Origin of the sequence: Pseudomonas crudilactis (assembly GCF_013433315.1) — a bacterium.
In the GTDB taxonomy this organism is placed as follows: domain Bacteria; phylum Pseudomonadota; class Gammaproteobacteria; order Pseudomonadales; family Pseudomonadaceae; genus Aquipseudomonas; species Aquipseudomonas crudilactis.
In genome coordinates this window covers 112,931-170,601 of the sequence record NZ_WXVV01000010.1, presented here as the reverse complement: position 1 = coordinate 170,601, position 57,671 = coordinate 112,931, and the positions used below count along the sequence as shown (strand labels likewise).

The following is a 57,671-nucleotide window of genomic DNA, read 5'->3' as shown; positions in this document are numbered from 1 at the left end:
GGTGTCTTCGGTGGGTGCGCCGGCCGGCAGCATGACCCAGACCGCACGCGGCTTGGCCAGGCCGGCAACCAGTGCCGGCAAATCGGCGACGCCAGTGGAGCCCTCGGCGACCAGGTTATCGATGAAAGCGGTATTGCGGTCGTAAACAACGGTGGTGTGACCGTTGAGCATCAGACGTCGCGCAATATTGCCGCCCATGCGGCCCAGTCCAATAATCCCGAGTTGCATGTGCTGATGCTCCTTACTACAAATAAATGTGTGTCATTGGTTATAGCCCAACGCGACTGATGGAGGTTAGTCCAGAGCGTTGCGATGAAGTTTCCGGGCATTGTGCCCGATCCAGACTGATAACGCCCCGAATCATGCAGAAGACACACCGACCATGAAAAATAAAAAAGTTCCATTCACAGGCAAAAGAAATCAAAATCGGCGCCGATAGTAGATCTGTACCGCAAGCCGGGACGACCTACAGTTGATGCACGCCATTTGCGAGGTGAGCAATGGGCACAGTACACACAGCAATGCCGCCACAAACCCTGTACGTGACAATCCGTCGCGATGAATTGCGCCAGTTGAAAGACGAACGCGACCAGTTGAAGCAGGAACTGGCGCAGCTGCGCCTTTTGACCCAAGGTGCGCAACCGCAACCTTTGCCGGTCGTTCAGCGTCATCCCCACGCCTGATCCCCCGCCTGATTCGGGAACGGCAGCGGCTGTTCCCGACGCGCTACCCTCTGGCCGCATGCCCCACGGCAAAAGCGCCGCTTAACAAAACTTTCACATTCTCTTCGTAATACTCCGCCCCATTCTGGCCGTACCTTCGCGTACGGCCTCCGTTCGTCGGCTTCACGGATGTTCCGGCGGTGGTTGTAACGAGTGAGCTGGAGCGCCGAATGGCATTGTTCAAACGCAGCAAAACGACTGCGACAGGTTTCGACTGGGCCGGTTTTCTCTGGCTGTTTGTATTCTTCTGGTACTTCTCGGGTATCACCCAACTGCTGATCCAGCTGACCGGTACCTCCGGCTTCACCGGGTTCCGTCAGGCGTTCGTCATGAGCGCGATCTGGCTGGCGCCGATGCTGCTGTTCCCCAAACGCACCAAACTGCTCGCCGCCATCATCGGCGTGGTGCTGTGGGCCTGCTCGATGGCCAGCCTGGGCTACTTCTTCATCTATGAGCAGGAATTCTCCCAGAGCGTGATCTTCATCATGTTCGAGTCGAACATCTCTGAAGCCGGCGAGTACATGACCCAGTACTTTGCCTGGTGGATGGTGCCGGCGTTCCTCGCGCATACCGCATTCGCTTACTTCCTGTGGACTCGCCTGCGCCCGGTGTACATGCCCCGTGGCCGTGCATTCGTCGCGGCGATGGCCATCCTGATTGCCGTAATCGGTTATCCGCTGGTCAAACAAACGATGCGTATGGGCACCTTCGCCCAAGGCTTCGAGAAATTCGAAACCCGTATCGAGCCGGCGGTCCCATGGCAGATGGTCGTGGCCTATCACCGTTATCAGGAAACCCTCGCCGACATGCAGGGCATGCTGCATAACGTCAGCAAGATCCCGCCGCTGAAAAACCTCAAGGACGCCTCGGCCGATCAGCCGAAGACCCTGGTGCTGGTAATCGGCGAATCGACCAACCGTCAGCGCATGAGCCTTTATGGCTATCAGCGCGACACCACGCCGGAACTGGACAAGCTCAAGGATCAACTGGCGGTGTTCGACAACGTCGTCACCCCGCGCCCGTATACCATCGAAGCCTTACAGCAAGTGCTGACCTTCGCTGACGAAGAGCATCCGGATCTGTACCTGTCGACGCCGTCGCTGGTCAGCATGATGAAACAGGCCGGTTACAAGACCTTCTGGATCACCAACCAGCAGACCATGACCAAGCGCAACACCATGCTCACGACCTTCTCCGAGCAGGCGGACGAACAGGTGTACCTGAACAACAACCGCAACCAGAACGCCGCGCAATACGATGGCGACGTGATCGAGCCGTTCAACAAGGCCCTGACTGATGCGGCACCGCGCAAACTGATCGTTGTGCATTTGCTCGGCACGCACATGAGCTACCAGTACCGCTATCCGCCGACGTTCGACAAGTTCCAGGACCGTACCGGCGTGCCAGCGGGCGTGCGTGACGACCAGGTGCCGACCTACAACAGCTACGACAACGCCGTGCTGTACAACGACTTTGTCGTGTCGAGCCTGATCAAGGATTATGCCAAATCCGATCCGAACGGCTTTTTGCTGTACCTCTCCGACCATGGTGAAGACGTCTTCGACTCGGTCGGCCACAAGACCCTGGGCCGCAACGAAAACAAACCGACCGCGCCGATGTACACCATTCCGTTCATGGCCTGGGCGTCGCCGAAGTGGAAAGAAAGCCACGACTGGAACTTCGCCGCTGACCTTGATCGTCCGTACAGCAGCTCGCACTTGATCCACACCTGGGCAGATCTGGCCGGTTTGAGTTTTGATGAACTCGACCACAGCAAAAGCCTGGTCAGCGACAGCTTCAAGGCCCGTCCATTGCTGATCGGCGACCCGTACCAGACGGAGCAGCGTGCGCTGATCGACTTCAGTTTGATGAAGCCGAAGAAACCCGACGTCGCGCCGGCGGGTGTCGCGCAGCAGTAACACCAGAAGGGGCCGACACCGGCCCCTTTTTCATGCTCGACACATTTTCAAATAACAATATTTCTCGTTTGACACTAAATCCCCGCCCTACCCCTCGTCTTTGAACAAACGGAATTTTTCCCTCGAAGACAAGGAGTCGGCTGCGATGTTCGCGCCCATTACCCGTTCCATGACCCTCACCCTAGGCCTGTGCGGCGCTGCGTTCAGCACCGATCTGCTGGCTGAAGCCGAAGCCGAAAAATCGCCGCAGCCCGGCAATCCGGCGCTGGAGCTGGCCGCGACCAACGTCAGCGCGCAAGGCCTGGGCACGACCACCGAGAACACCGAATCCTATACCACTGGCGCGATGAGCACGGCGACGCGGCTGAATCTGTCGATCAAGGAAACCCCGCAATCGGTGTCGGTGATCACGCGCCAGCAAATGGATGATTTCAAGCTCGGTACATTGTCCGAAGCCATGCGCCAGACCACCGGTGTGGTGGTGCAGCATCTGGATTCGGATCGGGTCAGTTATTCGTCGCGTGGTTATGCGATCAACAATTTCCAAGTCGACGGGATGCTCAACACCTTCGATCGCATGAAGTCCGACTCCGATACGATCATTTACGACCGTATCGAGGTGGTGCGCGGTGCCACCGGGTTGACCACGGGTGCGGGTGATCCGTCGGCGACGATCAACATGGTGCGCAAGCGTCCGACCGCGCAATGGCAGGCGCTGGCCGGGGTCAGTGGCGGCAGCTACGACAATTACTACAGTTACGTCGACGTCGGTGGGCCATTGGCTTTCGACGGTCGTCTTCGCGGACGCACGGTGCTGGCCTATCGCGACAATCAGTCGATCAAGGACAAATACGCGCTGCAACGGGAAGTCGGTTATGGCGTGCTGGAAGCTGATCTGACTGATTCCACTGTGCTGGCGGTCGGTTACGACTATCAGAACAAACATGTGCAAGGTTCATCCTGGGGCACCGTGCCGTACTGGAATGCCGATGGCAGCAAGGCCGGACTGGGGCGTTCGACCAACATGGCGACGTCGTGGAGTTCCTGGCCGCTGCAAGACAAGACCGCGTTCGCCACCCTCGATCAGCAACTGGCCGGCGGCTGGCGCCTGAAAGCGGCGTACACCCACCGCGAGAGCAATACCGACGGCAAGGTCTATTACGCTGGTGCCGGTTTTCCCGCAGCGGACCGCAGCGGCATGCTCGCCTACACCTCGCACATGATCGGCACGCAGAAAATGCAGGCGTATGACTTCAATGTCTCCGGCCCCTACTCGCTGCTGGGCCGTGAGCACGAAATGATGTTCGGCTATGGTGAGGCCGAGCGCCGTTCGAATTCCCCGTACACCATTGCCGGTGCGCGCCCAAAGGACTACGGAACCATCCGCGACTGGAAGTACATGGGCGACATCCCAAAATTCAGCGACACCGTCACCGACCTCACCGGTTCCAAGGACAATACCCGCCAGAAAGCCGGCTACATCGCCACGCGCCTGAGCCTGACAGATGATCTGCACGCCGTGCTCGGCAGCCGATATGGCAGTTGGGAGGCGTCCAGTACCAGCAACAGTTATGACGCCAATCGGCAAGTGACCGAGGTGGATTACACCAGCCAGAAACAGAACGACGTCTGGACGCCTTACGCCGGTCTGCTGTATGACCTGACCCCGGAATACACGGCGTACGTGAGTTACACCGACATCTTCAAGCCCCAGGGCAACCGCGACAAGAATCGCAAATACATCGACCCGGTGGTCGGCAAAAACTATGAAGTGGGCATCAAGGGCAGCCTGCTCGAGGAGCGCCTGAACCTGTCTACCGCGGTGTTCTGGAGCAAGCAGGATAACGTCGCCGAACTCGATAACTCGGTACCGGCGGATCCGGTTACTCGTGAGCAGTTCTACAAATCCGGCGGCAAGGGCAACAAGGTCAACGGCTTTGAAGCCGAAGTGTCCGGGGAAATCCTCCAGGGCTGGAACATGACCGCCGGTTACACCTACACCCACTCGGTCAACGGCGAAAGCGAGCGCACCAATACCAATCAGCCGATGAACCTGTTGCGCGTCTCCACGGCGTACCGTCTGCCGGGCGAATGGCAGGCGCTGACCGTGGGCGGTGCGGTGAACTGGCAAAGCGATGTGTATGGCACGTCGAGCCGACCGGTTGGCGGCGACACCGAAGAAGCGCGAATCGCCCAGAGCGCCTACACCGTGGTCAATCTGATGTCGCGCTACGAGTTCGACCGGCATCTATCGGCGTCACTGAACGTCAACAACCTGTTCGACAAGAAATACTATGACAACGTCGGTTTCTATAACGGCGTGTACTGGGGCGACCCGCGCACCGTCACCCTGAGTCTCGACTGGAAGCTCTGACCCCCGCCTCTCGGGCGCGGCGCACCTGTGCTTGATGTGCGCCGCAGCTGTCTGATATTGCCCCGCAACATGTTGCAAAACCCACACTGAACCGGCGTTAACCCCGTGTTAATTCATGCCACCCAGACTCTCTTCCGAGATCTGCTTCATGGACGAACGGCTCCCACTTGTTCAGTAGGAGGCACCATGAAAATCACTACCGCAATCCTTGCCGGGCTGTTTGCCCTGGGTTCTGCCAGCGTCTTCGCCGAAGGCGGCGCTGAGCGCATGCGTTATTACTACGACAACTTCCCGGTTCAGCACGCCCAGAGCGAGCAGAAGAGCGACGCCAACGCGAAAGAAATTCGCGTTCCCGCCGACCAGACGGCGCAAGTGACCGAGTCCTATCGCGACTGAGATTTAGCGAGCAACCGATGGACCTCCCGTGGCTCCGCTCTGGCCCGGGAGAAGACAGTTTGGCGCCCTGATTGGGGCGCTTTTTTTTGGGGTTAATTCAGTCGATTAGTCAGAATTGGATGTCCGGCTTTCGACTTGTGGTGAATTCGCCCCTCACCCCAGCCCTCTCCCGAGGGAGAGGGAGCTGATTTGTGGGTTTTCAAAACCTGAGTTCGGCACAATATTTCAGTTCGGCGTACCTTGCCAAAACACCTCGCTCAGTCCCCTCTCCCGAGCGAGAGGGAGCTGATTTGTGGGTTTTCAAAATCTGAGTTCGGCTCGATGTTTCAGGTCGGCGTACCTTGCCCAAACACCTCGGTCAGTCCCCTCTCCCTCTGGGAGAGGGTTAGGGTGAGGGGCTTCTAGGCCTGCAAACTCTTGATCCAGAACAGCATGCGCCCGTGATCTGGGTCGAACATGCCCGGCGCGAAGCCGAATTTTCCGTAGGCGTTCTGCGCCACAGCGTTACCTTCAAGCACTTCAAGGGTGATCTTGCAGCAACCGCGCTGGCGAGAGATTTCCTCGACTTTCTGCAGCATTTTCTGGCTCAGACCGAGGCCACGAAACTTGCCCACCACCGCCACGTCGTGGACGTTGACCAATGGTTTGCAGGCAAACGTGGAGAATCCTTCGAAGCAGTTCACCAGACCTGCCGGTTCGCCACCGACAAAGGCCAGCACGCTGAACGCATGCGGGCGACGGGCCAGTTCTTCGGGCAACCGACGCAACACGTCAGGGTCAAGCGAATGACCGCCGCCCATGGGGTCTTCTGCGTAATGATTGAGCACGATACCGATGGCCTCGGCGTGCGTTGGATTGCTGTAGCTGGCTTGAAGCACAAGAATTTCTGCGGAATCCATTTCCATCCCCGAACACACAAAAGCCCCGGCGCGCAAAGTGCGCGCTGAAAGGTTGCCTGACATTAGCGCGGGGGTGATCGGGCGGGCAACCGGCAAATGCAAAAGATCTTTTGCTTTATCAGTGCCCCCAGATCAACTCTTCGGTCCAGCCCAGTTCGGCGAAGTCCTCGGCGCGCAGTCCGCTCTCGCCGACACAGAAGAACTCATCCAGTTGCGGCGGGTTCACTGCAGTATCGCTGAGCATCGCGTGCACCTGCCCCCGGTGATGAATCTGATGCTCGAACAAATGCGACAACATGCGCAGACGACTCTCGTGCTGCGGCGTGTCACGGGCGATGGTGACGATCCGGGTCAGATCGGCATCGCGCAGTTGCTCGCAATAAGCAATCAGCCGCCGATCAACGTGAGCCTGCTCCTCGCGCAACTGCGCGCCCTCGGTAAACGGTTCGTCCGCGTTGAAAAACACATAACAGTCAGGATGCGGCTCGGCGCCGCGCAGCTCGCGCTCCAGCGCATCGACGTAGAACCAGTCGCAGGTGAGGATGTGATTGAGAGTCAGACGAATACTCGGGAAGAAACTCACCCGAGGCGCCGCCAGATCTGCCGCGCCAAGCTGCGACCAGGCCTTGGCCAGGCGATGATTGGCCCAGCCATTCTGATAAGCCATGGTCAGCAGATGATGGGATAACGCTTGGCTCATGTCGGCGCCCTCTTCACTCAAGCTTCGGCAAAACGCTGCAGCTGCATCTCCTGCAAGCGACTGAGGGTACGGCGGAACGGGAATTCCAGATAACCCTCGGTGTACAGCGCGTCCATCGGCACTTGCGCCTCGATGTACAGCGGCACCTTGCGGTCGTAGCACTCGTCGACCAGCGCGATGAAACGCCGCACACCGTCATCGTGAACCGACAATTGCGGCAACTCGCGGTCACCGGCCACCACACGTTGCGCGCCGTCTTCGGTGCCGCGCGCGATGCGCCCCTCACGTTTCTGTGCGCTGAGATTGGGCACCTCGCTCAACAGAATAGCCGTGTAGCGGTCGCACAGCGCGATGAAATCCATGGCGGCGAACGGTTGCTCGCACAGATCCGCGTAGCGGCACCACAACACCGTTTCACTGGCCTGCACCACGTTCAACTGGCGATGACCGACCGCCACCGGTTCGGCGCTGGCCGCTTGCCCGGCGGTCAATGCCGGAAAGACCTCATCCAGTGCACTGCCCGCAGACGTGGCCACAAAATAACGTTGCAGGCCCGCCCCCGGATGCAAGCGATGATCCTCGGCGCCATTCACCGCCACCACCTGCATATGCGCCTTGATCGCGGCAATGGCCGGCACGAAGCGATCGCGGTTGAAGCCGTCGGCGTACAGATCGTCGGGCGGCAGATTGGACGTACAAACGATGACCACGCCTTCGTCGAACATCACCTGAAACAGCCGACCGAGAATGATCGCGTCACCGATGTCGTTGACGAACAGCTCATCGAAGCACAGCACCCGCACCTCGGACGCCAGCTCTTTGGCCAGCGCGCGCAATGGATCGGCAATCCCGGTCAACTGGAACGAACGCTGGTGCACCCAGCCCATGAAGTGATGAAAGTGTTGGCGTCGCGCCGGCACCCGCAGGCTCTGATAGAACTGATCCATCAGCCAGGTCTTGCCGCGCCCGACCGGCCCCCACAGATAAACGCCGGTGACCGAACGGGCACCGGCGTGCAGGGATTCATGGCATTTTTGCAGTGCCCAGACCGCGTGTTCCTGGGCTTCATCCTGGATGAAACCCTTGTGTTGCACGGCGTGTTGCCAGGCGCTGAGGGGGGAGTCGAAAGTCATGCGCGGCAGTATGCCACGCCGATTACAGGGAAATATCCAGTCGGGCGATTTTCCCCTGCTCGTTCAACCGAAACGTATAGCGCAGTTGCGCCGGGCTACCGGGAAAGGTTCCGGAAATCAGCCCGTGCACCAGCACCTTGCCGGTGCGCTGCTGCACGTCCAGCACTTCGACCCGTGGCTGATAACGTTGCCCGGTGTCGTGCATCCATTGCGCGATGGCTCGCGGGCCGACTTGATGCTGGCCCTCGTCGAACACGTTGGCATCCTCGGCAAAAAAACTGGCGACCCGCGAGGTATCGCGTGCGTTGGCCGCATCGATATACGCAGCGATCGCCGGGGCCAGCGCAGAGACGGGATGGGACATGGTTGCAGCTCCTTTTGTTTGGTTCTGCGAGCATCCTAAAACAGCGTTGCGTCAGTTTTTGTCAGGAGTGAAGCGTCCGCTTTCATCCAGTTGCATCTGCTCGCGCCAAGTACGCAAAAGGTCGCTGCGCCGTCCCGGATAACCCTCGCCCTGGCGGCTGGCCGCGCTGATCCGGTCGGTGCGAAACGTGCGGTAGGCGCTGCGTAGTTCGCACCACGCGACGATGATCCGCACTTCATTGAGAAAACCCAGCGCCAATGGCCAGATCAGCCGTTGGCTGGGCACCTGCTGCGCGTCGGCGTAATCGATGTGCAGTTTGGCCTGGTCGCGGATGGCATGGCGGAACACGTTCAACGGCACGGCGTTTTGCGGAAAACCATAGCCCGGCGGGCCCGGCATCACCGTGGGATTGCGCAGCGCTTCCCGGGCCTGCGGATCGAGCACAGCGGCAATTTTCGCCAACGCATCCGCCGCGGCTTTGCCGAGGACTTCGTCACCACGCTGATCGACGTAGCGCAAACCGAGGACGATGGCTTCGGTCTCGTCGGCATTGAGCATCAGTGGCGGCAAAAACAGGCCGCTGCGCAGCACATAACCAATCCCCGCCTCGCCATGGATCGGCGCGCCGAGCGCGGTCAGCTCAGCGATATCGCGATAGAGCGTGCGCTCGGACACTTCCAGCTCGGCAGCCAGAATCGCCGCCGTCACCGGGCGCTTCTTGCCGCGCAGCACTTGCAGCAAAGTCAAAAGACGAGTGGTACGCGACACGATCGGCGGACTCTGGAGGGAAAAGATTCCGGAGCTTAGCAGAGGCTGGTGTCAGAAAGTGGCAGGAGCCTTGGCTGAAAATGTGGGAGCGAGCTTGCTCGCGAAAGCGGCGGGTCAGTCGCCAACGATGTTGGCTGAGCTGACGCCTTCGCGAGCAAGCTCGCTTCCACAGGGGGGCGCAGTATTGCGTCAAATATCGACCTTGTGTCGGGCGGCGTAGAGGCAGAGCATTTCCATCGCCAGTGTCGCGGCAGCCAATGAGGTGACCTCGGCGTGGTCGTAGGCCGGGGCGACTTCCACCACGTCCATGCCGACCAGATTGATGCCGCGCAAACCACCGAGAATCTCCAGCGCTTGCACGGTGCTCAAGCCTCCACAGACAGGGGTGCCGGTTCCGGGTGCAAACGCCGGATCCAGGCAATCGATGTCGAACGTCAAATACACCGGGTTATCGCCCACCCGCGCGCGGATCGCTTCGACAATCGCTTCGCAACCACGGCCATGCACCTGCCGGGCATCCAGTACCTGAAAGCCCATGTGATCGTCATTGGTGGTGCGCAAACCGATCTGCACCGAGCGCGCCGGATCAACCAGCCCTTCGCGCGCGGCGTGCCAGAACATGGTGCCGTGGTCGACCCGTTTGCCCTCCTCGTCCGGCCAGGTGTCGCTGTGCGCATCGAAGTGGATCAGCGACAGCGTGCCGTGCTTGCGAGCATGCGCCTTGAGCAGCGGGTAGCTGATGAAGTGATCACCGCCAAACGTCAGCATCGCGCTGCCGGCGTTGAGAATCTGCTCGGCGTGGGCTTCGATGCTTTCCGGGATGCTGTGGGGCGATCCGTAATCGAAGTCGCAGTCGCCGTAATCGATGACCGCCAAATGATCAAACGGATCGAACGTCCACGGCCAGTGACGTTCCCAGGCGATCCCGGTAGAAGCCGCACGAATCCCCCGTGGCCCGAAACGTGCGCCGGGGCGGTTGCTGGTCGCGGTGTCGAACGGCACGCCGCTGACCGCGACATCGACGCCGCGCAAGTCGCGGCTGTAGCGCCGGCGCATGAAACTGGTGATGCCGGCGTAAGTACTTTCGGCAGCAGTGCCGTAAAGGCTGTCACGGGTGATCGCCTGGTCGTTTTGCATGGGCACATCCATCGTGGTGCTCCTGTTGTTATTGATGGCTACGGAAAGTGGTCCACAGACGCGTGCGCTGACGCATGTCCTTGAGGCTCATGCTGCGATCGGCGTACAGCCGCGCACGCACCTCGCTGGGTGGATAGATGTCGGGGTCGTTGCGCACCGCCTCATCCACCAGCGGCGTCGCGGCCTGGTTGGCGGTGGCAAAAAACAGCGTGTTGGTCAACTCGGCCACGGAATCGGGGCGCAGCATGAACTCGATAAACGCCCGCGCGGCTTGCGGGTGCGGCGCGTCTTTAGGGATTGCCAGATTGTCCTGCCACACCAGCGTGCCCTCCTTGGGAATGCGGTAGGCCACTTCGTACGGTTTATTGGCCTTGTGTGCCTGATCAGCAGCCATGCTCGCGTCGCCGTTGTAGGTCAGTGCGAGACACACATTGCCACTGGCCAGATCATTGATCTGCCGGCCGGTGGCGACGTAGAGCACCGACGGCTGGAGCTTCTGCAACAGCGTTTCGGCGGCAGCCAGATCATTTTTGTCGGTGCTGTAGGGATCTTTACCCAAGTAATGCAGGGCCAGACCAATAACCTCCTGCGGCGAATCGAGAATGGCGATGCCGCAATCCTTGAGCTTGCTGGCGTTCTCGGGCTTGAACAGCAGATCAAGGCTGTTCAGCGGCACATCAGGCAAACGCTGCTGCACCGCCTCGACATTCATGCCCAGCCCCAACGTGCCCCAGGTGTACGGCACGCCGTAACGATTGCCGGGGTCGACGGCGGCCATTTTCTCCAGCAAGTCCGGATCAAGATTAGCGTAGCCCTTGAGGCCCTCGTGGGGGATTTCCTTCAGCGCGCCGGCCGCCAGTCCCCGCGCCAGGACGCTGGACGACGGTACCACCACGTCATAACCGCTGCCGCCGGTGAGCAATTTGGTCTCCAGCACCTCGGAAGTATCAAAGGTGTCGTAACGCACATGGATACCGGTTTCCTGTTCGAACCGTTGCAAGGTTTGCGGCGGCACGTAGTCGGCCCAGCTGTAGAGATTGAGGGTCTTGTCCTCGGCCTGAGCCTGAACAGCCACGGACAACAGCAGCGCGGAGAAACACAGCTTGAACACGGGAGCCATGACGAACACCTGACCGAGGAAAGTGGTTGCAGGATGCGCCGTCAGATACATTAGAAAAATAGCCGAATAATTATCCTGACTTTATCCCGGAGTAATGTGATGTTGGGTCAGCTGCACGATGTCGATTTGCAACTGTTGCGCCTGTTTGTGCGCGTGGTTGAGTGTGGCGGCTTCAGCGCTGCCCAAGGTGATCTGGGCCTGAGCCAGTCGAGCATCAGCCAGCAAATGGCCAAACTGGAAACCCGCCTCGGTTACCGTTTGTGCAGCCGTGGCAAGGCTGGCTTCAGCGTTACGCCCAAGGGTGAACAGTTGTTGATCGCGGTGCGTACATTGTTTGAATCGATCGAAACCTTCCGCCATCAATCCAACGGCGTCGCCGGCCGCTTGATCGGTGAAGTGCGCCTGGGGATTTCCGAGTCGGTCGATCAATCGGTATTGCAACGGGTGGCTGAGGCGATCCGGCGTTTTCGCGAGCGCGATGAGTCGGTGCGCATCGAGCTGATCAGCGCCATGCCCGGCGAGATGGAGCGCCTGCTGCTGCAACAGCGGCTGGATCTGGCCATCGGTTATTTCTCGCAAGTGCAAAGTGCCTTCGACTATCAGCAGTTGTTCAGCGAAACCCAGCATTTGTACTGCGCTGCCGGCCATCCCTTGTTTACCGATGAGAAGCCCAGCGATGCCGCCTTGCAGGCCTGCGACCGGGTCGATCACCCCTATCGGTTTTTGCGCAGTGACGAGCCGTTTCAGGGCAAGGTCTGTTCGGCGCGGTCGGAGCAGGTTGAGGGCACGCTGACGTTTATTCTGTCGGGTAAACATGTGGGTTATCTGCCGGATCACTATGCTCGCAGCTGGCAAGCGAAGGGCCTGCTGCGGCCAATCCGCGAGGGCGAGTTGAGTTTCGAGGTGGCATTTCATCTGGCCCGGCATCGGGCGCAGGTACCGGGGGATGCGCAAAAAGCCTTTGAAGAAGATCTGCTCAGCGCATTTGCTTGAATCGATTTAGCGGGCAACACCCGAAAAACCTGACCTTTCAGGCAGTTATTGCTCGTTGCCCTCGCCGCCCTCTTCCGGCATCCTGCGCCTCCATTTTCTGACCCGGCCCCGCCTCGCGGCGCGCAAAACACCATGACCGCCTCTGAAAAAGCCCCGCGCAACAACGACCTGATCTACGGCCTCAACGACCGCCCGCACCTGACTGCCACCGTGTTTGCCGCGCTGCAACACGTGCTGGCCAGCTTCGTCGGCATCATCACTCCCACCCTGATCATGGGCGGCGCCCTCGGTCTGCAAAGCGAAATCCCCTACCTGATCAGCATGGCGCTGTTCGTGTCCGGGCTCGGCACTTTCGTCCAGGCCAAGCGCTTTGGCCCGGTCGGTTCAGGGTTGTTGTGCCTGCAAGGCACCAGTTTCTCCTTTATCAGCGTGATTCTCAGCGCCGGTTTCATGGTCAAGGCGCGCGGTGGCGGCACCGATGAAATCCTCTCGACGATCTTCGGCGTGTGCTTTTTCGCCGCCTTTATCGAAGTGGTGCTGAGCCAGTTCATCGGCAAGCTGCGCATGCTGATCACTCCCGTGGTCACCGGCACCATCATCACGTTGATGGGCCTGTCGCTGATCAAAGTGGCAATGACCGACATTGCCGGCGGCTTCGGCGCGCCGGACCTGGGCGCAGCCAGCCATATCTTTCTGGCAGCGCTGGTGATCGGCACCATCGTTGTCCTGAACCGCGTCGACGTGCCGTTTCTGCGTCTGGGCGCGATCGTTATCGGCCTGACCCTTGGCTACGTAGTCGCATGGCTGATGGGCACGGTGGATTTCGCCTCCATGCCTGAAGTGCCGCTGGTCAGCGTGCCGGTGCCGTTCAAGTACGGCTTCAACTTCGACTGGGTGGCGTTCGTGCCGGTCGCGGTGATTTTCCTCGTGTCGCCACTGGAGGCTGCCGGTGATCTGACCGCCAACTCGATGATCTCGCGGCAACCGGTCAAAGGCCCGCTGTACATCCGCCGAATCAAGTCCGGCCTGCTCGCCGACGGCCTCAACTCGGCGATGGCTGCCGTGTTCAACAGCATGCCGATGGTGACCTTCGCGCAGAACAACGGCGTGATTCAGCTGACCGGCGTGGCCAGCCGTTACGTGGCCTTCTTCATTGCCGGTTTGCTGGTGCTGCTGGGGCTGTTCCCGATGATTGGCGCGGTACTGCAACTGATGCCGAAACCGGTACTCGGCGGCGCCGAACTGGTGATGTTCGGCACTGTGGCGGTGGCCGGGATCAAGATCCTCGCCGAGGCCGGCCTGCATCGGCGCAACATGCTGATCGTGGCGATTTCGCTGGGCATGGGCCTGGGCATCGCCGCTGTGCCGGAAGTGTTGCGCGAACTGCCGCAAGCGCTGCGCAACATCTTCGAATCGCCGATCACCGTCGGCGCGTTGTGCGCTATCGTGCTGAACATCTTCCTGCCAGAAGAATTCATCGAGCTGGAAGAAGACGACTTCGACCCGGAAGCTTCTATTCTTCAGGTCATGGAAAACCCGGATATGCCGGCCAAAGGTGAACCTGCCCCAGCGGCGGCTGTCGCACAGTTGAACCGCTGACGTCTGGCCTTTGATAGAAAGGGCTGAGCCGGCAACGGTTCAGCCCTTTTTTGTTGAGAGACCGTTTATGCGCCGTTTCCAAGCCGTCATTCTGTCGTTACTGCTGCTGTCGCTCAGCGCCTGCGCGCTATTCCCCAACCGTGATCCGGTGAACATCAACGTGGTTGGCCTCGAGCCGTTGCCGAGCCAGGATCTGGAAGTGCGCTTCGCCATCAAGATTCGCGTACAGAACCCCAATGAGACGGCCATCGACTACAACGGCATTGCGCTGGATCTAGAGGTCAACGGCCATTCACTGGCCTCGGGTGTCAGCGATCAAAGCGGTTCAATCCCAAGGTTTTCCGAGGCCATTGTTAGCGTACCGGTCAGCATCTCGGCGTTTTCGGTACTGCGCCAGACGCTGGGCCTGAGTCAAACGCAAACCCTCGATAACCTGCCCTATGTGCTGCGCGGCAAGCTTGCCAGCGGTCTGTTCGGCACCATGCGCTTTGTCGACAGCGGCAAACTCAGCCTGCCCAAGGCCACCGCCGCGACCTGGTAAAGATGCGCTAACCTGCCTCGTTCATTAAAGACATTCAGGGAAGCTGCAGGTTTATGGAAGACATGCCGACGCTGTACACCGAACGACTGATCCTGCGCCCGTTGCAACTGGCGGATGCCGAAGCCGTGCAACGCGAATTTCCGCATTGGGACGTGGTGCGTTATCTGAACGCGGCCGTGCCATGGCCGTATCCGGAGGACGGTGCTTTCGCCTACCTGCGTGACATTGTCTTGCCGGCGGTTGCAGCGGGTAAGGAATGGCCTTGGACGATTCGCCTGAAATCGGCACCGGAGCAATTGATCGGCAAGATCAGCCTGATGGATCAGGCCGACAACCACCGTGGTTTCTGGCTGGCGCCGGCGTGGCAAGGTCAGGGCTTGATGACTGAAGCTTGCGCAGTGGTGACCGATTACTGGTTCAACGTTCTGCAACGCCCGGTGATGCGCGTACCGAAAGCGGCGCCGAACATTGGCTCGCGCAAGCTCTCGGAGCGCGCAGGGATGCGTTTGATTCGGACAGATGAAGGTGATTTTGTCGGAGGGCGTTTTCCTCGGGAGCTGTGGGAAATCACCCGCGAAGAATGGCTGAAGCGCCACTGATTTCCAGACACACCACCGATCCATTGTAGGAGTGAGCCTGCTCGCGATAGCAATCTGTCAGTTAACGATTATGGTGTCTGGCAGACCGCTATCGCGAGCAGGCTCACTCCTACAGGGTTCGGTGTCAGGCAGTACCCTATGTGTTGAAGCGCACACCCGGTTTGGCCCGCTCATCCACACTCAACTCAAACACATCCGGCCGCGCATAGTGGCCGACCACATCGTAGTCATACCGCGCGCGCACCAGTTCATCGGTGTCGATTTCCGCCGTGAGCAACCCCGCCTCGCCGCGCAACGGTCCCGCCAGCACATCGCCCATCGGCCCGACAATCACGCTGCCACCGGCAATCAGCGGACGCTCCGCCGGCCAATTGGCAATCTCGACACCCAGCGCCTGAGGCGATGCTTGCACCTGACACGCACTGACCACAAAGCAGCGACCTTCATGGGCGATGTGGCGCATGCTGACTTGCCACATTTCACGCTCGTCCACGGTCGGCGCGCACCAGACTTCAATGCCTTTGGCATACATCGCCGTGCGCAGCAGCGGCATCATGTTTTCCCAGCACACCACCGCGCCGAGCTTGCCGACCTGGGTGTCAAACACCGGCAAGGTCGAGCCGTCGCCCTTGCCCCAGATCAGTCGTTCGGTGCCGGTGGGCATCAGTTTGCGGTGTTTGCCGATAAGCCCTGCCTGCGGGTCGAAATACAGCGCCGTGCAATACAACGTGCTGCCTGCGCGTTCGATCACGCCGATCACCAGATTGGCCCCGGTGCGCGCCGACAGCCCCGCCAGCGCTTGCGTCTCGGCGCCCGGCACATCGATCGCATTGGCGAAGTAACGAGCGTAGGCTTCGCGGCCCTCAGGCAGGCGATAACCCAATTGCGTGCCGAAGCCCTCGCCTTTCGGATAACCGCCCAGCAGTGCTTCCGGCATCACCACCAGCGCCGCGCCGGATTCGATGATCGCGCCTTCCCAACTCAGAATCTGTTCCAGGGTGGCGTCTTTGCCTTCGGGCAAGGCGCCGATTTGCAGCGCAGCAACAATTGATTTGGGCATCGAGGTGACTCCATCAGGTTCAGATGTTGCTGATTCTGCGGCGCCACGCGATCATGAATAAAGCCCCTCTCGCTGCTGAATGATATGAGCCAAATGAATATCGCCACGGTCGACCTCAATCTGCTGAAAGTCTTCGAAGCCCTGCATGAAGAATCCAGTGCCAGCCGCGCAGCGCTGCGGCTGGGCGTCACGCAATCGGCGGTCAGTGCGGCGCTGCGGCGGTTACGCGAGGTCTATGGCGATCAATTGTTCGTGCGCACCGGGCGCGGGTTGGCACCGACGCTCAAGGCCAATCAACTGAAACCGGTAGTCAGCGAAGCATTGAACAAGTGTCGGCAAAGCCTGGCGATGGTCGACCCGGCGGCCAATCAATACGAGGGTCGCTCGGTTACCGTAGGGCTATCGGACGACTTCGAGATTGCCTACGGTCGCCGGCTGATCGAGGAAATTGCCCGCAGCGCACCGAAACTTCGACTGATCTTTCGCCAGACCCACAGCCAGATTGTCGCCAGCGCCTTGATGGAGCGCAGCATCGATCTGGCGATCACCGCCGGCGGTTTTGCCGAACGCTTGCTCAGTCGTCAGGTGTTGGGCGAAGGCGGCTATGCCTGTCTGCTCGATCCAGCGAGCCTGGCGCCCGGCCAGCAGCAGATCGACCTCGACGAGTTCGTCGCCCGCGAGCACATTCTGGTGTCGTCCGGCGGTTTTATCGGGATCACCGATGAGGGCCTGGCGGCGCTGGGTCTGAGTCGCCGGGTGTGCGCCTCGACCACGCATTTCGCCGCGCTGCCGTACTTGCTCAAAGGCAGTCGCGCGGTGGCGACAATTCCGGCGCATGCCGCCGAGAGCATCGCCGCGCTCAGTGGTCTGGCACTGTTGCCCTGCCCGCTGCAATTGCCGCGTTATCCGATCGAACTGGGCTGGCGCACCAGCACGCAGATCGATCCGGTGGTGGTCAAAGTCCGCGAGGCGATTGCCGCGACGTTCACCTGAGTTGTTACTTGTTGGCGGCCATCAGGCGATTGACTTCACTGCGCACCATGTTGGCGAACTCCGGCGGCGACATGCCGTCCAGTTCCGCGCGGACCCACTCGGCCCATTTGCCTTTGCGCTTGCCACGCTCGCCGAACAAACGCGCGGCTTCGCCTTTGGCTTTGCCCAGATTGTTCTGCCAGAGTTCGAACAGACGGGATTTCTCGTCTTCCAGCGCAGCGCGCTCTGCGAGGGATTTGTCGGCCAGATTGAAACTCATGGGGAATTATCCTGCTGCGTAAAATGGCGACATCTTACACGCTCGACGGAAATCTCCCGCGCAGGATTTTCTTTCTGTCCTAAATTCAGTGCAACTTTTCAGCAAGCGCCACACTCCATTGATCACTGTCCATTCAACTGCAAGGAGTCACCCAATGGCCCGCAAATCCGCCGTGCAAGCCGCCGAAGATCAAATCAAGGATCAGGCCTTCAGCGAACTTCAGGCTCTGATCGAAGAGTCGGACAAACTGCTCAAGAGCAGCGCCTCACTGGTCGGCGAAGAAGCGGAAACGCTGCGCGGACAAATCGCCCTGAAACTGCAGCAGGCGCTGGACTCGGTGTCGAGCGTACGTGATCGCACCAAACCGGCGGTCGATGCCACCGAAAGCTACATCGGCGGTCATCCATGGCAGACCGTGGCGATCTCCGCCGGTTTCGGTCTGGTGGTCGGTTTGCTGCTCGGCCGTCGCTGAGTCAAACGCACACAAAAAAGGCGAACCCGCGGGGTTCGCCTTTTTTATGCCTGAAAGGTTTTAACGGCCTTGGGCTTTCAAAACCCGAGTTCGACTCGATCTCTCACGTCGGCGAACCTCACCCATTCACCTCGGTCAGTCCCCTCTCCCTCCGGGAGAGGGCTAGGGTGAGGGCCTTTCGATCTCCCCCGCCAACTCACGCAACTGCGCCAATGTCTGTGCATCCAGCACAATACCCTCAGCCAGCGATTTGCTGCGCTGCCAATGCCGGCGATCGCCCGGTAAACGCTTGAGCCCGACGCCATGCATCTGCCGAACCAATTCCCCACTGCGTTCGGCAAAACTCTGCCCGGCAGCCTTGCTCGGGTCGATGACGATCAACAACTGTCCGGTCCATGGCGTTTTCGCCCCGGGATGATTGGACCAGTCGAACTCGAATGAAAAATTGCCCCCCGTCAGCGCTGCCGCCAACAACTCGACCATCATCGACAACGCCGAACCTTTATGGCCACCGAACGGCAACAACGCACCGCCTTCGAGAATCGCTTGCGGATCCTGGGTCGGCTGTCCAAGGCTGTCCACGCCCATTCCGGCCGCTAGCCGTTCGCCCTTGCGCGCGGCGATCTGCACATCGCCATGGGCAATGGCGCTGGTGGCCAAATCGAAGACAATCGGCGCGGCACCGGCCCGTGGCGCAGCAAAGGCAATCGGATTGGTACCGAACAATGGCCGGTCGGCGCCGTGTGGCACCACGCAGGTCATGCTGTTGACCACGCTGAGCGCCACCAGCCCCTCATCGGCAAACGGCTCGACATCCGGCCACAGCGCGGCGAAATGATGGGAGTTGCGAATCGCCAAGACGGCGATCCCGGCGTCACGGGCCTTTTCCACCAGCAACGACCGCGCAGCCGCCAGTGCAGGCTGAGCAAACCCGTTGCCAGCGTCCACCCGCACAAATCCACTGGCGACATCTTCGACTTGCGGCACGGCGTGGCCGTTGACCCAACCGCTTTTCAGAGTCGAGACGTAACCGGGGATACGGAACACTCCGTGACTGTGCGCGCCATCTCGCTCAGCACCGGCGCAGTTGGCGGCCAACACCCGAGCGACCTCGACAGAGGTGCCGTGGCGCAAAAAAATCGTTTCAAGCAGTTGCGTCAATGCTTCAAGTGATAACACCGACGAAGCGGCGACAGAGACATGATCGTGTGGCGCAGACATCTGAAGCTCCAGAGTAATTATTGGAGGGAACACCAGCGTACGAACAAATTGCCCAGCGATTAACCACGTCACCCCTGCTCTCTGTCAACCCTTGGCCGACTGCAAAAAACTGCCAGCGATAACTATCTACCACCTGAGCGCCGTCCCATGCGCCTAGCCTTGAGCCTCATTTCTGGCGCCCATCGCGCTATTACCGAGACTCGAAAATGCCTGAGCCCGCTGCCCCGCTCCTGTTCCCCGAAACCCTGAACTTCCCCGGTCTCTGGAAAGAACTGGGCAAAATCCACAGCCTCAACAGCAAGGACTTCGACTGGCTGGCTCATGTAAAGCTGAGCACTCACGCGCTACGTAATCAACAATCCCCACCGATGCTCGCGCAAAGCATTTACATCGAAGTCGGCGCGGCGAAGCCCATACCGCTGGCCGGCAGTTTTATCCTCAGCGAAACCCCTGACGACAAAGGTGCGATCCTGTACACGCCGTACGACGGCATCAAAAAATACGAAAGCCTCGCGATCCTGAAGACACTGTTTGAGAAACGCCTGCAGGTGGTCGAGGAAGAGGACCCGCTGCTGGCGTTTCTTTCGCTCGCTCAACGCCGCAAAGTCAGCGAGCAGACGCACCGCACGCTGACGTATGAAACGATCAAAGGCGACATCTTCGAAAGCCAGAAAAACCACATTCTCGCGGCCCAGCAAGTCAACGCCGTGGCCATGCTTGATGAGTTGAAGCGGCTGCCGGCGCTCACACCCCTGGTGGAAAAAATCCTCGATGATCTGTTGCGCGTCCGTTTACCCAACATCAATCAGGCGCTGACTCGCGTCAACTTCTATACCCATGCGCCCGTTGACGGCAGCGCCCCCGTGGCGGCGGCCAGTTCGGCCAGACACTGGCACGATTCAGTGAGCCTGAGTGAAGCGGTGCTGATGTATTACCGCAACCAGGATTGGCCAGCGGGCCAGCTGCATGAATTTGCCAATTCCCAGCGTGCTCCGTTCGATAACGATCAGGGCGTTTGGGAAGATGCCGTCAAACAGGCCGCAAACAAATTGCGGGTCCTGCTGTTTCGCGAAATGGAGCGCTATTGGGACGCGCCTTCTGCCACGGGGGCGCCAAGGCGCAAATTCTTTGCTGAGGCGCTTGAGGAACAGGCCCGTGCCGAACTGATGATCAAGCGCGAAACCAACATCATCGACGCCAGCCAGTTTGCCACCCTGCATCAGATGATTCGTCCGGCAGCCTATCCGACCCGGCGCCCGACCATCGAAAACGTGCGTCTGTGGGAGTACGAACCCAACTATGTCGAGCTTGCAGGTTCGTTGATGATCAGTCACGCCAACGCCTTCCTGTACACGCCGACCATGGGTCTGCAGGTACTCAAGGATTATCAGGATCTGAAGGACACCGTATTGAGCAAGTTCCATGCGGCCGGGCACGAGGACGAACTGTACGGGTTGTTGAACCTTGAGGAACGCAAACGTTTTATCGGCTTTGACCGACCTCATGTCACTGGAGAAAGCGTCGGCGGCGAGATCTTCAACGTGTTGTTCGAGGCCATTATCACCAAGCAGCGGCAGAACATCGAATACGCTTTGCAGGTGTCCCGTCACAGCGATGGCAGCGTGGATATCCATGCCCTGTTCGACAAAGCCCTGGATATCCGCGCCATGCTTCATCAGCGGTTGCTGGAAATGGAAACCGCGGCACGCTGGTCAACGCGGCCGGTGCTGACCGGTGTTCAACAGCCATCGCAGGTTCGCGCGCAGAAAGCCGCCGCCGTGGCGAAAACCTGCCAGGACATCGAGCCCTTGATCGCCAGTTCCTTCAAAGTTCAGCCTGTTACTCACATCGAAGAGCAACGCCACTATCTGGAAAACATGAAATCACGGTTGGCCCACTCACTCTTTCTCGGCGTGACCGCAGAAGCGGCATTGCGAGTGCTCAGTGGCTCGCTGAAATCTGCCGAGCAGATGATCGTCGACACCGTGATCCATCCCGATCACACCAGACGCGACAATCGGCACTCACTCAACGGCTTTCGCCCCGATGCCTGGTCACTCACGCTGAAAACCCCTGAGGCGAAAGCGCCTTTGTCGCTGGCACACTGCTTCTTGCTGACCGAACGCGGCGGCCTCGACGACTTGCACTCGGGCAGAGTGATGGTCTGGACGCCGGCACTGGGCCTGGAAGCCTTCGAGAGCATTCGCGCTGCCCGGTTGGCACTGGGTCAGCGGCTCGAAGACCGGATTGGACGCCTGTCATTACTGGAAAATCTTTTGCCTCAGGAGCGCCAGTACCATCGGCAATACACGCTGGGCACCTTGCGCTTGATCGAAGACAGCATTCTGGAGAACCGCGTGCAGTCCGGCATTGAACACTTCATCGCACGTTGTGAAGAAGTTCGTGCGCGATTCAAAGGTCGGGCCGGATTGACCTCGGCGCTTGCTTGCCTGACAAAAACGGCCTTCGATACCAATCTGCTGCGCACTATTCATCTGGCCAACGCTATCGATCAACAACAGTCACTTCCTGCCTGGCTGGGCATGGCACCGGTGGAGGAGCAACAGTTGCACCTCGAACTGCTTGAGCAATGGCGTCGCAGCGTTGTCGACCATAAGGACTATCTCAGCGGTTTGCCTACACTGGCCGACTACGTACATCAGAGGTTGAAGGCGCTGCTTGACACTCGATTTGCAGGCAGCCGACTCGATCCGAATGACATCCAGATCATTCCCAACCTGGCCCTGGCCGGCCCTGCCCGCGCGCTGACCGAATTTGCGCTCAACCATATCAATATCGCTCAGGGCACCGGTTTCAAAGTCGCCTCCAGGACCACTACCCCGCTACCGGCCAATCTGGATCCGGCGACGGTCAGACAACTGCTGTTGTCACTGGAGATCCCGACGACATTTGCACAAAAAGTCACCGCTGCCCTCTCTGCAGATGATGCCGAGGCCACGCAGCGCAAGCAGCGCTTCTTGCGACAGCTGCCCTGGCAATTGCTGCAGCACGCTCATGGTTTGAAACTGCAACAACAATTGTCTGCCAGCGCATTCGACTACGTATGCCAAGTGCTGGACATCCCGGATGGCATCGCACGCAAGACGGTCGAAGGCGCCCACGCCATCGTGTATCCGTTGTCGCTGATCAAAACCGCGGGCTCGACTGCGGTCGAAGCACTGGGCCTGTATATGATCGGCCCGGGCAGCGGTCATCAGGGGCCGCTGGTGCTGTATGCCCCGTACGCAGAAGACGTGTTTCGCGAGTTTGCCGACGAAGCGAGTGTGATCGCAGCCATCAATACGCCAGGCAGTTTTCAGGACTTGCTGATTCGTCGTTTGCCACTGGCACAGCAATCGGTATTTCGAGGGTTGTTGCAGTCGAGCGCTGGCGAGGTCAGTGAAATGACACTTGCGGGTAACACCATCAGCGGCAACCTGTTGCATAGGTTTTTCAGCGACAACCTCAAGTTGTTGCCGCAATTGCTGAACGGCCAGTCGTCAGCCAGCGCTCAAAGCGACTGGGAAGCAGCCAAAAACCTGTTCAGCAAAAGCACCAGTCTGATCTCGGGTCTGCTGCCCGGCAAACTTTCGTACGTGACATTTCTATGGCAGGCCTACAAGGACTTCAAGGATTCGGCAGAAAATCTGCAGGATCATCATTGGACGCAAGCACTGCAGTCATTTATCGCCGGTGCGGTGCAAATGATAAGCCTGGGGCGCCTGACGGCAGAGGCATCGGCAGCGACGCAAGCCACGCCCCCGAGAACGGCACAAACCACGACTGAAACGTCGCCAATCACTCGAGTCACTGACGAAGACGCCAGCGCCGTCGAAAGCTCGCCCGCGCTGGTTGCGCCGAGCTGGTCACAGATCAGGATGACCTCACCCTCGCGCACCGAGTTGCAGCCTTTTGAAACGTCGGCCGTGGCGCTTGAAGACCTCAAGCGTGACGCGAAGAACGGCACCTACGAAAATCCGATCAATAAACGCCTTTACACGGCCATTGCCGGCAAGGTTCATCAGGTCGACCAACCGGGCGCCGTCTGGCAGATCTTCGGCGATGAGAAGCCCGGGCCGTCATTACGATTGAGTGGCTCGCGGCTCTTGCTCGCGCCAGACCGCTACGCGGTTCACTACGGCAAAGCGATATCGAAACTGCATCAACGATACGCCGTGGAGCCCATCCGCCGGGCCTTGCTGGAAATCGAAGCCATTGGCATGAACGAGATTCGTCGCCGCCATCCCGATAAAGCCTTGCAAATCCAGCAAGCGGTCGACATGGCCCGTTTCTATGCCTTCAACAGCCTGCACAATCTGGCCCAGCTGAAAGCCAATGTTCCGGGCACCCGTCTGGACGGTTTTCTCAGGTTGTTTTTCGGCGTTGATCACATCGACAAAGCGTTACTGGCCAAGCTTCACAAGGCCATCGTGCCGATCTGTAATGCCCTGGTCGACCCCGGCGACGACCTGATGGACACCGAACGCTTTGTGGTGGGGTCCAATACCGCCATGTCCTCCGCCATCGCGTTCGTGCTGGTCAATGACCGGCGCAAAATGGTGCACTTCACCGAGCACTTCTTCGATCAGAAACTCGGTTTTTACAAGGGCAACCTGACGATACCCTTCGATGTCGATGGCCACGCTCAGGCGGCAACACTGATCCACGAGTTGTCCCATCAATTCTCCGCCACCGAGGATTTCGCCTTTGTGGAGGCGCGCCGGCCGTTTTCTGATCTGATCAACACGCTCACCGCCTATGGGCGGGATATGAGGGATGTACTGGAAGATTTTCAGAACAAGGCGCTGTCGCTGAATACGCCCAAAGATCAGTTGTTCGCGCGCTGGAGCAAGAAACGCGGCTCGTACGTCGATCTGGACAAATTTCCCGCGGCTGAGGATATGAGCAAAAAACTGCTCGCACTCACCGGCAGCCCGACCATTGATGACGCACGCAACGCGTTTTTTGATCGGCTTTCGCCCAATGCACGTATCGACGTCATCCTGCACAACGCCGACTCGATCGCGCGTCTGATCTGCGAGATGGGCCGGCAACTCGATCCGGCAGTTACGCCCTGACAAACGCAAAAAAAAGGCGCAGGTCGTGACCTGCGCCTTTTCAGCGGTCCTGGGAATCAGTCTTTCTGATCGCGCAGCACATTGCCCGATGCACCGTCGATGCGGAATTCGTAAACCACGCCGTCGGCCTTGCGCCCTTCACCTTTCCAGTAACCGTCGTTGTCGGCTTCAATTTCGTAGACCTCGACATACCCGGCCTTGGTTTTCACGATTTCGATGGCTTTCTCGATGGTGACCCAGCCAGCCCCGGGCTTGTCAGCCAATGCAGCACCGGCGCTCAGCAAACTGGCAGTGGCAATCAGTGCAGCAAACGTGTTTTTGATCATTTTTTCACTCCATTTGTGGATAGTAGTCATTGGCGTCCTGCTTTTTGGGTGCCTGAGCGAAAAATAAGTTCCACTTTGATGGGTAAATGCCATGACCGATGTTCTCGGCAACTTCCCGCAAAGGTTAGAATGTGCGAAATCAGGACGAGTCAATGACCCAAGACACTCTCTCGGAAGCCGAATACGATGCGATCACCGATGCCGCTGCGCACTGGTGCATGCGTCTGCACGCCGCGGATTGCACGGAAGAAGAACGTCGCGCATTCACACAATGGCACGATGCTCATCCGCTGCATGCGTTCGAGTATGAAGCCATGCTGGAAATCTGGGACGTCGCCGAACATCTGCCACGCCCGGAATCCGCGCCGCTCGTGCCGCTTCAGCAACCGTCCCGTTCGTTGCGCCAGTACGCAATAGCGGCCGGTGTCTGCGCGCTCGCGTTACCGCTGGCGGCCTACACCGGATGGAATCTGGGCTGGGTACCCGACAGTTATGAGCACTTGCGTGCCACCGACAATGTGCGTCAGGTCACGCTGAGCGATGGCAGTCAGATCGAGTTGAATCTGAACACTGATTTGACCTTCAGCAATTACAAGGACGAACGACGAGTCACGTTGAAAAAAGGCGAGGTGTTCTTCAACGTCAGTCACGACGCCTCGCACCCGTTTGTCGTGCGAGCGGGCGAAGGCAACATTCGAGTGACCGGTACGCGCTTCAACGTATGGCTGTATGAAGACCAGGTACGTGTCAACCTGATCGAAGGTTCTGTGCTGGTGACGAGTAATCGCGCATTGCCAGGCGAAGGCCTGCGTCTCGGGCCGTCCATGCAGGCGCGTTACAAACCGGGCGACTACATGCCGCAGATCAGCCAGACCTATCCCAACGATACTTCGCTGGCCTGGCGCAACGGCAAACTGGTGCTGGACAATCTGGCGCTCAATGAAGCCCTGCCCCTGATCAACCGCTACCTCGACAGACCCTTGATGCTCGCCGACAACAGCACAGGTTCGATCAGGGTGGGCGGCATCTACAACATCAAGGAGCTGAACAACCTGGCCAACTCCCTGCCCAAGGTCTTGCCCGTCTACCTCACGCGCAACAAGGAAGGCAACCCAGTGATCAACCCGATGCCAAAACAACCTCCAAAAAGCTGAAGGCCGCGCCCCTGGAGGGATGCGGCCTTCCTGTTCTCAGTTCACGCTGCAGTTCACTGCGCGGCTACTTTCCCCGCCTTGTCCAACGCCTCGCGAATGGTCTGCACCTGATACTGCGGATCGGCCTTGATCTGCTGCTCGGTGAATGGCAACACACTCCATTGTTTCTTCGAAAAGGCCTCGGTCTGATCCCGCGAATACTTCGATGCCGGATCGCTCGACAGCGAAAACGCCAGCAGGCCCTGCGCGTGCGGCCCTTTTTCGTCGAACGTCACCACTTGCAGGTAGCTGGTACCGCTGACCACCTCAAGCTTGCCGTCCTCGCGGGGCACGCTCTGGATGGCGTTGTAGATCCCCAGCTTACCCGGCCCGCCATGGATCGGTGTCTGTTGCCCGCCACTGTTGACCACCTGGATATCGCCCCAGCGGGTTTGCGGTGTGAGGCCCATCTTGTTTGTCGCTTCGACCGAAGCCAGCATCGCCTCTCGCAGCGACTGTGCCACGGCCGGCTGCTCGACCGCGAGACCACGCGGGGTGTGTTGCGCGTCTTTCGGATCGAAAGCGACGCGCCAGATATCCGCTGAATCCTGCATTGCCTGCATGATGTTCTGGAAATGCACCAGACCCAGACCCGAGTCCAGATTGGCGCGACCGTCCCATTCCTTGAGACTGGTGCAGACCGGTTTCAGAGTCCTGGCATCGGCGCCAAGGTCAGCGGCGCAGAACTTCAGCAGATCCGGCACGACCTGGGCCGCCAGATACACCTTATCGTCCATGACCATCTGCTGCAGGTCCTTCACTCGCAGCGGACCTTTTTTACCCAGGCTGCCCAGGCGATCCAGCGCAAACCGCGAACGCATGCCCAACGGTTGACCGTCCTGACTGATCAGTGGCGAGAAGCCAGTGAGCGGCTGCGCCGGGTTGACCAGCCACGCGGAATCGTTGGAGTGCTGGATGAAATCCTTGCGCAGCAGTTGCGGCAGCTGGCTCGATGCATAAATGCCCTTCTGTGCAGCTTGCGGGTCGACGTCCCAGGCGCAGGCGCTGTTGGAACCGTCGAGCAGAATCATCTTTGTCCCGGCGCGCGGGTCACTGCACTTGGCCAGTTTCTCGGCGTTGACGTTGGGCACCACCGACAGATTCATGTACAGCGTTTGGCCCTTGTCATCCACGGCGAGGGTATTGACCCACGGGATACCCTGGATCTTGTGCACCGAATCCTGCAGTTGCTCAAGCGAGGAAGCCTGGTTCATCGCATACCACTGCGTCAGCACGCGATCATTGTCGAGGTTGGCATCGCGCAGGCTGTAAGCGAACTGATTATTCCAGTCGAGCTTGCCGGGCCATTGCACCACCGGGCCGAACTGCGAGCTGTAAATATCGTGCGCTACGGGCACTACCTGGCCATCGGCTTGCTTGACCTGGACAGTCACCGTCTGTTTGCTCATCGGCAAGGATTTGCCGTCGAGCAGATAACGCGTCGGATCTTTCGGGTCCAGTTGCAGACGATACAGCGTGAAGTGCTTCGAGGAATCGACCGTGTGGGTCCAGGCCACGTGCTGGTTAAAACCGATATTGATCATTGGCAGGCCCGGCAAGGCTGCGCCCATGACATCCAGCTTGCCGGGAATGGTCAGATGCATCTGATAGAAACGCATGGCGCCGACCCACGGAAAATGCGGGTTGGCCAGCAACATGCCGCGACCGTTGAAAGAACGCTCGCTGCCCACCGCCAGGGCATTGCTGCCACGATCGAGGGCAAAGCGCTGCTGGCGTGTATCAGCCAGCTGAAAGGCCTGTTCATCCTGTACAAGCTGCGCAGTCGCCTGCGGCGGTGTGGCGCCCGCCAAGGCTTCGGCGAACTGTCCGACACCCCCTTCAACCAACAGTCGACGGGTCAACTTGACCAGGTCCGCCGAAGTGATATCGCGAACCCACTCACCCTGACATTGCTGCGGCAGGCCTTGCTGGCGTCGCTCGGCGAGATAGTGGTTATAACCGGCAGCGTAACCTTCGACCAGATCACGCACCTGGGCCGGTTGCGCCTGCCAGAAGGTGTGGACCGCTTCGGGGGGATTGAGCCAGGTGAAGAAGACGTCGCTGACACGGTTCGGGCGTGCCTCGACAGTCATCTGGTCCGGGCCGAAATAGCGCGAACGCAGGCCGTTGACCGTGACGATCTCGTTGGCCAACAGGCAGAGATTGTCCTGTGCATAGGCATAACCGATACCAAAGCCCAGGCCTCGTTCATCTTGGGCACGGATATGCGGTACGCCAAAACCGGTACGACGGATTTCGGTGCCGGTCTCGGCCGATGAACTCGGGCTGAAGGCATGGGCTGACACGCTGAATCCGAGAAACACACCGGCGAAGGCCAGTCCGGTCAATCGTCTGGAAAGAATGGTCACTGTAACTCCTGATCGAATATCAAAACCTGAGGGCACAACGCATCCGTGCGCAGGGAGACTCCACAGGTAACGAAGATCAGGGAAAAAGATTTACCGCAACTCACCGCAATTTGCGCCGCAATCACGGAGAGAAGACAAATCGGCGACAAATTTTCTACATTTTTTCTTTCATGATTTGTCGTGCTGAAACGTCTTGTTTAGAGAGAGCAAGAAAACCCTTTCCCGATCAGGCTCTGAAAAGGAGTAATCGCATGTACAACTCGCAACTACCAATGGACGGTAGCCAGGCCCCCCAAGGAGCTTCCATGAGCCCCCACGCGAGCGATTTCGGGCAACGTGGCGAGCGTCACGGTAACGAACGCATTCGCCTGTTGCTGAAGAGTTTCGGTCTGCGCACCAGCCTGATTCGCCTGAAAGTCATCGATGCACTGCTGGTGGCAGCGCAAAGTGACCGTCGCCTCGGGGTGCGCGGCGTCCACAGCCAATTGCTGGATCTGGATATTCCGCTGTCCTTCCTCAGCGTGCGCGAAGTGCTCAAGCGTTTGTGCGCCGAAGGTGTGATCACCTTCAATGCGGACAAGAGCTACAGCCTGCATCCACAGGCTGCTGCTGTCCTCAACAACGATTGAAACGTGTAACGAACGCCGTCAGGGCTTGACCTTGCGGCGCATCACGCCGTTGATCACCACCACGACCACCGCCACACCGATGGCGATGTATTGAAAGGTCTTTTCATCGATCTTCCCGGCGTTTTGCAGCCAGGACAGACCGAGCATGATCGCCAGTACGGACACGGCGATCACAATCGAATAAATCAAGCGTTGCTTCTGGGTCATTACGATTTCCTGAAACTTTGGAATGTATCCGGTTTGTATCCGCTTGCATGCCATGCGCTTACCGTTTTACGGGGATGCGCCGTGACAAACGGGGTCTCATGTTACAGCCGATGAAGAGTTTTGGCTTCATGACGGCATCACCATGAGGACTTTTCAAATGTTGCGTCGAATCACCTGGCTGATTCCCGTTCTAGCCCTGCTGACCTTGAGTGGATGCATCATCTTCCCCCACGGCGGTTGGCATGATGACCACCACCGTTACGACCGGGGAGGCCCTGCCTACTACCAGCATCGTTAGTGGTGAATACTTCGCCCTGCCCGCTCGCCCATGATGCACCCTGCGTCCACTTCGTTAGTTCACTCAGTTAAACAATGCCCGCCCCTGTGCGGGCATTATTTATTCCATCGGCCTTAAACCTTATTGATCCTTTTCTGTTTTTGGATCCAATCAATACGCTGCAAGCATTTGAAATTTAATGTCTTAGCAAACAACTAGGTCAGCCACTTGGCTAGCTCTAGTCTCTGCATGCCTTTTTCAACACACACTGACAAGGATGTGTATGCAGAGAACACTTATAACAATCGGGCCGCGCCAGGTTATCGGATTTTGTCTGGCACTGACTGCGTTTGAACTGCTGACGTATATGGCCAGTGACTTGGTCATGCCGGCCATGCTGGACGTCACGACAGAACTCCAGGCCGACATTCGACATGTTCCCAATGCCTTCAATCTCTATTTGCTGGGGGGCATCTGCCTGCAATGGTTGATTGGGCCGCTCTCCGATCGTTGGGGGCGACGACGCCTGTTACTGATCGGGTGTGCAATATTCGGGGTGGCCTGTTTGGCCGCTTTTGCCGCTCATAGCATTGAAGCTTTCAATCTGCTGCGCCTGATACAGGGTATGGGACTGGGCTTCGTCATTTCGGTCAGTTATCCGGCACTGCAGGAAGTGTTCTGCGAGGCTGACGCCGTACGTCTCATGGCCTTGCTCGGCAATGTCGCGCTGCTGTCACCGTTGCTGGGGCCGTTGCTGGGCAGCCTGCTTCTGGAATGGCTGAGCTGGCGCGAGTTGTTTCTGGCGTTAGGCCTTGTCGCAGCGATGGTCTGGCTCGGGCTCTACGCCTGGATGCCGGAAACCGTAGGCGTCATACGTCGAGATGGCCAGCATCAGGCCGCGATACCTTTTTCCTTGAAACGTACGCGACAGCGCTACCTTGCCCTGCTCGGCAATCGCCGGTTCTTCGGTGCGAGCCTTGCGTTAGGGCTGATGACTCTCCCCCTGATCGCCTGGATCGGGCTGTCGCCGATCCTGCTGATCCAGTTGCTGGGCCATACGCCACTGGAATACGGGCTGTGGCAGATACCGATTTTCTCCGCCGTCATCGTCGGCAACCTGATTCTCAACCGTTTACTGCTCACTCACGCCTTGCCCGAGTTGATCAGGATCGGCCTCTGGCCGCTGTGCATGGGGCTCGTGGCGTTGCTCGGTTGCGCATTATTGGCTGCCGGCCCCGTACCGGTGGTGGCCAGTCTGGCGCTCTACGGCGTCGGACTGGGCATCTGCAACGCCACGCTGTATCGACTGGCGCTGTTCTGTACCGAGGATAGCAAAGGGCTGGTCTCGGCCATGATCGGCATGATCTCCATTGCCGTCATGGGTCTCGGCGCCTCACTCATTGCCACGATCGGCGGCGGCACACGTCTTGAATTCTTTGCGCTCTTGTCCGCCCTCGCTGGCCTGACATGCCTGCCCTTGCTGCACGGGTTCTTGCAAGACGCCAAAGCCGCCTCTACCAAAGCTCAATAAAGGAATATTGATGATTCACTTACCCTCAAGCGACGCCCTCTGTGCGTTGCCGCGCCCTTACTGCCAAGACTCCGTACCGCCGGGGTTGTTCGACCGGGCCATGGCCGAAATCAGCCGGTTTCACTGCCAGCAAACACCCGGCTATGAAGCCTGGCTCAATGCCAGCGGACTGCACCTCAATGATCTCGACAGTCTCGATGACTGGTCACGATTGCCCCCTGTCTTCGCCAATTTTTTCAAACAGCGACTGTTGCTCAGCAGCGTCGGCGAGGACGCACTGGAATTGACATCCTCCGGCACCAGCGGACAGAAAAGCCGTATGCGTTACGACGAACGCAGTCTGGCTGGCGCGCAATGGATGGTTGCGCAGATATTTCGGCATTATGGCTGGGACACCGCGGATACGCCCTGCAACTACTTGCTGCTGAGCTACGAGCCACAAGGCCGGATCACCCTGGGCACCTCGTTCACCGATCAGTTCCTGTGCCGTTTCGCCCCGGCCAACCGCGTGGTCTACGCCTTGCGCAGCACTGGCGCGGGTCATCAGTTTGACGTTTTCGGCGTCATCAGTGCCTTACAGGCGTTTGCCGAAGAAGGTTTGCCGGTGCGAATCCTCGGCTTCCCGGCGTTCCTGTGGCAGGCCCTGCAACGCATGCAGGCACTCTGCATGCCAGACCTTGAACTGCCTGCAGAGTCGCTGGTGTTTTTCGGCGGCGGCTGGAAAACCCGGGCCGCCGATGAAATCCCCAAACAGCAGTTGTACAGCGCCATCCGTCGGCAGCTGGGCATTGAAATATCCCGATGCCGCGATGGCTATGGTGCCGTGGAGCATGCCGTGCCTTACATCGAATGTGCCCGGCATCGTTTCCATGTCCCGGTCTACTCAAAGGTGTTCGTACGCAATCCGACGGACTTCTGCGTTCAGCCGTATGGCCAGCAAGGCTTGCTCGGATTCGTCTCGCCCTACATTTCGTCCAGTCCTGCGCACTCGGTGGTGATGAGCGATCTGGCAACGCTGCACCCTGGCACGAGTTGCGATTGTGGACTTGCCAGCGACTGGTTCGAACTCCATGGCCGGGCAGGCACCACGGCCGGCAGAAGCTGTGCAATGGCGGCCGCGCAATTGCTGGGGAGTCATTGATATGTACTTGATCAACGGCCACCTGCACGACGCTGTCAGCTTCGACGAAGCGCTTGCCTGCCTTCACGCCGATCTGGCGCAACACCTCGCTACCCCGCTGCAAAGCAGCACAGTCATCCACGCTGCCACTCACTTCGCAGAACGACTGCGCAGCGCAGATCCCGCGCTGTCACTCGATGCCGAGCAACGCCAGGCATTGATCGACTTCTGCGAACCGCAGGCGTTACACAGCAAACTGCTGCGCGAACTCGGCGCGCAGCCCGATTCATTGCGCCGTATCGATTATCGGCAAGCACGTTTCGAACGCTGGAGCCCGCTTGGCCTGGTGGTCCACATTACGCCGGGCAACGCGCCGTTGCTGGCGTTCTGCGCGGTGCTCGAAAGCCTGCTCGCCGGCAACGTCAACTGGTTGCGCCCCAGCAGCAGCGATCAAGGGCTGACCGCCCGCCTGCTCAGCGCCTTGCTGCACTGCGATCCGAGCGGCCAACTGGCCGGTTATATCGCGGTACTGCCGGTGAGTACGGCGCAAATCACATCATTGTGCAAACACGCCAATGGCGTCGCGGCCTGGGGTGGTGAAGCGGCCCTGCAAGCGATTCGCCAACAGATTCCGGCCGGGTGTCGCTGGATCGACTGGGGGCACCGCATCAGCTTCGTCTATCTGACGCCCGATGCAGCCACCCCGGAGAATCTGGACGCCGTGGCTGACGAGGTCTGTCGGCTGGATCAGCAGGCCTGTTCCAGCCCGCAATGGTTGCTGGTGGACAGCGACGATCCGCAGGTACTGCGCGAGATCGGGCAAGGCTTGTCTGCCGCCCTCGAACGGCGCGCCGGGCATTGGCCGGCACTGTTGCCGACGCTACAAGAGGCCGCGCAAATCACCACGCACATGCAAATGGCACGGCTGGGGCACAGCTTCGCCGAGCAGACCGGGGATATCTGGCACGCACCCGGCTGGCAGGTGATCTGGACGCATGAACGTCAACTCACGCCCTCACCGCTGTTTCGCAGCGTACTGCTGCATCCGGTGCCCCGGGCATTAATCACCGACACGTTGCTGCCATGGCGCAATGTCCTGCAAAGCTGTGCGCTGCTGTGCGGCGACAGCCAAATCAGCGAGCTGGCACGCACATTGATCGCTGCGGGTGTCACGCGAATCACGCAGGTTGCTGGCATCCACGAGGGCTATGACGGCGAACCCCATGACGGCGTCTATGCGTTGCAGCGGCTCAGCCGACGCGTCTCGGCCAGCTTGCCCAGCGGTGTGCTTTCCAACCACGCCACCCTTGATCAGCCATCTGAGCCGACAACGTTGTACGGGCAGCCAATCATGGACAAGGCAGCTTTCACTGCTCAGCCGCTGAACGCTTCGGCGCAATTGTACTTTCGCTCTGGAGGCAGCAGTGGCTCGCCGGCGCTGTCGGTCTATAGCTACCAGGACTTTCACCGGCAGATGCGTGCCACGGCTGACGGTTTGTTCGCCGCCGGCCTGGATCCGGCGCGTGACCGGGTGATGAACCTGTTCTTTTGTGGGGGGCTATACGGCGGGTTTCTCAGCTTTGCCAAAGTGCTCGAGTTGCTCGACATCACGCACCTGCCGATGGCCGCACCGTCCGATGACGACTACCGGGAAATCGCCGAGCTGATCATCAGTCAGCGCGTGACGGTGTTGATCGGTATGCCCAGCACGCTGCATCGGCTGTTCCTTGATGAACGGCCACGGTTACAAGCTTACGGCGGAGTCGAAAAGGTTTTTCTCGGTGGCGAGCATCTCAGTGAACACAGCCGCGAATTGCTGCGCAGCTGTGGTGTTTCCAGCATCCGCTCGGCGATCTACGGCAGTGTCGATGCCGGGCCGCTCGGCCACGCCTGCGAGGCCACGGGCGATGGCGTTTTTCATTTGATGAATGACACCCAGCATCTGGAAATCGTGGCACTGGACAGCGATCAACCTGTGGCCGGCGATCAGGTCGGCCGCTTGCTGTTCACATCGACCGCACGCCAGGCCCAGAACGTTGCGCGCTATGACATAGGCGACACCGGTCGCTGGTTGTCAGGCCCCTGCCCCTGCGGGCTGACATCGCCGCGCTTCGAGCTGCTGCAGCGCCACGGCAAGCTGATCCGTATCGGCACCGACTTCATTTCATTGAGCGAATTGGCGCTGCACCTGCAGGTGCCATTTCAACTGCGGCTGGATCATGCCGACGATGGCCTCGAACGTATGCGCGTGTGTAGCGAACTGAAAACGGCCGACGCGCAGGAACGGCTGTCCGGTTACTTGACCTTGGCGACCCTTGTCGAGACCGGTCTGTTGATCGTGGAGTTCGAAGTCTGCGCAATCGAAAACTTCATCCGAAACGCACACAGCGGCAAGACGCCGATATTGATTGATTCACGGCGCTGACACTTTCTGCGTTCGATCTGACAACTATAAAAAGGGTGACCTATTGAAAACTTCTGAACCGCTGAACGAGTTGATCACTTTCGCTCGTCAGCATTCGCCGTTCTATGCGAGACATCTGGCAGATGTACCCCATGAAGTAACTTCACTGATGCAACTGCCGCTGATTGAGCCTCTTGCTTATTGGCAAAACAGTCAGTCACTGGATCTTTGGCCGGTATTGACCGCGACCCGCGAGCGCGCACTGGTATTCAAAACCGGTGGTTCCACCAGCGCCGGAAAGCTCTCTGTGTATACCCAGCGCGAGTGGCGCCGTTTGGTAACCGAGTTCGGCACAAGTCTCAGCTCGCAGTTCAAACCGGGTGATCGGGTAGCCAATCTGTTCTTCGCCGGCGACTTGTATGCCAGCTTCCTGTTCATCCACGATTCATTGGCGCATGTCGCCGTGAATATCACCGAGTTCCCTTTCACCGGCGACGTCGACTCATGTGTTCTGGCGCAATCGATCGAGCAGCACCGGATCAATGTGCTGGCAGGTCTGCCCGCCCACCTGCTGACGTTCGCCGAATGGCTCAAACGCCGGGAGCAGACAATACCCGGCATCGACACCCTTCTGTATGGCGGTGAAAGCCTGTTCGCGTCGCAGCGCGAACTGCTCGAACGAGCGTTCCCCCATGCGCGCATTGCTTCGATCGGTTACGCCAGCGTCGATGCGGGCTTCATTGGCAGCAGCCAGCGCGACTGTGAGGAAGGCGAGCATCGCATGCATGAGCACCACGCTCTGCTGGAGATCATTGATGAACACTCCGGCGAAGTCATCGAGACCTGCGATCGCACCGGTTTGTTGGTGTTGACCAATCTCGACCGGCGCTTGATGCCGCTGATTCGCTACCCGGTTGGCGACCTGGCCTGTTGGCGAGAGCCCGTCGGCGCGGCGCAACGCAAATTCGCGCTAAAGGGCCGTAGCGCCAGCAGTCAACGTGTTCGCGTGGGAATTGTGTCACTGATACCGGAAGACATCGGCCAGATGACCCGAAGCATTGCCGCCAGCGATGACTGGCAACTGGTCATTGAACAGTCCGGGCACAGGGATGTGCTGAAGCTGAGATGGGTGGCGACCGCGCAATCTCCTGCCACGATCGAGGTCGATCGACAGCTGAAAACCGAGTTGATCGCGCGTTACCCGTTGATCGCGCAATTGCAGACCGATCACCTGTTGGCCCTGCACATCGAGTGCTGCTCGTTTGAGGATCTGCCGCGCCACCCCCGTTCGGGCAAATGCCTGCGCGTGCTCGATCTGCGCTGCTATGGAGCGAGAAACAAGGAGGTGCCGGATGGAACCGTTGATTCTGCGTAACTATCGCGACAGCGATGCCGAGGCCGTCAGTGTGCTGTTCCGTCAGGTGTACGGCGACCATTACGTGCAACCCCATGTCTACCTGCCGCACATGATCAGCCAGAACCACGCTGACAAACGCTGGCACTCGCTGGTCGCGGTGACAGGCGAGCAGATCTGCGGGCACGCCACACTGTTTCGCGACACCCACTCACCCATCGCGGAACTGGCCCTGAGCGTGGTTCACCCTGATACCCGGGGCCAAAATATTGCCACCCGCCTGGGCGAGCAACTGCTGACTCACGCACAGGCGCTGGGCTGTCACAACGTATCGATCAAGCAAGTGACTCATCATCCGTATACGCAGCGGATGGCTATCAACCTGGGTTTTCAAAACACCGGATTGCTGCCCGATTACGTCCCATCGCCATTCGGCAGCCCGGCGCCAGAGTCGATCGTTGTGGGTTGCCGCATGATCGACGGCTATCGCCGCCCGCTGCCCCGACAGTCCTGGCCAGACAGTTGCCGGAACTTCATGCAGCATTTATGTCAGGCTTTCGGTACGCAGGAACGAACCAGTCGCTGGCATGGTGCAGCGATTCGTCTGGAGCAACACGCTAACCGTTATGACATGTACCTCAAGCATCTGCGGCCCGCCCTGCTTGAACAGATACGCCAATTGCCCCGGCACTGGCTGATTTCGATCCGGCTCAGACTGTCACAGCAATTCGCCTGGGACCTGAGCAGGCTCGCGGCGGTAGGATTTGTGTTTACCGGGCTGGCACCCGCCGAAGGCAAGGAAGGGGGATGGCTGGCACTGTTTCACCGAGGTTACCGGCTGCGCGGGTTGACACTGCAATGCCCGCACATGCAGCAGTTACATGATCAGGCTCAGCAGCAACTCGCCCTGCACCTGAGCGAAACGCCGCGGTGACTTGAACGCATCGTGGGTCTTGCGAAATGACCCGCGCAATTTGAGCGGGTCATTTTCTGTAGCCTCAAGCCGTGGCTTTGATGCCGTCTTTAGGAGGAAGCGGCGCGTTGCCGTCGCCGTAAATCTTGAGGTTTTGCAGAACGTAGATCGCTTTTTTGAATTCAGGGATCAGGCTCTTGCCGTACGCGTTGCCATTGAGACCATTATTCTGGATCGCATCGAGCTGAGTCGCGAAATACTCCAGTGCGTTGAATTTGACATCAATGTCTTTGGTCACGCCGAAACGGTCGAACTTGTCGCCGGCATTCATCAGCGTGAAAGAGGTGATCTCCGAGATCAGCCCTCGGCTGCGCAGCATGGCGCTGAGGTTGCCCATTTGCTTGACCGAGACGTTAGTCGGATCGAAGCCCTTGATATTCTTGCGCAGGCCTTGCTTGTCCATTTCGGCGACATTCAAGGCATTTGGATCGTTACCGACCATGGTGAGCATCTGCTGCACCTTGATACTTTGAGACACCTGTTTCTTCGCGCCGGTATTGCGCACCATGACGCCAGCCTTGCTCTCCCAACCGCCGACAATGCCGATTGTCATGAGAAAACTCCCTGTGAAATAAACATGAAATGTCCTTTGTTGAACCACTCGAATGCCGGGGAGTATCTACCGGCCACGTAATGGCACCCAACCTTTTCATGCATTTTTTTACAATTCTCGTACATTCTCGATACAAACCAGCAATCCCCATGGATGCTGGCTTGCGAGGCGCCCGTTACACGCTTTCGAAAAGATTTTGCGCCCTGACAGACGCGTGAGTCAGCTCCATGTATCAACGCCGATACTGACCAGTCGTCAGCGCGCGCCTTTTTAGTACGCCTGTACCTCAAGCTTCCCGACGTAGCGACGATACGTTAGGGACACCCGCACTGTTTTACCCCGCCCCTAATAAGAATCGCAGCTCAAGGACCGGTTTCCATGCCCGCATTCCGCACTATTCAGGCTCGTTACACGCTGTTTCTGGTTCTGTTCATCCTGTTGCTGTCGGTACTGACCGTGGTCGGCATCAGCCAACTGGTCGCCCCCAAACTGCGTCACACCGAAGAACAGGTAGTGCTCAACCGTATCGCTGAGGTTGCCGAGCAGATTCAGGGCGAACTCAACAAGGTTCAGGCACAACAGCGCAGCATCACCCAGACCATCCCGTTACTCGACAGCGCAGCCATCGACGCGGTGTTGCCGGGGCTGGTGGATCAGTACGGCGAGTTGAAGGTATTCGGCGGCGGGATCTGGCCGCTGCCGGGGCAACGTGAAGCCGGGCGCAACAAATTCAGTACGTTCTGGCACCGCGACGCGTCGGGCAAACTGGCCGTGAACACGTTCTGGAACAGCGACGCGGCGCCCAACTATTACGACCAGAGCTGGTACAAGGGTGGCATGGCCACACCACGCGGTCAGTGCGCATGGGCAGCGGCTTACAAGGACGACGCCAGCGCCGAACCGCGCACCAACTGCGCCATGGCGATCCAGAAAAACGGTAACGCCTGGGGTGTTTCGACCATCGACGTGACCCTCGGCTTCTTCAATGATCTGGTGGCGCGCAAGGAGAAAGACCTCAACGCCGAAATGCTGATCATCGAAGCCGACGGCAAGATCATCAGTAACAGCTCGCGCATCAGTGGCCCGATCGTGCTGAAGAACATCAGCGAACTGGCCGGCACGTCGACGTTCGCCAGCCAGGTCAAAAGCGGCCTGCAGAACCGTGATCAGGCGCAGCGCATCGAGTTCGACAACAACGGTGAAGCCAGCACCTTCTTCATGCGTCCGATTGAAGGTACGCCTTGGTTCCTCGCCACCGCCCTGCCGACGAAAATGCTCACGGCGCAGCGTGATGACGTCCTCAGCACCTTGAGCCTGTTGCAGATTCCGCTGGTGATTCTGCTGGTGCTGTTGCAGGTCTATGCGATTCGCCAGTTGGTGCAGCGCATGAAAGCGTTGAAAGCCAACATTGATTTGCTGTCCAGCGGCGATGCCGATCTGACCCGACGCATCACCATCCGCGCTGAAGACGAACTCGGCGCGATCGGACACTCGGTCAACACCTTCATCGCCTATCTGCAGAACATGATCGGCGAAGTCACCCAGGCCACGGGGGCCATGGCGTCGAGCCTCGACAACCTGCAACGCACCTCGGCCCACACCAGCCAGATCCTGCTGCGTCACGCCTCGGAAACGGATCAGACCGTTACGGCGATTACCGAAATGAGTTCAACCGCCGAGAGCGTCGCGCAAAACGCCGCCGAGACCGCTGCGTTTACACAGCGCGCCAACGAAAACGCCGACCGTTCCCGGGTGGTCGTGGGCGAGGCGACCAACAGTGTGGTGGCGCTGATTGACGAGGTGGCCAGCGCCACACATAAAGTTGAAAACATGCAACAGGATGCACAGCGCATCACCGAGATCCTCGGAGTGATCGGCGCAATTGCCGGCCAGACCAACCTGCTGGCCCTCAACGCGGCCATCGAAGCGGCTCGTGCCGGTGAACAGGGTCGAGGGTTTGCCGTGGTGGCCGACGAAGTCCGCGCCCTCGCCGCCCGGACCCAGGCCAGTACGTCCGAAATCAACGAAATGTTGACTCGCCTGACGCAGGGCGTGAGCTCGTCGGTCAGCGCCATGGAGAACACTCAGGCCAGTTGCCAGTCGGCTGCCGACGCGACTGCACGGGTCAATTCGGGTCTGGATGAAATGGCCGGCTCGGTCAGCCACATCAACAGCCTCAGCACTCAGATCGCCACCGCCGCCGAGCAGCAAAGCGCCGTCACCGAAGAGATCAACCGCAGCATGGTGCAGATCCGCCACATGGTGGATGAGCTGGTGCAAAGTGGCAAAGCCAGCGAACTGAATACCCATCAGTTGCTTGAAGCCAATAGCCGCGTCAGCGCGATCATGGGACGTTTCAAAGTCCGCTGATCTCTGATTCCCACAAGGGTTTTCTGCCCGACAGATACCCCTTGTGGGAGCGAGCTTGCTCGCGAAAGTAACCTGCCAGTCGCTGCTTCAGTGTCTGAATGACCGCATTCGCGAGCAAGCTCGCTCCCACAGGGCCATACCATCGCCAGATGTGGCCACCTGACAACTTTGTCATCTCGCGCTCAGCAACCTGACAGCCTTGATCTACGATCATCCTGCCAGCCTGCCTTGCAACAACTGGAAACATTGCGTTGATGCCTGGCGGAAAAAACCGTTCAAAATGCGTTCTTTTCTGATCGTCAGCCGAGCCGAGAATCCGTTATGCGAACCCATCTGCGTCTGGTCGCCCTGAGCGCCCTGTTCATTTCTTCCATGGCGCAAGCCGCCGACCTGATCCCGATCGAAGTGCACCGCGACGCCAATTGCGGTTGCTGCAAAAAATGGATTAGCCATCTCGAAGCCAACGGTTTCAAAGTCGAAGACCACGTCGAAAGCGACATGAGCAGCTTCAAGCAACAACATGGCATACCGCCGCGTCTGGCGTCGTGCCACACCGCGATCATCAACGGCAAATTCGTCGAAGGCCACGTGCCGGCGGAGCAGGTCCTGGCCCTGAGCAAGCGTGACGATCTGCTCGGCGTCGCCGCACCGGGTATGCCGATGGGTTCGCCGGGCATGGAAATGGACGGCATGAGCGATGCCTATCAAGTGATCGGCCTGAAAAAGGACGGCGCTGACGTTGTCGTGGCGGACTACCCGGCCCATTGATCGGCGCCGCTTACTTCGGGCTGTTCTTTGCCGCGTTCGGTGCGGCCACCTTGTTGCCGTTGCAGTCCGAGGCAGTGCTGGTCGGTTTGATCGTCAGCGAGCGTTACTGGCTGTGGGGCCTGCTTGCGGTGGCGACGCTGGGCAATGTACTCGGTTCGCTGGTCAACTGGTGGCTGGGCCGTGGCATCGAGCGCTTTCAGGATCGACGCTGGTTTCCGGTCAGCCCCGCGCACATGGCCAGGGCGCGCAAACACTATGAGCGCTACGGGCATTGGTCATTGCTACTGAGCTGGTTGCCGATCATTGGCGACCCGCTCACGCTGATTGCCGGCGTCATGCGCGAACCGCTCGGGCGCTTTCTGGTGATTGTCACTCTGGCCAAAGGTGCCCGTTATGGCGTGCTGGCCATGCTGACGCTGGGCTGGCTGGGTTGAACGTTCGGGCGCGGGCATTGCCTGTGTTTAACGTCGGCATAATCCAGCCGTTCCAGCATCGGCCGATTTCAAACGGAGTTTGACCTTATGTCTGTCACGTTTTCCCGTTGGCTCCCATCCCTGCTCCTCTGCGCCGCCCTGCCCCTGTCAGCTCAGGCTGCCACGACAGGCGAAGCCGCGCCGGAAGGCCCGGCCTACGGCCCGGAACTGCAAGGTTTCGAGTACCCCTACACGCTCAAGCACTTTGCGTTTCAGTCTCAGGGCAAATCCCTGCAGATGGGTTACATGGACGTTGCCGCCCACGGCAAGGCCAACGGCCGCACCGTGGTGCTGATGCACGGCAAGAATTTTTGCGCAGCCACTTGGGACAGTTCGATCAAGGCCTTGAGCGAGTCCGGTTACCGGGTGATCGCGCCGGATCAGATCGGCTTCTGCACCTCCAGCAAACCTGACAACTATCAGTACAGCTTTCAGCAACTGGCGACCAACACTCAGCAGTTGCTCAAAGCACTGGGCATTCAGAAATCCACGTTGCTCGGCCACTCCACCGGCGGCATGCTCGCCACCCGTTATGCCTTGTTGTTCCCTGAACAGGTCGAACAATTGGCACTGGTCAACCCGATCGGTCTGGAAGACTGGAAAGCCCTTGGTGTGCCCTATCGCACGGTGGATCAGTGGTATCAACGTGAACTCAAGGTCAGCGCCCAAGGCATTCGTGAATACGAGCGCACCACCTACTACGATGGCCGCTGGAAACCGGAATTCGACCGTTGGGTAGATATGCTCGCCGGCCTGAGCAAGGGGCCGGGCAAGACCCAAGTCGCGTGGAACTCGGCGCTGATCTACGACATGATTTTCACTCAGCCGGTGTACTACGAGTTCAAGGACCTGAAGATGCCGACCCTCCTGCTGATCGGCACATCCGACACTACGGCCATCGGCAAGGACCTCGCGCCACCTGAAGTGAAAGCGAAAATCGGCCACTATGAAGTGCTCGGCAAACAAGTGGCCAAGCTGATCCCGCAGTCGACGCTGGTGGAGTTTCCCGGCATGGGCCACGCGCCGCAAATGGAAGAACCGGCGCAGTTCCACAAAGCTCTGCTCGACTGGCTGAATACATCCAATCCGGTTCGTTGATGAGGTAAGGCTGATGGCGGTGCAGATTGCAGTGATCGATGACTGGCAGGACGTAGCCCGCGATGTGGTTGACTGGTCGGTGCTCGATAGCCTCGGTGAAGTGACGTTCGAACATGATTACCCGGCCAACAACGCCACACTGGCCGAGCGCCTGGGCCGCTATCAGGTGATTTGTGTGATGCGCGAACGCACGCGTTTCGATGAAGACCTGCTCAAGCGCCTGCCCAATCTGAAACTGCTGGTTACCGGAGGCATGCGCAACGCCGCGCTGGACATGCAGGCAGCGGCAAAACTGGGCATCAAGGTCTGCGGCACTGACAGTTACAAGCATGCCGCGCCGGAATTGACCTGGGCGCTGATCATGGCGGCGACACGAAATCTTGTGAATGAAGCTAATTCCTTGCGCGCCGGCCATTGGCAGCAAGGGCTGGGCGGCGACCTGCACGGCAAGACCCTCGGGATTCTCGGTCTGGGCAGCATCGGCCAGCGTGTCGCACAGTTTGGCCAGGTGTTTGGCATGAAAGTGATCGCCTGGAGCGAAAACCTCACCGCCGAACGGGCGCAGCAGGTTGGCGTTACGTACGTCAGCAAACAGGCATTGTTTGAGCAGGCCGACGTGTTGTCGGTGCATCTGGTGCTCAGCGAGCGCAGTCGCGGTCTGGTCGATGCGCAGGCGCTGGGCTGGATGAAACCAACGGCACTGCTGGTCAACACCGCGCGCGGGCCGATTGTCGATGAAGCGGCACTGATCAAGGCGTTGCAGAAACAGCACATTGCCGGGGCGGCGCTGGACGTGTTCGAGGAGGAACCGCTGCCAGACATGCACCCGTTTCGCACATTGGACAATGTGTTGGCGACGCCGCATGTGGGGTATGTCAGTCGGCAGAATTATGAGCAGTTCTTTGCGCAGATGATCGAGGATATTCAGGCTTGGGCGGCGGGTAGTCCGATTCGTCTGTTGAACTGAGAACTTCATGAATACAGTGGTGTAGCGACCATCGCCTTCGCGAGCAAGCTCGCTCCCACATTGGATCTGTGCCGGAAACAAATTTTCTGATCACTGAAGATCCCTGTGGGAGCGAGCTTGCTCGCGAAGGGGCAGTCACTGCCTCCCCAGCAACAAACTGCCCGCACCACAACAGTGCAACCGCCCTTCTCGCTAGCACAAAATCGTGACCGACCAGTCACCGTTTTGGCCCTCCCCCGCAGAAAAACCTGCACTTCGTCGGTGCGTTTGCCCCTCAAAAGCAAGGTTTTCGCTGCCTGCCAACCGATTGTCGAACAATTTACCCATTTGCTCTGGCCCGCTCTAGGATCTGGCCTAGACTGATTTTCGCAGGGCTCGACCGGTCGGTCACAGTCCGGAAAAAAAGTCGAAACTTTTGCTCTGCGCGACGGGTCATCTGAAAGGCAGGGCCAAAGCGACTGGTGCAATCCTTGCAATGGCCCGTTCACCCATTCTGCTTGCGCGTGTTGGGTAGCGTTTGCTCACCGATGCGTGGCGCGTTTGCGCCCGGCCACAGGACTTGGCCATGGACATCGCTTGTTCAAGACAAGAATCAGATCAACGAGACGGGAGATTCATATGATCAGTGCGGCATTGGATATTCAGGGAGAGCGTGCTCAGCAGGCGGTTGGTGAATCGAGCACCATCAGTGTTCCTGGCAGCCGACAGATCAACGTCCCCGGCACCAAAACGCTGACTCCGGTAGCGAGCCAGAACCCCAACAAGAAAAAAGTGTTGTTTGTGACCTCGGAAATTGCCGACCTGGTCAAGACCGGTGGCCTGGGTGATGTCTCCGCCGCCCTGCCCCGGGCCATGGCTCATCTGCACGACGTGCGTGTGTTGATCCCCGGTTACCCGCAGGTGATGCACAGCGAAAATCCGATCCACATCATCGGCGAACTTGGCGGCCATGCAGCGCTGCCACCGTGCAAGATCGGCCGTATGGACATGCCGGACGGGCTGGTGATCTACGTGTTGATCTGCCCCGAACTCTACGAGCGCGAAGGCTCGCCCTACGGCGCCAACAACGGCCGTGACTGGCCCGACAACCACATTCGTTTCGCACGTTTAGGTCTGGCCGCTGCTGATATCGCCGCCAACCTCGCGCAAATTCACTGGTGCCCGGATCTGGTGCACGCCCATGACTGGCCAGCCGGCCTCGCCCCTGCCTATATGCACTGGCGCGGGCAGCGTACGCCCACCCTGTTCACCATTCACAACCTCGCCTATCAAGGCGTGACCAGCCTCGGCTCCTGCCCTGAGCTGGGCATTCCCAACCATGCCCTGCAACAGGAAGGCATGGAGTTCTACGGCAAGATGTCGTTCCTCAAGGCCGGCATGGCCTATTCGAGTCACATCACCACGGTCAGCGCCACTTACGCGCAGGAAATCACCACCCCGGATTTCGGCTGCGGCCTCGACGGTTTTCTCGCCGCCAAGACCCAGCAAGGTTTGCTCAGCGGCATCCCCAACGGCATCGATGAAAGTTGGGACGCTGCCACCGATCCGCATCTGTTCGCACCGTTCGCCATTGGTGATTGGGAAGGCAAAGCGGTCAACGCCGCGCACGTGCGTGAGCTATTTGAATTGAATGACTCAGAAGGCCCGCTGTTCGCCGTGGTGTCGCGACTGGTCTATCAGAAAGGTCTCGACCTGACGATCGCGGTATCCGAGTACATCGTGCAGAACGGTGGCCAGATCGCCATCATCGGTCGCGGTGAACCGGAAGAAGAACAAGCCATGCGCGAACTGGCGCTGCGTTTTCCAGGACAGATCGGCGTGCGCATCGGCTTCAACGAAACCGACGCCCGGCGCATGTTCGCCGGCAGCGACTTCCTGCTGATGCCATCGCGTTACGAGCCTTGCGGTTTAAGCCAGATGTACGCCCAGCGCTTTGGTTCGCTACCAGTGGCGCGCAATACCGGCGGTTTGGCCGACACCATAGAAAACGGTGTCACCGGTTTCCTCTTCGATGAGTCCACCGCTGAAAGCTATCAAGAGGCCCTGAGCCGCGCGTTCAAGGTGTTCGCCTTCCCCGAGCTGCTTAATGCCATGCGTTGCCGGGCAATGGCCGCACCGTTCAACTGGTGCAAAGCGGTTGAACCGTATGCCGAACTCTACGAACAACTGGTCGCCAAGGCGCTGGGTAAAGCTCACCACAAATAACCAGGGAGGTTCACCACGATGCCGTTACGGTCTACTGAAACCTGGCCCCACGGCGCGATCATGCTGGACGCCGAACACACGCAATTTGCGCTATGGGCGCCAGATGCGTTTTACGTCAGTGTCGAACTTGAAAACGGCCAGTCGTTGCCGATGCTGTCTCAGGCAGACGGCTGGTTTGTGATCAAGGCCCGCTGTCCGGCGGGCACGCGTTACCGCTACAACATCGACGGCGAACTGGAGGTGCCCGACCCGGCCGCCAGGGCACAGGATGGCGACCTTGACCGCCACAGCGTGGTGGTCGATCCGCTGGCCTATCAATGGCGCTACACTGCCTGGCTCGGTCGGCCGTGGAGCGAAGCAGTCATCTACGAGTTGCACGTCGGTGCGCTCGGTGGCTTCGCTGAAGTCGAACAACATCTGGCGCGCCTTGCGGGCCTGGGCATCACCGCCATCGAACTGATGCCGCTGGCGCAGTTTCCCGGCGAACGCAATTGGGGCTACGACGGTGTCTTGCCCTACGCCCCGCACGCCTCTTACGGCACGCCGGAACAACTCAAACACCTGATCGACAGCGCCCACGGCCACGGCTTGGCCGTCATTCTTGATGTGGTCTACAACCACTTCGGCCCCGACGGCAATTATCTGCATCGTTACGCGAAAGGCTTTTTCCGCGAGGACAAACACACACCGTGGGGCGCAGCGATCGATTTCCGCCGCGACGAAGTGCGCGAGTTTTTCATCGAAAACGCCCTGATGTGGTTGCTTGAGTACCGCTTCGACGGTCTGCGTCTGGACGCGGTGCATGCCATCGAGGACCCGGACTTCCTCACAGTAATGGCCCAGCGCATCCGCGCGCAGATCGACCCGAGTCGGCACGTCTGGCTGACCGTGGAAAACGAACTCAACCAGTCGAGCCTGCTCGAATACGACTACGACGCGCAATGGAACGACGACGGCCATAACGCCCTGCACGTGTTGCTGACCGGCGAAACCGATGCCTATTACGCCGACTACGCCGCACAACCCACCGAACAGCTGGTGCGCTGCCTCAGTCAGGGGTTTGTCTTCCAGGGCCACATCACTCGCCACGGCGAACCTCGCGGCGAGTCCAGCGAACACCTGCCGTCCACAGCGTTCGTGCTGTTCCTGCAAAACCACGATCAGATTGGCAACCGTGCGTTCGGCGAGCGCCTGCATCATCTGGCCGATCCGCGAGCCGTGCAGGCAGCGACCGTGTTGTTGCTGCTGTCACCGATGATTCCGTTGATGTTCATGGGCGATGAGTTCGCCGCCGAGCAGCCGTTCCTGTTTTTCACCAGTCACCACGGCGAACTGGCGAAACTGGTGCGTGAAGGACGACGCAATGAATTCGCCGCGTTCAGCGCCTTCACCGATCCGCACAAGCGCGAGCAGATTCCTGACCCGAATGCTGAAAAAACCTTCCACGCCTCACAGCCAAGGTTGATCGGCCATGGCAGCGAAAAACAGCAGGAAACCCTCGCGCTCTACCAAAAGCTCCTGCAATTTCGCCATCAATACATCATTCCCCATCTGTCCGGCACGCAAGCGCTCGGCGCCCATATGCTCGGTTATGGCGCGGTCAGTGCGCGCTGGCGTTTGGGCAATGGCAGCGAGCTGCGAATTGACCTGAACCTCAGCGACACGCCAGTGGTCAACCCTCCACAGACCGAGGCCGTGTGGTTGTTTCAACAGCCATCCGCCGTCGATCTATCGGAATCGGGCGTACTGCCCGCGTATTGCGCGCTTGTCAGCCTCACGGCCGCAACCCCTTTGCAACCTCTGAATGGAGAGCGCCTATGAGCGATGCGCAACTGGAAATTCTCGCAAGCCGCGCCGGCCTCGCCGTCGACTGGATCGACGCCAACGGCCGCCCGCAAAAAGTCGCCCCGGCGGTGCTGCGCAATGTCCTGATCGGGCTCGGCCACCCCGCCAGCACCGCGCAGGAAATCGACGCCAGCCTGTTGGAACTGCAAGCCGTTCAACAAGACCGCCACCTGCCGCCGCTGTTGACCGCCGATGTCGGTGTCGGCGTGGATCTGGCGCGGTACTTCGCACCGCAAACGCCTTGCGAAATCCACCTTGAAGACGGCTCGCGGCTGAACCTGAGACTCGATTCCGAAGCGATATTGCCGGGGCTGATCCCGGTCGGCTATCAACAGGTGCACATCAGTGATCAGTATTTCACCTTGGCCGTGGCGCCGGAGCGCTGCTTCAGCGTCGGCGATGCGGTGGATAATCCGATTCCACGCGTCTGGGGCCTGAGTGCGCAGTTGTATTCGCTGCGCCGCGCAGGCGACGGCGGCTTCGGCGACACTCAAGCGCTGGAAGACTTGGTCCGCGTGGCCGGTGAACGCGGCGCCGATGCCTTGGCGATCAGCCCGCTGCACGCCATGTTCAGCGCCGACACCGGGCGCTACAGCCCATATTCGCCATCCAGTCGGTTGTTCCTCAATTCTCTTTACGCAGCACCCGGGGCCATTCTCGGTGAGCGCGCCTTGCGTGATGCGATCGACGCGGCCGGCCTGGCCGAGCAGTTCGCGCAACTGGAAGACCTGACACTGATCGACTGGCCGAGTGCCGCCGACGCCAAGCAGAAACTCTTGCAAGCCTTGTACGAAGGTTTCATCGCCGGTGAGCATCCGCTGCACCCGGACTTCGCCAGTTTCCGCCACGCTGGTGGCGAAGCGCTGGAAAACCACTGCCGTTTCGAAGCGATTCAGGAAATGCGCGCCGCCCGTGGCGAAAACCTTGACTGGCGGCAATGGCCGGAGCACTGGCACGACCCACGCGGCGCGGCGCTCGAAGCCTTTGCCGAAGAGTACGCCGAACGCATCGGCTATTTCGCTTTTTGCCAATGGCTGATCCACCGTTGCCTAGAACGTGCGCAAACCGCCGCCCGCAGCGCTGGCATGGGCATCGGCCTGATCGCCGACCTCGCCGTCGGGGCCGATGGCGCCGGCAGTCAGGCCTGGAGCTTTCAGGATGAGTTGCTCGCCTCGCTCACCGTCGGCGCGCCGCCGGACATTCTCAATCGTTCCGGTCAGGGCTGGGGGATTTCCGCCTTCTCTCCGGAAGGCCTGATCCGCAACGGCTTTCGCGCCTTCATCGACATGTTGCGGGCCAATTTCGCCCATGCCGGCGGCTTGCGCATCGACCACGTGATGGGCCTGCAACGCTTGTGGGTGATCCCCAACGGCGCGGCGCCGGCCGATGGCGCGTACCTGTATTACCCAGTGGACGATCTGCTGCGATTGTTGACCCTTGAATCCCATCGTCATCAGGCCATCGTCCTCGGCGAAGACCTCGGCACCGTGCCCGACGGCTTGCGCGAAAAACTCAGCGCGCGGGGGATGCTCGGCATGCGCGTACTGTTGTTTGAACAGGACAACACTTATTTCAAACCGATACTCGACTGGCCGGACAACGCGCTGGCGACCACCAGCACCCACGACCTGCCGACACTCAACGGCTGGTGGCATGGCCGCGACATCGACTGGAATGCACGCCTGGGTTTTGTCGATGCCAACGGTGAAATCGAATGGCGGCACCACCGACAACGTGAGCGCGAAGGCTTGCGCAACGCCTTGAGTCAGGACCCGCAGAATTTTCGCGAGGAATCCCACGAGGCAGATCAAGTGGTCGATGCCGCTGTGCGTTTTCTCGGCCACACCCGCGCACCACTGGTGCTGTTACCGCTGGAGGATGCGTTGGGCATCAACGAGCAAGCCAATTTTCCGGGCACCATCGACGCCCATCCGAACTGGTCACGACGTTTGCCCGGCACCAGTGAAGCACTGCTCGATGACGCTGACGCCGCGCGACGTCTGGAACTGCTCGCCTGTGCGCGTCTTCAGGCTGCCGAGCGTGACCAATGAATCAAACGCTCATTCAGCCTCTGCGCGCGACCTTGCGCCTGCAATTTCATAAAGGCTTCACTCTGGAACAAGCGGTGCCGCTGGTGCCGTACTTTGCCAGTCTTGGCATCAGCCACATTTATGCCTCGCCGCTACTCGCCGCGCGGGCCGGCTCGATGCACGGTTACGACGTGGTCGACCCGACCCGGGTCAACCCGGAACTCGGTGGCGAGCCAGCGTTAAGGCGCCTGGTCAGCACCCTGCGTGAACACAACATGGGGTTGATCCTCGACATCGTCTCCAACCACATGGCCGTCGGTGGCAACGACAACCCGTGGTGGCTCGACTTGCTGGAATGGGGTCGGCTCAGCCCTTACGGCGAGTTCTTCGACATTCAGTGGCATTCGCCCGACCCGTTGATGGAGGGCCAGTTGCTGCTGCCGTTTCTCGGCAGCGATTACGGCGTGGCCTTGCAGGAAGGCACGCTGAATTTGCAGTTCAACGCGCAGACCGGCAGCTTTTACGTCGAACATTACGACCATCACTTCCCGATCTGCCCGAGTGACTACGGTGAGATCCTCAAACACCAAGAGACGCTGAAATCCCTCGCTGACCGGTTCAACACGCTCAGTTATCAGACCGATGCACATTCGCTGGCGATGCCACTGAAGGAAGAGCTGCGCGAACTGGCGAACGATCCGCAGACGCTTGAAGCGATTCAAAGCAACCTTGAGCATTTCGACTCAACGACCGAAGCAGGCTTCCAGGCGCTGCATCAGTTGCTCGAGCGCCAAAGCTATCGCCTCGCCAGTTGGCGCACGGCAGCAGATGACATCAACTGGCGGCGCTTTTTCGACATCAACGAACTTGGCGGGCTACGCGTCGAGCGCCCGGCAGTGTTCGAAGCCACCCACGGCAAGATCTTCCAGTTGATTGCCGAAGGGCTGGTCGATGGTTTGCGCATCGACCACATCGATGGCCTCGCCGACCCGCGCGGTTACTGCCGCAAACTGCGCCGCCGGGTTGATCTGCTGGCACCGGGCAGGCACTTGCCAATCTACGTCGAGAAGATCCTCGGCGCTGGTGAAACCCCGCGCCGCGACTGGACGGTGGATGGCACCACCGGTTACGAGTTCATGAATCAACTATCGCTGCTGCAACACGACCCGGACGGCGAATACGTGCTCGGCGACCTCTGGCAACGGCGCACCGAACGCCCGGCCGCATTCATCGAAGAAGCGCAACTGGCGCGTCAGCAGATTCTCAACGGCTCCCTGGCCAGTGATTGCGAGAGCGTCGCCCAGGCCCTGTTGCAAGTCGCCCGTGATGACCTGATGACCCGCGACCTGACCCTTGGCGCGATCCGCCGGGTGTTGCAGGCGTTGATCGTGCATTTCCCGGTGTACCGCACTTACATCAGCGCCATGGGCCGCTCGGCGCAGGACGAAGCATTTTTCCAGCAGGCCATGGACGGTGCCCGGCAGACTCTGAGCGAAGCCGACTGGCCGGTGCTCGACTGCGTGGCCGGTTGGCTGGGCGGGACCCCATGGCGGCAAAAACCGCGCGGGCGCTCACGCAAGATTCTCAAGCATGCCTGCGTACGCTTTCAGCAACTGACTTCACCGGCAGCGGCCAAAGCCGTGGAAGACACCGCGCTGTATCGCTCGGCGGTGCTGCTGTCACGCAATGACGTCGGCTACAACACCGAGCAATTCAGTGCCCCGGTCAGCGACTTTCATGCAGTCAATCTGCAACGGCTGAACGACTTCCCCGACAACTTGCTGGCCACCGCCACCCACGATCACAAACGTGGCGAAGACACTCGCGCACGTCTGGCTGTGCTCAGCGAGCGCAGCCATTGGTATGCCGAGCAGATCGAGTTGTGGCGCGCCCTCGCCCGTCCCGTTCGGGTTGACGAGCAGATGCCGTCGAGCGGCGATGAACTGATCCTCTATCAAGCCTTGCTCGGCAGTTGGCCGCTGCAACTGCGCGATGACGATCAGGCCGGGTTCGCCGACTACGCCAAACGTATCTGGCAATGGCAGCAGAAAGCCCTGCGCGAAGCCAAGCTGCAAAGCAGCTGGAGCGCGCCGAACGAAGCCTATGAAAACGCCGCACAGGCATTCACCGAAAAACTCCTCACCGGTGAGGAAGGCGAACTGCTGCGCGCGGCGTTGAGCAAGACCGTCAACAGCATCGCCGCTGCCGGCGCCCTCAACGGCTTGGCGCAAACCTTGCTGCGCATGACCGTGCCGGGGGTGCCGGATCTGTATCAGGGCAATGAGTTCTGGGACTTCAGCCTGGTTGATCCGGACAACCGCCGGCCGGTGGATTACGCCGCTCGCGAGCACGCACTGGAGGCGCCATTGCCACCTGTGGAACTGTTGGCGAATTGGCGTGACGGGCGCATCAAGCAAGCCTTGATTGCGCAAGTGTTGAACCTGCGCGTCGAGCATGCCGAGCTGTTCCGGCGTGGTGACTACCAGCCGTTGGAAGTGCTCGGCAGTCAGGCGCACAACGTGCTCGCATTTGCCCGCGAACACGAGGGAATACAGGCGATCGTGATCGTGCCGATCCGTTGTGCAACCCTGCTGGAAAACGGTGCTGTACCCCAGGTCGATGCGCTGCGCTGGGGCGATACGCGGGTGGTTCTACCGTTCGCCGCCTCTGACACAAACCTGAAGGGACTTTTTTCAAGCAGCGCAGTCACAAAAAACAGGGAGCTGAATATCAGCGACGCGCTGGGGGATGTCCCGGTCAATCTCTTTATCCAACACTTAACACAAGCATGAGTTCAGTTCAGGAGCATTGCGATGAGTACCGACGATAAACGCATCCGCGAATTCGCCTATCAAATCTGGGAATCGGAAGGCCAACCTGATGGTCAGGAGGCGCGCCATTGGGAGATGGCGCGCAAGCTCGCTGAAGCCGAAGCGCTTGCACCGAAGAAACCACCAAAAGCCGCTGGTAGCAAAGCCGCGGGCAAAACCGCCGAGCCCAAAGCTCCGGTCGCCAAACCGAAACCTGCGGCCAAGGCCAAACCGGCCAGCGCTGCAAAAGTGATTCCCCCGGGCGAAAAACCCGCTGAGAAAAAGCCTCGAGCGCCGAAGAAGCCTTCGGCGATCTGACGCTCTAACCGGATTATTGAACTGAATGAACGTGTGGCGGGTTCGCTCGCCACCATGGGCTGACTCGCCCTGAAGAAATACACAAATCCCTTGTGGGAGCGAGCTTGCTCGCGAATGCGATCTGCCATTCAACATTGAAGTCGACTGACACTCCGCCTTCGCGAGCAAGCTCGCTCCCACAGGGGATCAGTGTCAACTGAACCATCCCGATTTTTGCAGGAGCAATCATGACCCGTCCAAAGAAAGCCGAACCCACCGCGCACGCCGAGCCATCCAGAATCCGCGAAGGCCTGCCCTTCCCGCTCGGTGCGACCTGGGATGGGCTGGGGGTGAACTTTGCCCTGTTCTCCGCCAACGCCACCAAGGTCGAACTGTGCATCTTCGACGATACCGGCGAAGTCGAGCTGGAACGCATCGAACTGCCGGAATACACCGACGAGATCTACCATGGCTATCTACCCGATGCGCATCCCGGACTGATTTACGGCTACCGCGTTTACGGCCCGTACGATCCGGCCAACGGTCACCGTTTCAACCACAACAAATTACTTATCGACCCGTACGCCAAGCAATTAGTGGGCGAATTGAAATGGTCGGAAGCGCTGTTCGGCTACACCATCGGCCATCCCGATGCCGACCTCAGTTTCGACGAACGCGACAGCGCACCGTTTGTGCCCAAGTGCAAAGTCATCGACCCGGCGCACACCTGGGGCAACGATCACCGCGTCAGCGTGCCGTGGGACAAAACCATCATTTATGAAACCCACGTACGCGGCATCAGCATGCGTCACCCCTCGGTGCCGGAGAACGTACGCGGCACTTTCGCCGGGCTGATGGTTGACGATGTGCTTGAACACATTCGCAAGCTCGGCGTGTCCACTGTCGAGTTGCTGCCGATTCACGCCTTCGTCAACGACCAGCATCTGCTGCACAAAGGCATGACCAATTACTGGGGCTACAACAGCATCGCCTTCTTCGCCCCGGACCCGCGCTATCTGGCCAGCGGCAAAATCGCCGAGTTCAAGGAGATGGTTGCGCACTTGCACGAAGCCAATCTCGAAGTGATTCTCGACGTGGTCTATAACCACACCGCCGAGGGCAACGAGCAAGGCCCGACCCTGTCGATGCGCGGCATCGACAACGCCTCGTACTACCGCTTGATGCCCGACGACAAGCGCTTCTACATCAACGATTCCGGCACCGGCAACACCCTCGATCTGAGCCACCCGTGCGTGCTGCAGATGGTCACCGACTCGTTGCGCTACTGGGCCAGCGAAATGCACGTCGACGGCTTCCGCTTCGACCTGGCGACCATTCTCGGCCGTTATCACGACGGTTTCGACGAACGTCACAGCTTCCTCGTCGCCTGCCGTCAGGACCCGGTGCTGCGTCAGGTGAAAATGATCGCCGAGCCGTGGGACTGCGGCCCCGGTGGCTACCAGGTCGGCAACTTCCCGCCGGGCTGGGTCGAGTGGAACGACAAGTTCCGCGACACCGTGCGCGCCTTCTGGAAAGGTGACGACGGTCAGGTTGCCGATTTCGCCAGTCGCATGACCGCCTCGGGCGAGATGTTCAACCAGCGTGGACGGCGGCCGTATTCTTCGGTGAATTTCATCACTGCTCATGACGGTTTCACCCTCAACGACCTCGTGTCGTACAACGACAAACACAACGAAGCCAACGACGAGAACAACCAGGACGGCAGCAACAACAACCTGTCGTGGAACCACGGAGTCGAAGGCCCGACTGACGATCCCGAGATCAACGCCCTGCGCCATCGGCAGATGCGCAATTTCTTCGCCACGCTGCTGCTTTCCCAGGGCACGCCGATGATCGTTGCCGGTGACGAATTTGCCCGCACTCAGGACGGCAACAACAACGCCTACTGCCAGGACAGTGAGATCGGTTGGGTCAACTGGGACCTGAGCGAGGACGGCAAGGCACTGCTCAAATTCGTCAAACGCCTGATCAAGTTGCGTCTGGCCTATCCGATCCTGCGCCGGGGGCGCTTCCTGGTCGGCGAGTACAACGAGGACATCGGCGTCAAGGACGTCACCTGGCTGGCACCGGACGCCACCGAGATGACCACCGAACACTGGCATGACGCGCACAACCGCTGCCTGGGCATGTTGCTCGACGGCCGCGCGCAGGAAACCGGAATTCGCCGCAAAGGTGCGGATGCGACGCTGCTGCTGGTGGTCAACGCCCATCACGACATCGTCAACTTCACTTTGCCGGAAGTGCCGGAAGGCAGCTTCTGGACATGCATGATCGACACCAATCAGCCGTCGATCCGTGGCCAGGAACGCTTCGATTTCGGCCACGAATACTCGGTTACCGGGCGCTCGTTGCTGCTGTTCGAACTGCAACGTGATGAAGAAGATTGATATGGATCTGCACAATTATCTCGCCCGGCGTCCGGCGGATTATCCGCACACCGTAGCCCTCGGCGATTGCCTGCGGGCGCTGGTCGAGGCCGGGCTGGATCGGTTGCCGTTACCGGGCAGCGGTCACACCCTGGAACGCTTTCAGCGGCTGGCCGAGGTCGGCGGACATGATCTGGGTTTGTGCAAATTGTTCGAAGGTCATACCGACGCACTGGCGATCATCGAGCAATTGGGCGGCTCGCCGACACCGGGCAGTACGTGGGGCATGTGGGCTGCGGAACCGCCGCAGGCGCGGGTCAAGGTCAGCCCGGCCGGGCACATGGTCGCACTGCATGGACGCAAGGCATGGTGCTCCGGCGCCGCCGTGCTCAGCCATGCCTTGCTCACCGCGTGGGATGGCGACGAGCAGCAACAACTGGTCGCCGTCGCCCTCGATCAACCGGGCGTCACCGTCACCGAGCAGGGTTGGCAAGCGGTGGGCATGGCTGCCACCGGCAGCGTCGAAGTGCTGTTCGACGGCGCCGAAGCGCAAGCCATCGGCAACCCCGGAGACTATCTGCAACGCCCGGGTTTCTGGCAGGGCGGGATCGGCATTGCCGCGTGCTGGTACGGCGCCGCGCGGCAAATCGCCGAAGCCTTGCGCAGCCAGTGTGGCCAACGCCCGGAACCCCACGCGCTCGCCCATCTCGGCGCGGTCGACAGCGCCTTGCAGGCCGCCGCCGATGTCCTGCGTTTCAGCGCCTTGCACATCGATGCACATCCCGAGGATCACGCCGAACTGCTGGCACGTCGTGCCCGCGCGGTGGTCGAACAGTCGGCCGAACAGGTGATGCGCGAGGTCGGTCGCGCGCTCGGCGCCGGGCCATTTTGCAAGGATCGGCATTTTGCCCGGCTCAGCGCCGATCTGCCGGTGTTCCTGCGCCAGAGCCATGCCGAACGGGATCTGGCCGCGCTCGGGCAATTGGTGGCCGGGCACTCCACGGAGGCATGGGCACTATGAAAACCAATCCGATTGTCGGCCAGGGCACCAGCCTGCATCAGTGGCAGGCTTCGCGGCATCTGGCGGAGCTGGACAGCATCGACATCCTCAGTCTGGTGCCACCGGGCGCGCGGGCGGTGATAGTGGCGCCACACCCGGACGACGAAGTGCTCGGTTGTGGTGGTTTGCTGCAATTGCTCGCCGCTGCTGGCCGGCCTCTGCAATTGATGTCGGTGACCGACGGCAGCGCCAGTCACCCCGGTTCCACTCGCTGGCCGGTGGAACGATTGAGCGTGGTACGTCCGCAGGAGTCGGCGGAAGCACTGCGCCGCCTCGGTCTGCCAATGCATCGCGTGAAGTGGCTGCGCGGCGGTTTCACCGACACCCAAGTCGCGGCTCAGGAAGCTGAGCTGGTCGATTTCATCGCGCGTCATCTGCGTCCCGACGATGTGCTGTTCACCACGTGGAGCGAGGACGGTCATTGCGACCACGAAGCCGTCGGTCGCGCCAGCGCCGAAGCTGCGCGCCGTGTCGGGGCAACCTGCCATGAACTGCCGGTGTGGACCTGGCATTGGGCGACCCCGGAAGACGCCTTCGTACCGTGGCAACGCGCACGCAAGATTCTTCTGACGCCGGCGCAAGTCGCACGCAAGCGTCACGCGGTGCACGCCTTCGCCAGTCAACTGGAAGGCGATCCTGACGCGGGACTCGGCCCGGTGCTGGCGCCCTACGTGCTCGATCGCCTGCTGCAACCCTTCGAAGTGGTGTTTCTATGAGTGTCGAGGATCGCTATTTCGATGGGCTGTTTGCCGGTAACGATGACCCTTGGGCCTTCCGCGATCGCTGGTACGAGCAGCGCAAACGCGCGATCACCCTCGCCGCTCTGCCACGTGCGCACTATCGGGCCATCTTTGAGCCGGGCTGTGCCAATGGTGAGTTGAGCGCCGAACTCGCCGGCCGTTGCGATCGCTTGCTGTGCTGCGACACCGCCAGTGCGGCGGTGACCTTGGCGCGCACGCGTTTGAGCCTGTTCGATCACGCCGAAGTGCGGCAAAACCGTCTTCCCGGCGACTGGCCGGAGGAAAAATTCGACCTGATTGTATTTAGCGAGATCGGCTACTACCTCGATGGCGAAGATCTGACAGACGTGATCCGTCGGGCCAGTGATTGCCTGACTGCCGACGGCCAGTTCCTCGCCTGCCACTGGCGTCCGCCCATCGATGGCTGCCCGCTGAATGCACGGCAGGTCCATGATCTGATCCACGAAAAATTGCATCTGCCACGGCTGGTCCTCCATCAGGAAGCGGACTTCATTCTTGAGGTGTGGAGCCGCGAACCGCGCTCGGTGGCGGCATTGGAGGGCTTGCGATGATCGGCATTCTGATCCCGGCGCACAACGAAGAAGACTTGCTCGACGACTGCCTGAGCGCGGCCATACGCGCCAGCCGCCACGGTTTGCTGGCTGGCGAAAAGGTTGAAGTGTTGGTGGTGCTCGACAGCTGCACCGACCGCTCGGCGCAGATTGTCAGCCGCTATCCGGTGCTGAGCCTGCATATCGATGCACGCAATGTCGGCCAGGCCCGGGCGGCCGGCGCACAGCTGTTGCTGGAACGCGGCGCGCGCTGGATCTCCTGTTCGGATGCCGACAGCCGCGTCGCCGATGACTGGCTGGTGGCACAGCTGGGGTTGGGTGCCGACGCGGTATGCGGTACCGTCACGGTCGAACGCTGGCACGAGTCGTTCGATGAAGCGGCGCAAATCCGCTATCACCGGGATTACCGTGCCTGCGATGGCCATCGGCATATCCACGGCGCCAATCTGGGCATCAGCGCCGATGCCTATCGCTGGGCCGGGGGCTTTAAACCGTTGGCGTGCGACGAAGATGTACAGTTGGTGCGCGAGTTGGAGCTGGACGGTGCGAACATCGCCTGGAGCCATCGCCCGCAAGTACTCACCAGCGCGCGGTTCGACAGCCGTGCGCGCGGTGGCTTTGGTGACTATCTGCGAAATCTGGCACAGATGGAGCAAAAAAAAGCGGATCAGATTGATCTGTGACGCGACGAACTTCGCTTCATGAGCAATACTCTGCTGCGCGGCAATCCAGGGTTTGGAGCGTCGCTGGGCATTCAACCAGCCTT

49 protein-coding genes (1 of these 49 cut by a window edge) are annotated in these 57,671 nt (G+C 59.8%); 34 read left to right on the top strand and 15 right to left on the bottom strand.

The genetic code is table 11. From position 1 onward, the window contains the following. Nucleotides 1–228, bottom strand: partial view of a phosphogluconate dehydrogenase (NAD(+)-dependent, decarboxylating) gene (gene gnd / locus GTU76_RS13365; protein WP_008082539.1) — the 5' end (the start) only. 753 nt of this gene lie to the left of the window's left edge; only the first 228 of its 981 coding nucleotides appear in the window; its start codon is at nucleotides 226–228; the stop codon falls past the left edge of the window. 272 nt (nucleotides 229–500) lie between these two features. Between gnd and GTU76_RS13360 the strand changes: the two genes are divergently transcribed. From GTU76_RS13360 to GTU76_RS13345, 4 genes are all read left to right on the top strand, one after another. After that, complete coding sequence (locus GTU76_RS13360; protein ID WP_016983768.1) at nucleotides 501–683, top strand: DUF6026 family protein; 183 nt, start codon at nucleotides 501–503, stop codon at nucleotides 681–683. Nucleotides 684–892: 209 nt separating this feature from the next. Further along, on the top strand, nucleotides 893–2,641 hold the full coding sequence (locus tag GTU76_RS13355) for a phosphoethanolamine transferase CptA (RefSeq protein WP_180698802.1): 1,749 nt from the start codon (nucleotides 893–895) through the stop codon (nucleotides 2,639–2,641). 145 nt (nucleotides 2,642–2,786) lie between these two features. Further along, a complete protein-coding gene (locus GTU76_RS13350) occupies nucleotides 2,787–5,015 on the top strand; it encodes a TonB-dependent siderophore receptor (protein WP_180698801.1) in 2,229 nt (742 codons plus the stop codon). Nucleotides 5,016–5,201: 186 nt separating this feature from the next. Beyond that, nucleotides 5,202–5,411 (top strand): hypothetical protein, encoded by a 210-nt coding sequence (locus tag GTU76_RS13345; RefSeq protein ID WP_016983771.1) that lies wholly within the window; start codon nucleotides 5,202–5,204, stop codon nucleotides 5,409–5,411. A gap of 401 nt (nucleotides 5,412–5,812) precedes the next feature. Here the strand turns inward: GTU76_RS13345 and GTU76_RS13340 are convergent, their stop codons facing one another. The 7 genes from GTU76_RS13340 to GTU76_RS13310 form a co-directional block, all read right to left on the bottom strand. Continuing rightward, entirely contained in the window at nucleotides 5,813–6,310 is a 498-nt protein-coding gene (locus GTU76_RS13340) for a GNAT family N-acetyltransferase (RefSeq protein WP_180698800.1), read from the bottom strand. A 118-nt stretch (nucleotides 6,311–6,428) separates the two neighbouring features. Beyond that, a complete protein-coding gene (locus tag GTU76_RS13335; RefSeq protein WP_026000428.1) occupies nucleotides 6,429–7,010 on the bottom strand; it encodes a DinB family protein in 582 nt (193 codons plus the stop codon). Between the two features lie 17 nt (nucleotides 7,011–7,027). Further along, entirely contained in the window at nucleotides 7,028–8,143 is a 1,116-nt protein-coding gene (zapE, locus tag GTU76_RS13330; RefSeq protein WP_180698799.1) for a cell division protein ZapE, read from the bottom strand. A 22-nt stretch (nucleotides 8,144–8,165) separates the two neighbouring features. Beyond that, nucleotides 8,166–8,507 (bottom strand): nuclear transport factor 2 family protein, encoded by a 342-nt coding sequence (locus GTU76_RS13325; RefSeq protein WP_016982850.1) that lies wholly within the window; start codon nucleotides 8,505–8,507, stop codon nucleotides 8,166–8,168. A 51-nt stretch (nucleotides 8,508–8,558) separates the two neighbouring features. Continuing rightward, a complete protein-coding gene (locus tag GTU76_RS13320) occupies nucleotides 8,559–9,275 on the bottom strand; it encodes an HTH domain-containing protein (RefSeq protein WP_180698798.1) in 717 nt (238 codons plus the stop codon). Nucleotides 9,276–9,464: 189 nt separating this feature from the next. Then, nucleotides 9,465–10,424 (bottom strand): agmatinase, encoded by a 960-nt coding sequence (speB, locus tag GTU76_RS13315; RefSeq protein WP_180698797.1) that lies wholly within the window; start codon nucleotides 10,422–10,424, stop codon nucleotides 9,465–9,467. Between the two features lie 16 nt (nucleotides 10,425–10,440). Next, on the bottom strand, nucleotides 10,441–11,532 hold the full coding sequence (locus GTU76_RS13310) for a polyamine ABC transporter substrate-binding protein (protein WP_180698796.1): 1,092 nt from the start codon (nucleotides 11,530–11,532) through the stop codon (nucleotides 10,441–10,443). Between the two features lie 99 nt (nucleotides 11,533–11,631). Between GTU76_RS13310 and GTU76_RS13305 the strand changes: the two genes are divergently transcribed. The 4 genes from GTU76_RS13305 to GTU76_RS13290 all read left to right on the top strand — a co-directional run bounded on the left by GTU76_RS13305 (nucleotide 11,632) and on the right by GTU76_RS13290 (nucleotide 15,264). Beyond that, nucleotides 11,632–12,525, top strand: coding sequence for a LysR family transcriptional regulator (locus tag GTU76_RS13305; protein WP_180698795.1), 894 nt, complete (start codon nucleotides 11,632–11,634; stop codon nucleotides 12,523–12,525). A gap of 132 nt (nucleotides 12,526–12,657) precedes the next feature. Next, nucleotides 12,658–14,124 (top strand): nucleobase:cation symporter-2 family protein, encoded by a 1,467-nt coding sequence (locus GTU76_RS13300; protein ID WP_016982855.1) that lies wholly within the window; start codon nucleotides 12,658–12,660, stop codon nucleotides 14,122–14,124. A gap of 67 nt (nucleotides 14,125–14,191) precedes the next feature. Further along, nucleotides 14,192–14,665: an LEA/WHy family protein gene (locus GTU76_RS13295; protein WP_180698794.1), complete on the top strand. Its 474-nt coding sequence runs from the start codon at nucleotides 14,192–14,194 to the stop codon at nucleotides 14,663–14,665. Between the two features lie 53 nt (nucleotides 14,666–14,718). After that, complete coding sequence (locus GTU76_RS13290) at nucleotides 14,719–15,264, top strand: GNAT family N-acetyltransferase (protein WP_180698793.1); 546 nt, start codon at nucleotides 14,719–14,721, stop codon at nucleotides 15,262–15,264. A 136-nt stretch (nucleotides 15,265–15,400) separates the two neighbouring features. On the opposite strand, the gene GTU76_RS13285 is transcribed toward GTU76_RS13290, so the two are convergent. After that, nucleotides 15,401–16,324, bottom strand: coding sequence for a carbon-nitrogen hydrolase family protein (locus tag GTU76_RS13285; RefSeq protein ID WP_016982858.1), 924 nt, complete (start codon nucleotides 16,322–16,324; stop codon nucleotides 15,401–15,403). An 84-nt stretch (nucleotides 16,325–16,408) separates the two neighbouring features. Here GTU76_RS13285 and GTU76_RS13280 point away from each other — a divergent pair, with 84 nt between their 5' ends. Continuing rightward, nucleotides 16,409–17,317, top strand: a complete 909-nt coding sequence (locus GTU76_RS13280) for a LysR family transcriptional regulator (RefSeq protein ID WP_026000430.1) — start codon at nucleotides 16,409–16,411, stop codon at nucleotides 17,315–17,317. Nucleotides 17,318–17,321: 4 nt separating this feature from the next. On the opposite strand, the gene GTU76_RS13275 is transcribed toward GTU76_RS13280, so the two are convergent. Next, nucleotides 17,322–17,576, bottom strand: coding sequence for a hypothetical protein (locus GTU76_RS13275; protein ID WP_007917411.1), 255 nt, complete (start codon nucleotides 17,574–17,576; stop codon nucleotides 17,322–17,324). Between the two features lie 154 nt (nucleotides 17,577–17,730). Between GTU76_RS13275 and GTU76_RS13270 the strand changes: the two genes are divergently transcribed. Beyond that, nucleotides 17,731–18,048: an ElaB/YgaM/YqjD family protein gene (locus GTU76_RS13270; protein ID WP_016982860.1), complete on the top strand. Its 318-nt coding sequence runs from the start codon at nucleotides 17,731–17,733 to the stop codon at nucleotides 18,046–18,048. A 162-nt stretch (nucleotides 18,049–18,210) separates the two neighbouring features. Here GTU76_RS13270 and GTU76_RS13265 read toward each other — a convergent pair whose 3' ends face one another. Then, complete coding sequence (locus GTU76_RS13265; RefSeq protein ID WP_180698792.1) at nucleotides 18,211–19,269, bottom strand: Ldh family oxidoreductase; 1,059 nt, start codon at nucleotides 19,267–19,269, stop codon at nucleotides 18,211–18,213. 206 nt (nucleotides 19,270–19,475) lie between these two features. Between GTU76_RS13265 and GTU76_RS13260 the strand changes: the two genes are divergently transcribed. Next, a complete protein-coding gene (locus GTU76_RS13260) occupies nucleotides 19,476–24,347 on the top strand; it encodes a dermonecrotic toxin domain-containing protein (protein ID WP_180698791.1) in 4,872 nt (1,623 codons plus the stop codon). Nucleotides 24,348–24,403: 56 nt separating this feature from the next. Here GTU76_RS13260 and GTU76_RS13255 read toward each other — a convergent pair whose 3' ends face one another. Then, entirely contained in the window at nucleotides 24,404–24,673 is a 270-nt protein-coding gene (locus tag GTU76_RS13255; protein WP_180698790.1) for a PepSY domain-containing protein, read from the bottom strand. 152 nt (nucleotides 24,674–24,825) lie between these two features. Here GTU76_RS13255 and GTU76_RS13250 point away from each other — a divergent pair, with 152 nt between their 5' ends. After that, nucleotides 24,826–25,827, top strand: a complete 1,002-nt coding sequence (locus tag GTU76_RS13250; RefSeq protein ID WP_180698789.1) for a FecR family protein — start codon at nucleotides 24,826–24,828, stop codon at nucleotides 25,825–25,827. Between the two features lie 53 nt (nucleotides 25,828–25,880). On the opposite strand, the gene pvdQ is transcribed toward GTU76_RS13250, so the two are convergent. Continuing rightward, nucleotides 25,881–28,235: a bifunctional acylase PvdQ gene (pvdQ, locus tag GTU76_RS13245; protein WP_343057502.1), complete on the bottom strand. Its 2,355-nt coding sequence runs from the start codon at nucleotides 28,233–28,235 to the stop codon at nucleotides 25,881–25,883. Between the two features lie 251 nt (nucleotides 28,236–28,486). Here pvdQ and GTU76_RS13240 point away from each other — a divergent pair, with 251 nt between their 5' ends. Next, nucleotides 28,487–28,864 carry a fe2+ zn2+ uptake regulation protein gene (locus tag GTU76_RS13240; RefSeq protein ID WP_016985232.1) on the top strand — a complete coding sequence of 126 codons (378 nt, stop codon included), beginning with the start codon at nucleotides 28,487–28,489 and terminating at the stop codon, nucleotides 28,862–28,864. A gap of 18 nt (nucleotides 28,865–28,882) precedes the next feature. Here the strand turns inward: GTU76_RS13240 and GTU76_RS13235 are convergent, their stop codons facing one another. Further along, a complete protein-coding gene (locus GTU76_RS13235) occupies nucleotides 28,883–29,071 on the bottom strand; it encodes a hypothetical protein (RefSeq protein WP_016985231.1) in 189 nt (62 codons plus the stop codon). A gap of 157 nt (nucleotides 29,072–29,228) precedes the next feature. Between GTU76_RS13235 and GTU76_RS13230 the strand changes: the two genes are divergently transcribed. From GTU76_RS13230 to GTU76_RS13205, 6 genes are all read left to right on the top strand, one after another. Beyond that, nucleotides 29,229–29,369: a hypothetical protein gene (locus GTU76_RS13230; protein WP_180698788.1), complete on the top strand. Its 141-nt coding sequence runs from the start codon at nucleotides 29,229–29,231 to the stop codon at nucleotides 29,367–29,369. Nucleotides 29,370–29,631: 262 nt separating this feature from the next. After that, the gene (locus GTU76_RS13225; protein WP_180698787.1) at nucleotides 29,632–30,879 is read left to right on the top strand and encodes an MFS transporter; all 1,248 of its coding nucleotides are present in this window, start codon (nucleotides 29,632–29,634) and stop codon (nucleotides 30,877–30,879) included. A gap of 10 nt (nucleotides 30,880–30,889) precedes the next feature. Continuing rightward, nucleotides 30,890–32,020, top strand: a complete 1,131-nt coding sequence (locus GTU76_RS13220; RefSeq protein ID WP_180698786.1) for a LuxE/PaaK family acyltransferase — start codon at nucleotides 30,890–30,892, stop codon at nucleotides 32,018–32,020. Nucleotide 32,021: 1 nt separating this feature from the next. Further along, on the top strand, nucleotides 32,022–34,424 hold the full coding sequence (locus GTU76_RS13215; RefSeq protein ID WP_180698785.1) for an aldehyde dehydrogenase family protein: 2,403 nt from the start codon (nucleotides 32,022–32,024) through the stop codon (nucleotides 34,422–34,424). A 43-nt stretch (nucleotides 34,425–34,467) separates the two neighbouring features. Continuing rightward, on the top strand, nucleotides 34,468–35,778 hold the full coding sequence (locus GTU76_RS13210) for a phenylacetate--CoA ligase family protein (protein ID WP_175554241.1): 1,311 nt from the start codon (nucleotides 34,468–34,470) through the stop codon (nucleotides 35,776–35,778). Further along, nucleotides 35,756–36,691: a GNAT family N-acetyltransferase gene (locus tag GTU76_RS13205; protein ID WP_016985225.1), complete on the top strand. Its 936-nt coding sequence runs from the start codon at nucleotides 35,756–35,758 to the stop codon at nucleotides 36,689–36,691. The genes GTU76_RS13210 and GTU76_RS13205 overlap by 23 nt, the downstream gene beginning before the upstream one ends. Before the next feature lie 64 nt (nucleotides 36,692–36,755). Here GTU76_RS13205 and GTU76_RS13200 read toward each other — a convergent pair whose 3' ends face one another. Continuing rightward, on the bottom strand, nucleotides 36,756–37,283 hold the full coding sequence (locus GTU76_RS13200; protein ID WP_016985224.1) for a hypothetical protein: 528 nt from the start codon (nucleotides 37,281–37,283) through the stop codon (nucleotides 36,756–36,758). A gap of 378 nt (nucleotides 37,284–37,661) precedes the next feature. Here GTU76_RS13200 and GTU76_RS13195 point away from each other — a divergent pair, with 378 nt between their 5' ends. The 15 genes from GTU76_RS13195 to GTU76_RS13125 all read left to right on the top strand — a co-directional run bounded on the left by GTU76_RS13195 (nucleotide 37,662) and on the right by GTU76_RS13125 (nucleotide 57,588). Further along, on the top strand, nucleotides 37,662–39,653 hold the full coding sequence (locus GTU76_RS13195) for a methyl-accepting chemotaxis protein (RefSeq protein WP_180698784.1): 1,992 nt from the start codon (nucleotides 37,662–37,664) through the stop codon (nucleotides 39,651–39,653). 321 nt (nucleotides 39,654–39,974) lie between these two features. Next, entirely contained in the window at nucleotides 39,975–40,421 is a 447-nt protein-coding gene (locus tag GTU76_RS13190; protein WP_016985221.1) for a DUF411 domain-containing protein, read from the top strand. Next, nucleotides 40,421–40,855, top strand: a complete 435-nt coding sequence (locus tag GTU76_RS13185; RefSeq protein WP_150708825.1) for a VTT domain-containing protein — start codon at nucleotides 40,421–40,423, stop codon at nucleotides 40,853–40,855. Before GTU76_RS13190 ends, GTU76_RS13185 begins: the two co-directional genes overlap by 1 nt. Before the next feature lie 87 nt (nucleotides 40,856–40,942). Continuing rightward, nucleotides 40,943–41,992, top strand: coding sequence for an alpha/beta fold hydrolase (locus tag GTU76_RS13180; protein WP_180698783.1), 1,050 nt, complete (start codon nucleotides 40,943–40,945; stop codon nucleotides 41,990–41,992). A gap of 13 nt (nucleotides 41,993–42,005) precedes the next feature. Further along, complete coding sequence (locus GTU76_RS13175) at nucleotides 42,006–42,959, top strand: D-2-hydroxyacid dehydrogenase family protein (RefSeq protein ID WP_180698782.1); 954 nt, start codon at nucleotides 42,006–42,008, stop codon at nucleotides 42,957–42,959. Between the two features lie 618 nt (nucleotides 42,960–43,577). Next, complete coding sequence (gene glgA, locus GTU76_RS13170) at nucleotides 43,578–45,164, top strand: glycogen synthase GlgA (RefSeq protein WP_150792632.1); 1,587 nt, start codon at nucleotides 43,578–43,580, stop codon at nucleotides 45,162–45,164. An 18-nt stretch (nucleotides 45,165–45,182) separates the two neighbouring features. Then, a complete protein-coding gene (gene treZ, locus GTU76_RS13165) occupies nucleotides 45,183–46,985 on the top strand; it encodes a malto-oligosyltrehalose trehalohydrolase (RefSeq protein WP_180698781.1) in 1,803 nt (600 codons plus the stop codon). After that, complete coding sequence (malQ, locus tag GTU76_RS13160) at nucleotides 46,982–49,060, top strand: 4-alpha-glucanotransferase (RefSeq protein ID WP_180698780.1); 2,079 nt, start codon at nucleotides 46,982–46,984, stop codon at nucleotides 49,058–49,060. The genes treZ and malQ overlap by 4 nt, the downstream gene beginning before the upstream one ends. Further along, nucleotides 49,057–51,831: a malto-oligosyltrehalose synthase gene (locus GTU76_RS13155; protein ID WP_180698779.1), complete on the top strand. Its 2,775-nt coding sequence runs from the start codon at nucleotides 49,057–49,059 to the stop codon at nucleotides 51,829–51,831. The genes malQ and GTU76_RS13155 overlap by 4 nt, the downstream gene beginning before the upstream one ends. Before the next feature lie 21 nt (nucleotides 51,832–51,852). After that, nucleotides 51,853–52,167, top strand: coding sequence for a DUF2934 domain-containing protein (locus GTU76_RS13150; RefSeq protein ID WP_175554235.1), 315 nt, complete (start codon nucleotides 51,853–51,855; stop codon nucleotides 52,165–52,167). A gap of 227 nt (nucleotides 52,168–52,394) precedes the next feature. After that, entirely contained in the window at nucleotides 52,395–54,554 is a 2,160-nt protein-coding gene (gene glgX / locus GTU76_RS13145; protein ID WP_175554234.1) for a glycogen debranching protein GlgX, read from the top strand. Nucleotide 54,555: 1 nt separating this feature from the next. Continuing rightward, nucleotides 54,556–55,554 (top strand): acyl-CoA dehydrogenase family protein, encoded by a 999-nt coding sequence (locus GTU76_RS13140; protein ID WP_180698778.1) that lies wholly within the window; start codon nucleotides 54,556–54,558, stop codon nucleotides 55,552–55,554. Then, nucleotides 55,551–56,309 carry a PIG-L deacetylase family protein gene (locus GTU76_RS13135; RefSeq protein ID WP_180698777.1) on the top strand — a complete coding sequence of 253 codons (759 nt, stop codon included), beginning with the start codon at nucleotides 55,551–55,553 and terminating at the stop codon, nucleotides 56,307–56,309. Before GTU76_RS13140 ends, GTU76_RS13135 begins: the two co-directional genes overlap by 4 nt. Next, nucleotides 56,306–56,905: an SAM-dependent methyltransferase gene (locus tag GTU76_RS13130; RefSeq protein ID WP_180698776.1), complete on the top strand. Its 600-nt coding sequence runs from the start codon at nucleotides 56,306–56,308 to the stop codon at nucleotides 56,903–56,905. Before GTU76_RS13135 ends, GTU76_RS13130 begins: the two co-directional genes overlap by 4 nt. Beyond that, nucleotides 56,902–57,588, top strand: coding sequence for a glycosyltransferase family 2 protein (locus GTU76_RS13125; protein ID WP_180698775.1), 687 nt, complete (start codon nucleotides 56,902–56,904; stop codon nucleotides 57,586–57,588). The genes GTU76_RS13130 and GTU76_RS13125 overlap by 4 nt, the downstream gene beginning before the upstream one ends. Nucleotides 57,589–57,671: the final 83 nt, after the last annotated feature.

Bases quoted from the DNA above. Each gene is read 5' to 3' on its own strand.
- GTU76_RS13125 (WP_180698775.1), top strand. From the start codon at position 56,902: ATGATCGGCATTCTGATCCCGGCGCACAACGAAGAAGACTTGCTCGAC.
- GTU76_RS13135 (WP_180698777.1), top strand. From the start codon at position 55,551: ATGAAAACCAATCCGATTGTCGGCCAGGGCACCAGCCTGCATCAGTGG.
- GTU76_RS13220 (WP_180698786.1), top strand. From the start codon at position 30,890: ATGATTCACTTACCCTCAAGCGACGCCCTCTGTGCGTTGCCGCGCCCT.
- GTU76_RS13345 (WP_016983771.1), top strand. From the start codon at position 5,202: ATGAAAATCACTACCGCAATCCTTGCCGGGCTGTTTGCCCTGGGTTCT.
- GTU76_RS13225 (WP_180698787.1), top strand. From the start codon at position 29,632: ATGCAGAGAACACTTATAACAATCGGGCCGCGCCAGGTTATCGGATTT.
- GTU76_RS13200 (WP_016985224.1), bottom strand. From the start codon at position 37,283: ATGACAATCGGCATTGTCGGCGGTTGGGAGAGCAAGGCTGGCGTCATG.
- malQ (WP_180698780.1), top strand. From the start codon at position 46,982: ATGAGCGATGCGCAACTGGAAATTCTCGCAAGCCGCGCCGGCCTCGCC.
- GTU76_RS13285 (WP_016982858.1), bottom strand. From the start codon at position 16,324: ATGCCCAAATCAATTGTTGCTGCGCTGCAAATCGGCGCCTTGCCCGAA.
- GTU76_RS13350 (WP_180698801.1), top strand. From the start codon at position 2,787: ATGTTCGCGCCCATTACCCGTTCCATGACCCTCACCCTAGGCCTGTGC.
- GTU76_RS13240 (WP_016985232.1), top strand. From the start codon at position 28,487: ATGTACAACTCGCAACTACCAATGGACGGTAGCCAGGCCCCCCAAGGA.
- GTU76_RS13295 (WP_180698794.1), top strand. From the start codon at position 14,192: ATGCGCCGTTTCCAAGCCGTCATTCTGTCGTTACTGCTGCTGTCGCTC.
- GTU76_RS13270 (WP_016982860.1), top strand. From the start codon at position 17,731: ATGGCCCGCAAATCCGCCGTGCAAGCCGCCGAAGATCAAATCAAGGAT.
- GTU76_RS13190 (WP_016985221.1), top strand. From the start codon at position 39,975: ATGCGAACCCATCTGCGTCTGGTCGCCCTGAGCGCCCTGTTCATTTCT.
- GTU76_RS13250 (WP_180698789.1), top strand. From the start codon at position 24,826: ATGACCCAAGACACTCTCTCGGAAGCCGAATACGATGCGATCACCGAT.
- GTU76_RS13360 (WP_016983768.1), top strand. From the start codon at position 501: ATGGGCACAGTACACACAGCAATGCCGCCACAAACCCTGTACGTGACA.
- GTU76_RS13195 (WP_180698784.1), top strand. From the start codon at position 37,662: ATGCCCGCATTCCGCACTATTCAGGCTCGTTACACGCTGTTTCTGGTT.
- zapE (WP_180698799.1), bottom strand. From the start codon at position 8,143: ATGACTTTCGACTCCCCCCTCAGCGCCTGGCAACACGCCGTGCAACAC.
- GTU76_RS13310 (WP_180698796.1), bottom strand. From the start codon at position 11,532: ATGGCTCCCGTGTTCAAGCTGTGTTTCTCCGCGCTGCTGTTGTCCGTG.
- glgX (WP_175554234.1), top strand. From the start codon at position 52,395: ATGACCCGTCCAAAGAAAGCCGAACCCACCGCGCACGCCGAGCCATCC.
- GTU76_RS13205 (WP_016985225.1), top strand. From the start codon at position 35,756: ATGGAACCGTTGATTCTGCGTAACTATCGCGACAGCGATGCCGAGGCC.
- GTU76_RS13180 (WP_180698783.1), top strand. From the start codon at position 40,943: ATGTCTGTCACGTTTTCCCGTTGGCTCCCATCCCTGCTCCTCTGCGCC.
- GTU76_RS13335 (WP_026000428.1), bottom strand. From the start codon at position 7,010: ATGAGCCAAGCGTTATCCCATCATCTGCTGACCATGGCTTATCAGAAT.
- GTU76_RS13280 (WP_026000430.1), top strand. From the start codon at position 16,409: ATGAGCCAAATGAATATCGCCACGGTCGACCTCAATCTGCTGAAAGTC.
- GTU76_RS13290 (WP_180698793.1), top strand. From the start codon at position 14,719: ATGGAAGACATGCCGACGCTGTACACCGAACGACTGATCCTGCGCCCG.
- GTU76_RS13235 (WP_016985231.1), bottom strand. From the start codon at position 29,071: ATGACCCAGAAGCAACGCTTGATTTATTCGATTGTGATCGCCGTGTCC.
- GTU76_RS13355 (WP_180698802.1), top strand. From the start codon at position 893: ATGGCATTGTTCAAACGCAGCAAAACGACTGCGACAGGTTTCGACTGG.
- GTU76_RS13265 (WP_180698792.1), bottom strand. From the start codon at position 19,269: ATGTCTGCGCCACACGATCATGTCTCTGTCGCCGCTTCGTCGGTGTTA.
- glgA (WP_150792632.1), top strand. From the start codon at position 43,578: ATGATCAGTGCGGCATTGGATATTCAGGGAGAGCGTGCTCAGCAGGCG.
- GTU76_RS13305 (WP_180698795.1), top strand. From the start codon at position 11,632: ATGTTGGGTCAGCTGCACGATGTCGATTTGCAACTGTTGCGCCTGTTT.
- treZ (WP_180698781.1), top strand. From the start codon at position 45,183: ATGCCGTTACGGTCTACTGAAACCTGGCCCCACGGCGCGATCATGCTG.
- GTU76_RS13130 (WP_180698776.1), top strand. From the start codon at position 56,306: ATGAGTGTCGAGGATCGCTATTTCGATGGGCTGTTTGCCGGTAACGAT.
- GTU76_RS13150 (WP_175554235.1), top strand. From the start codon at position 51,853: ATGAGTACCGACGATAAACGCATCCGCGAATTCGCCTATCAAATCTGG.
- GTU76_RS13155 (WP_180698779.1), top strand. From the start codon at position 49,057: ATGAATCAAACGCTCATTCAGCCTCTGCGCGCGACCTTGCGCCTGCAA.
- GTU76_RS13255 (WP_180698790.1), bottom strand. From the start codon at position 24,673: ATGATCAAAAACACGTTTGCTGCACTGATTGCCACTGCCAGTTTGCTG.
- GTU76_RS13300 (WP_016982855.1), top strand. From the start codon at position 12,658: ATGACCGCCTCTGAAAAAGCCCCGCGCAACAACGACCTGATCTACGGC.
- GTU76_RS13230 (WP_180698788.1), top strand. From the start codon at position 29,229: ATGTTGCGTCGAATCACCTGGCTGATTCCCGTTCTAGCCCTGCTGACC.
- GTU76_RS13215 (WP_180698785.1), top strand. From the start codon at position 32,022: ATGTACTTGATCAACGGCCACCTGCACGACGCTGTCAGCTTCGACGAA.
- GTU76_RS13275 (WP_007917411.1), bottom strand. From the start codon at position 17,576: ATGAGTTTCAATCTGGCCGACAAATCCCTCGCAGAGCGCGCTGCGCTG.
- GTU76_RS13140 (WP_180698778.1), top strand. From the start codon at position 54,556: ATGGATCTGCACAATTATCTCGCCCGGCGTCCGGCGGATTATCCGCAC.
- GTU76_RS13175 (WP_180698782.1), top strand. From the start codon at position 42,006: ATGGCGGTGCAGATTGCAGTGATCGATGACTGGCAGGACGTAGCCCGC.
- speB (WP_180698797.1), bottom strand. From the start codon at position 10,424: ATGGATGTGCCCATGCAAAACGACCAGGCGATCACCCGTGACAGCCTT.
- GTU76_RS13340 (WP_180698800.1), bottom strand. From the start codon at position 6,310: ATGGATTCCGCAGAAATTCTTGTGCTTCAAGCCAGCTACAGCAATCCA.
- GTU76_RS13260 (WP_180698791.1), top strand. From the start codon at position 19,476: ATGCCTGAGCCCGCTGCCCCGCTCCTGTTCCCCGAAACCCTGAACTTC.
- GTU76_RS13325 (WP_016982850.1), bottom strand. From the start codon at position 8,507: ATGTCCCATCCCGTCTCTGCGCTGGCCCCGGCGATCGCTGCGTATATC.